Origin of the sequence: Pseudomonas lurida, assembly GCF_013522705.1 — a bacterium.
Classification (GTDB): Bacteria; Pseudomonadota; Gammaproteobacteria; order Pseudomonadales; family Pseudomonadaceae; genus Aquipseudomonas; species Aquipseudomonas quebecensis.
This window is the reverse complement of the sequence record NZ_JAAMRE010000002.1, coordinates 226,589-283,220: the sequence shown is the minus strand read 5'-3', so window position 1 is coordinate 283,220 and position 56,632 is coordinate 226,589. Positions and strand designations below refer to the sequence as shown.

At 61.8% G+C, this 56,632-nt stretch carries 53 protein-coding genes (2 of these 53 cut by a window edge); 16 read left to right on the top strand and 37 right to left on the bottom strand.

Going from position 1 to position 56,632, the window contains the following annotated elements; genetic code table 11:
* A protein-coding gene (locus G7025_RS02975) for an L-cystine transporter (RefSeq protein ID WP_181076488.1) crosses the window boundary here: on the top strand, nt 1–1,031 show its 3' portion. The gene continues 361 nt to the left of window position 1, outside the view; the window shows 1,031 of its 1,392 coding nt (coding positions 362–1,392); its start codon lies beyond the left edge, outside the window; its stop codon occupies nt 1,029–1,031.
* Nucleotides 1,032–1,109: 78 nt separating this feature from the next.
* On the opposite strand, the gene G7025_RS02970 is transcribed toward G7025_RS02975, so the two are convergent.
* Nucleotides 1,110–1,622 carry a dihydrofolate reductase gene (locus G7025_RS02970; RefSeq protein ID WP_181076486.1) on the bottom strand — a complete coding sequence of 171 codons (513 nt, stop codon included), beginning with the start codon at nt 1,620–1,622 and terminating at the stop codon, nt 1,110–1,112.
* A gap of 69 nt (nt 1,623–1,691) precedes the next feature.
* Between G7025_RS02970 and G7025_RS02965 the strand changes: the two genes are divergently transcribed.
* Together G7025_RS02965 and G7025_RS02960 are read left to right on the top strand one after the other, a co-directional pair.
* A complete protein-coding gene (locus G7025_RS02965) occupies nt 1,692–3,071 on the top strand; it encodes a DUF2868 domain-containing protein (RefSeq protein ID WP_181076484.1) in 1,380 nt (459 codons plus the stop codon).
* A complete protein-coding gene (locus G7025_RS02960) occupies nt 3,064–4,431 on the top strand; it encodes a DUF3482 domain-containing protein (protein WP_181076483.1) in 1,368 nt (455 codons plus the stop codon). Before G7025_RS02965 ends, G7025_RS02960 begins: the two co-directional genes overlap by 8 nt.
* Here G7025_RS02960 and G7025_RS02955 read toward each other — a convergent pair.
* The 7 genes from G7025_RS02955 to G7025_RS02925 form a co-directional block, all read right to left on the bottom strand.
* Nucleotides 4,422–4,985: a phosphonate degradation HD-domain oxygenase gene (locus tag G7025_RS02955; protein ID WP_181076481.1), complete on the bottom strand. Its 564-nt coding sequence runs from the start codon at nt 4,983–4,985 to the stop codon at nt 4,422–4,424. The genes G7025_RS02960 and G7025_RS02955 overlap by 10 nt on opposite strands.
* Nucleotides 4,982–6,109: a TIGR03364 family FAD-dependent oxidoreductase gene (locus G7025_RS02950; RefSeq protein ID WP_181076480.1), complete on the bottom strand. Its 1,128-nt coding sequence runs from the start codon at nt 6,107–6,109 to the stop codon at nt 4,982–4,984. The genes G7025_RS02955 and G7025_RS02950 overlap by 4 nt, the downstream gene beginning before the upstream one ends.
* 119 nt (nt 6,110–6,228) lie before the next feature.
* Nucleotides 6,229–7,251, bottom strand: coding sequence for a putative 2-aminoethylphosphonate ABC transporter substrate-binding protein (locus G7025_RS02945; protein WP_181076478.1), 1,023 nt, complete (start codon nt 7,249–7,251; stop codon nt 6,229–6,231).
* Between the two features lie 22 nt (nt 7,252–7,273).
* Nucleotides 7,274–8,986: a putative 2-aminoethylphosphonate ABC transporter permease subunit gene (locus tag G7025_RS02940; protein ID WP_181076477.1), complete on the bottom strand. Its 1,713-nt coding sequence runs from the start codon at nt 8,984–8,986 to the stop codon at nt 7,274–7,276.
* 1 nt (nt 8,987) lies between these two features.
* Nucleotides 8,988–10,052, bottom strand: coding sequence for a putative 2-aminoethylphosphonate ABC transporter ATP-binding protein (locus G7025_RS02935; RefSeq protein WP_181076475.1), 1,065 nt, complete (start codon nt 10,050–10,052; stop codon nt 8,988–8,990).
* 216 nt (nt 10,053–10,268) lie between these two features.
* Nucleotides 10,269–11,132 carry a LysR family transcriptional regulator gene (locus G7025_RS02930; RefSeq protein ID WP_181076473.1) on the bottom strand — a complete coding sequence of 288 codons (864 nt, stop codon included), beginning with the start codon at nt 11,130–11,132 and terminating at the stop codon, nt 10,269–10,271.
* A gap of 15 nt (nt 11,133–11,147) precedes the next feature.
* Nucleotides 11,148–13,400, bottom strand: a complete 2,253-nt coding sequence (locus tag G7025_RS02925; protein WP_181076472.1) for a heavy metal translocating P-type ATPase — start codon at nt 13,398–13,400, stop codon at nt 11,148–11,150.
* A gap of 85 nt (nt 13,401–13,485) precedes the next feature.
* On the opposite strand from G7025_RS02925, the gene cadR reads away from it, so the two are divergent.
* Nucleotides 13,486–13,926: a Cd(II)/Pb(II)-responsive transcriptional regulator gene (cadR, locus tag G7025_RS02920; RefSeq protein WP_181076470.1), complete on the top strand. Its 441-nt coding sequence runs from the start codon at nt 13,486–13,488 to the stop codon at nt 13,924–13,926.
* A gap of 63 nt (nt 13,927–13,989) precedes the next feature.
* On the opposite strand, the gene G7025_RS02915 is transcribed toward cadR, so the two are convergent.
* The 3 genes from G7025_RS02915 to G7025_RS02905 all read right to left on the bottom strand — a co-directional run bounded on the left by G7025_RS02915 (nt 13,990) and on the right by G7025_RS02905 (nt 16,542).
* Nucleotides 13,990–14,823: a thymidylate synthase gene (locus G7025_RS02915; RefSeq protein ID WP_181076469.1), complete on the bottom strand. Its 834-nt coding sequence runs from the start codon at nt 14,821–14,823 to the stop codon at nt 13,990–13,992.
* A 58-nt stretch (nt 14,824–14,881) separates the two neighbouring features.
* Entirely contained in the window at nt 14,882–15,694 is an 813-nt protein-coding gene (lgt, locus tag G7025_RS02910; RefSeq protein ID WP_181076467.1) for a prolipoprotein diacylglyceryl transferase, read from the bottom strand.
* A gap of 65 nt (nt 15,695–15,759) precedes the next feature.
* Complete coding sequence (locus G7025_RS02905; protein WP_181076465.1) at nt 15,760–16,542, bottom strand: sulfite exporter TauE/SafE family protein; 783 nt, start codon at nt 16,540–16,542, stop codon at nt 15,760–15,762.
* Between the two features lie 120 nt (nt 16,543–16,662).
* On the opposite strand from G7025_RS02905, the gene G7025_RS02900 reads away from it, so the two are divergent.
* Nucleotides 16,663–17,409, top strand: a complete 747-nt coding sequence (locus G7025_RS02900) for an NRDE family protein (RefSeq protein ID WP_181076463.1) — start codon at nt 16,663–16,665, stop codon at nt 17,407–17,409.
* A gap of 34 nt (nt 17,410–17,443) precedes the next feature.
* On the opposite strand, the gene ptsP is transcribed toward G7025_RS02900, so the two are convergent.
* Entirely contained in the window at nt 17,444–19,723 is a 2,280-nt protein-coding gene (ptsP, locus tag G7025_RS02895) for a phosphoenolpyruvate--protein phosphotransferase (RefSeq protein WP_181076462.1), read from the bottom strand.
* A 22-nt stretch (nt 19,724–19,745) separates the two neighbouring features.
* A complete protein-coding gene (locus G7025_RS02890; RefSeq protein WP_003176750.1) occupies nt 19,746–20,225 on the bottom strand; it encodes an RNA pyrophosphohydrolase in 480 nt (159 codons plus the stop codon).
* A 143-nt stretch (nt 20,226–20,368) separates the two neighbouring features.
* Here G7025_RS02890 and G7025_RS02885 point away from each other — a divergent pair, with 143 nt between their 5' ends.
* A complete protein-coding gene (locus tag G7025_RS02885; protein ID WP_181076460.1) occupies nt 20,369–21,025 on the top strand; it encodes a histidinol-phosphatase in 657 nt (218 codons plus the stop codon).
* Between the two features lie 88 nt (nt 21,026–21,113).
* Here G7025_RS02885 and G7025_RS02880 read toward each other — a convergent pair whose 3' ends face one another.
* The gene (locus G7025_RS02880) at nt 21,114–21,527 is read right to left on the bottom strand and encodes a DUF2269 family protein (protein WP_181076459.1); all 414 of its coding nucleotides are present in this window, start codon (nt 21,525–21,527) and stop codon (nt 21,114–21,116) included.
* A 40-nt stretch (nt 21,528–21,567) separates the two neighbouring features.
* Complete coding sequence (gene ilvA / locus G7025_RS02875; protein WP_181076457.1) at nt 21,568–23,082, bottom strand: threonine ammonia-lyase, biosynthetic; 1,515 nt, start codon at nt 23,080–23,082, stop codon at nt 21,568–21,570.
* 137 nt (nt 23,083–23,219) lie between these two features.
* On the opposite strand from ilvA, the gene rpiA reads away from it, so the two are divergent.
* Nucleotides 23,220–23,891, top strand: a complete 672-nt coding sequence (gene rpiA / locus G7025_RS02870; protein ID WP_181076455.1) for a ribose-5-phosphate isomerase RpiA — start codon at nt 23,220–23,222, stop codon at nt 23,889–23,891.
* Between the two features lie 266 nt (nt 23,892–24,157).
* A complete protein-coding gene (locus tag G7025_RS02865) occupies nt 24,158–26,104 on the top strand; it encodes an autotransporter domain-containing protein (RefSeq protein ID WP_181076454.1) in 1,947 nt (648 codons plus the stop codon).
* Here G7025_RS02865 and G7025_RS02860 read toward each other — a convergent pair whose 3' ends face one another.
* The 4 genes from G7025_RS02860 to G7025_RS02845 all read right to left on the bottom strand — a co-directional run bounded on the left by G7025_RS02860 (nt 26,105) and on the right by G7025_RS02845 (nt 30,288).
* Nucleotides 26,105–27,013, bottom strand: coding sequence for an SdiA-regulated domain-containing protein (locus tag G7025_RS02860; protein ID WP_181076452.1), 909 nt, complete (start codon nt 27,011–27,013; stop codon nt 26,105–26,107).
* Between the two features lie 120 nt (nt 27,014–27,133).
* A complete protein-coding gene (locus G7025_RS02855; protein ID WP_181076450.1) occupies nt 27,134–28,060 on the bottom strand; it encodes an SdiA-regulated domain-containing protein in 927 nt (308 codons plus the stop codon).
* 145 nt (nt 28,061–28,205) lie between these two features.
* Entirely contained in the window at nt 28,206–28,871 is a 666-nt protein-coding gene (locus G7025_RS02850) for a fumarylacetoacetate hydrolase family protein (protein WP_181076449.1), read from the bottom strand.
* 22 nt (nt 28,872–28,893) lie between these two features.
* Nucleotides 28,894–30,288 carry an FAD-binding oxidoreductase gene (locus G7025_RS02845; RefSeq protein WP_181076447.1) on the bottom strand — a complete coding sequence of 465 codons (1,395 nt, stop codon included), beginning with the start codon at nt 30,286–30,288 and terminating at the stop codon, nt 28,894–28,896.
* Between the two features lie 205 nt (nt 30,289–30,493).
* Between G7025_RS02845 and serA the strand changes: the two genes are divergently transcribed.
* Entirely contained in the window at nt 30,494–31,723 is a 1,230-nt protein-coding gene (gene serA / locus G7025_RS02840) for a phosphoglycerate dehydrogenase (RefSeq protein WP_034101340.1), read from the top strand.
* 67 nt (nt 31,724–31,790) lie between these two features.
* Here the strand turns inward: serA and G7025_RS02835 are convergent, their stop codons facing one another.
* Complete coding sequence (locus G7025_RS02835) at nt 31,791–32,231, bottom strand: DUF4399 domain-containing protein (RefSeq protein WP_181076446.1); 441 nt, start codon at nt 32,229–32,231, stop codon at nt 31,791–31,793.
* A gap of 133 nt (nt 32,232–32,364) precedes the next feature.
* On the opposite strand from G7025_RS02835, the gene G7025_RS02830 reads away from it, so the two are divergent.
* Nucleotides 32,365–32,889 carry a transporter substrate-binding domain-containing protein gene (locus tag G7025_RS02830; RefSeq protein WP_181076444.1) on the top strand — a complete coding sequence of 175 codons (525 nt, stop codon included), beginning with the start codon at nt 32,365–32,367 and terminating at the stop codon, nt 32,887–32,889.
* Here the strand turns inward: G7025_RS02830 and G7025_RS02825 are convergent.
* Nucleotides 32,840–33,322, bottom strand: coding sequence for a DUF523 domain-containing protein (locus tag G7025_RS02825; RefSeq protein WP_181076442.1), 483 nt, complete (start codon nt 33,320–33,322; stop codon nt 32,840–32,842). The two genes, G7025_RS02830 and G7025_RS02825, sit on opposite strands and share 50 nt — an antisense overlap.
* A gap of 2 nt (nt 33,323–33,324) precedes the next feature.
* Complete coding sequence (locus G7025_RS02820; protein WP_181076586.1) at nt 33,325–33,957, bottom strand: 2OG-Fe(II) oxygenase; 633 nt, start codon at nt 33,955–33,957, stop codon at nt 33,325–33,327.
* Between the two features lie 132 nt (nt 33,958–34,089).
* On the opposite strand from G7025_RS02820, the gene G7025_RS02815 reads away from it, so the two are divergent.
* Nucleotides 34,090–34,842, top strand: coding sequence for a DUF2059 domain-containing protein (locus G7025_RS02815; RefSeq protein ID WP_181076441.1), 753 nt, complete (start codon nt 34,090–34,092; stop codon nt 34,840–34,842).
* Nucleotides 34,843–34,884: 42 nt separating this feature from the next.
* Here the strand turns inward: G7025_RS02815 and G7025_RS02810 are convergent, their stop codons facing one another.
* Entirely contained in the window at nt 34,885–35,826 is a 942-nt protein-coding gene (locus G7025_RS02810) for an alpha/beta hydrolase (protein WP_181076439.1), read from the bottom strand.
* A gap of 89 nt (nt 35,827–35,915) precedes the next feature.
* Between G7025_RS02810 and G7025_RS02805 the strand changes: the two genes are divergently transcribed.
* The gene (locus G7025_RS02805) at nt 35,916–36,491 is read left to right on the top strand and encodes a DUF6436 domain-containing protein (protein ID WP_181076438.1); all 576 of its coding nucleotides are present in this window, start codon (nt 35,916–35,918) and stop codon (nt 36,489–36,491) included.
* Between the two features lie 32 nt (nt 36,492–36,523).
* Nucleotides 36,524–38,878, top strand: a complete 2,355-nt coding sequence (locus tag G7025_RS02800) for a penicillin acylase family protein (RefSeq protein ID WP_181076436.1) — start codon at nt 36,524–36,526, stop codon at nt 38,876–38,878.
* Between the two features lie 66 nt (nt 38,879–38,944).
* Here G7025_RS02800 and G7025_RS02795 read toward each other — a convergent pair whose 3' ends face one another.
* On the bottom strand, nt 38,945–39,910 hold the full coding sequence (locus G7025_RS02795) for a GlxA family transcriptional regulator (RefSeq protein ID WP_181076435.1): 966 nt from the start codon (nt 39,908–39,910) through the stop codon (nt 38,945–38,947).
* Between the two features lie 239 nt (nt 39,911–40,149).
* On the opposite strand from G7025_RS02795, the gene G7025_RS02790 reads away from it, so the two are divergent.
* Nucleotides 40,150–40,791, top strand: coding sequence for an HD domain-containing protein (locus G7025_RS02790; RefSeq protein WP_181076433.1), 642 nt, complete (start codon nt 40,150–40,152; stop codon nt 40,789–40,791).
* Between the two features lie 114 nt (nt 40,792–40,905).
* Here the strand turns inward: G7025_RS02790 and G7025_RS02785 are convergent, their stop codons facing one another.
* The 7 genes from G7025_RS02785 to G7025_RS02755 all read right to left on the bottom strand — a co-directional run bounded on the left by G7025_RS02785 (nt 40,906) and on the right by G7025_RS02755 (nt 49,218).
* Nucleotides 40,906–41,790, bottom strand: coding sequence for an ABC transporter permease subunit (locus G7025_RS02785; RefSeq protein ID WP_046034911.1), 885 nt, complete (start codon nt 41,788–41,790; stop codon nt 40,906–40,908).
* Nucleotides 41,787–42,707 carry an ABC transporter permease subunit gene (locus G7025_RS02780; RefSeq protein ID WP_181076432.1) on the bottom strand — a complete coding sequence of 307 codons (921 nt, stop codon included), beginning with the start codon at nt 42,705–42,707 and terminating at the stop codon, nt 41,787–41,789. The genes G7025_RS02785 and G7025_RS02780 overlap by 4 nt, the downstream gene beginning before the upstream one ends.
* Nucleotides 42,704–43,846, bottom strand: coding sequence for an ABC transporter ATP-binding protein (locus tag G7025_RS02775; RefSeq protein WP_046069993.1), 1,143 nt, complete (start codon nt 43,844–43,846; stop codon nt 42,704–42,706). Before G7025_RS02775 ends, G7025_RS02780 begins: the two co-directional genes overlap by 4 nt.
* Nucleotides 43,847–43,913: 67 nt before the next feature.
* Entirely contained in the window at nt 43,914–45,008 is a 1,095-nt protein-coding gene (locus G7025_RS02770) for a polyamine ABC transporter substrate-binding protein (RefSeq protein WP_181076430.1), read from the bottom strand.
* Nucleotides 45,009–45,159: 151 nt separating this feature from the next.
* The gene (locus G7025_RS02765) at nt 45,160–46,254 is read right to left on the bottom strand and encodes a polyamine ABC transporter substrate-binding protein (protein ID WP_181076585.1); all 1,095 of its coding nucleotides are present in this window, start codon (nt 46,252–46,254) and stop codon (nt 45,160–45,162) included.
* Nucleotides 46,255–46,436: 182 nt separating this feature from the next.
* Entirely contained in the window at nt 46,437–47,801 is a 1,365-nt protein-coding gene (locus tag G7025_RS02760) for an aspartate aminotransferase family protein (RefSeq protein WP_181076428.1), read from the bottom strand.
* A gap of 58 nt (nt 47,802–47,859) precedes the next feature.
* Nucleotides 47,860–49,218 (bottom strand): glutamine synthetase family protein, encoded by a 1,359-nt coding sequence (locus G7025_RS02755; RefSeq protein WP_181076427.1) that lies wholly within the window; start codon nt 49,216–49,218, stop codon nt 47,860–47,862.
* Between the two features lie 608 nt (nt 49,219–49,826).
* On the opposite strand from G7025_RS02755, the gene G7025_RS02750 reads away from it, so the two are divergent.
* Both G7025_RS02750 and G7025_RS02745 read left to right on the top strand, forming a co-directional pair.
* Nucleotides 49,827–51,203, top strand: a complete 1,377-nt coding sequence (locus G7025_RS02750; protein ID WP_034101359.1) for a glutamine synthetase family protein — start codon at nt 49,827–49,829, stop codon at nt 51,201–51,203.
* Nucleotides 51,204–51,425: 222 nt separating this feature from the next.
* Nucleotides 51,426–52,049: a TetR/AcrR family transcriptional regulator gene (locus G7025_RS02745; RefSeq protein WP_181076426.1), complete on the top strand. Its 624-nt coding sequence runs from the start codon at nt 51,426–51,428 to the stop codon at nt 52,047–52,049.
* A 120-nt stretch (nt 52,050–52,169) separates the two neighbouring features.
* On the opposite strand, the gene G7025_RS02740 is transcribed toward G7025_RS02745, so the two are convergent.
* The 6 genes from G7025_RS02740 to ssuE all read right to left on the bottom strand — a co-directional run.
* Complete coding sequence (locus G7025_RS02740; RefSeq protein WP_003176783.1) at nt 52,170–52,385, bottom strand: TOBE domain-containing protein; 216 nt, start codon at nt 52,383–52,385, stop codon at nt 52,170–52,172.
* 28 nt (nt 52,386–52,413) lie between these two features.
* Nucleotides 52,414–53,220 carry an aliphatic sulfonates ABC transporter ATP-binding protein gene (gene ssuB / locus G7025_RS02735; protein ID WP_181076425.1) on the bottom strand — a complete coding sequence of 269 codons (807 nt, stop codon included), beginning with the start codon at nt 53,218–53,220 and terminating at the stop codon, nt 52,414–52,416.
* Nucleotides 53,217–54,005 (bottom strand): aliphatic sulfonate ABC transporter permease SsuC, encoded by a 789-nt coding sequence (gene ssuC / locus G7025_RS02730; RefSeq protein ID WP_181076424.1) that lies wholly within the window; start codon nt 54,003–54,005, stop codon nt 53,217–53,219. The genes ssuB and ssuC overlap by 4 nt, the downstream gene beginning before the upstream one ends.
* A gap of 9 nt (nt 54,006–54,014) precedes the next feature.
* Nucleotides 54,015–55,163 carry an FMNH2-dependent alkanesulfonate monooxygenase gene (gene ssuD, locus G7025_RS02725; protein WP_181076423.1) on the bottom strand — a complete coding sequence of 383 codons (1,149 nt, stop codon included), beginning with the start codon at nt 55,161–55,163 and terminating at the stop codon, nt 54,015–54,017.
* 25 nt (nt 55,164–55,188) lie between these two features.
* Nucleotides 55,189–56,157: a sulfonate ABC transporter substrate-binding protein gene (locus G7025_RS02720; RefSeq protein WP_181076422.1), complete on the bottom strand. Its 969-nt coding sequence runs from the start codon at nt 56,155–56,157 to the stop codon at nt 55,189–55,191.
* 95 nt (nt 56,158–56,252) lie between these two features.
* On the bottom strand, nt 56,253–56,632 hold the 3' portion of the coding sequence (gene ssuE, locus G7025_RS02715; RefSeq protein WP_181076421.1) for an NADPH-dependent FMN reductase. 214 nt of this gene lie beyond the right edge of the window; only the last 380 of its 594 coding nucleotides appear in the window; the start codon falls outside the window, past its right edge; it ends in the stop codon at nt 56,253–56,255.

Below are 56,632 nucleotides of genomic sequence, written 5' to 3'. Positions count from 1 at the left end.
TGATCGGTATCGCCCTCACCAACCTGTTCGGCCTTACCGCCGAAGGCCTGGTGGCCGGCACCCAGGAAATGGCGCGCCTGCAAGTGATCCAGAGCGATTACGCGGGCAAAGTCGCCGACCTGAATATCCCGCAACTGCTGCTCTCGTTCGTGCCGGCCAACCCGTTTGCCGACCTGGCCCGGGCCAAGCCGACGTCGATCATCAGCGTGGTGATTTTCGCCGCATTCCTGGGGGTTGCCGCGCTGCAGCTGCTCAAGGATGACGTGGAAAAAGGCCAGAAGGTCCTCAACGCCATCGACACCCTGCAAGCCTGGGTGATGCGCCTGGTGCGCCTGGTGATGAAGCTGACCCCGTACGGCGTACTGGCACTGATGACCAAAGTGGTGGCCAGTTCCAACCTGCAGGACATCATCAAGCTCGGCAGCTTTGTGCTGGTGTCGTACCTGGCTTTGGGCCTGATGTTCGTGGTGCACGGCCTGCTGCTGTCGTTGGCCGGGGTCAACCCACTGCGGTTTTTCCGCAAGGTGTGGCCGGTGTTGACCTTCGCCTTTACCAGTCGCTCCAGCGCGGCCGCGATTCCCCTGAGCATCGAAGCGCAGACCCGTCGCCTGGGTATCCCGCAATCCATCGCCGGCTTCGCCGCTTCGTTCGGCGCGACCATCGGCCAGAACGGTTGCGCCGGTCTCTACCCTGCCATGTTGGCGGTGATGGTGGCGCCGACCGTGGGCATCAACCCGCTGGACCCGCTGTGGATCGCGACCCTGGTAGCGATTGTGACCTTGAGTTCGGCAGGCGTTGCCGGGGTGGGCGGCGGTGCGACCTTTGCCGCGTTGATCGTGCTGCCGGCCATGGGCTTGCCGGTGTCACTGGTGGCGCTGCTGATTTCCGTGGAGCCGCTGATCGACATGGGCCGTACGGCGTTGAACGTGAATGGTTCGATGACGGCCGGCGCGATTACCAGCCAGATCATGGGGCAGACGGACAAGGCGCTGCTGGAGGCGGATGAGCATGCGGAGTTAGCGCAGGCCTGATAGACCGCCATCGGGGGCAAGCCCCCTCCCACATTTGGCGTGCATATCAATGTGGGAAGGGGCTTGCCCCCTATGCTTTTAGGCTTTTTCCCAAACTTCAAAGTTGTAGGCTGGCTTGTCGCCCTCAGCCGCATTCTCAGCATTCGACACCAGCGTCCACTGGCTGCGATCAAACTCCGGAAACCACGCATCCCCTTCCGGACTCAACGCCACCCGCGTCAAATACAACCGATCCGCCAGCTCCAGGCCCTGCGCATACAACTGCGCACCGCCGATCAGCATCAGCTCGTCCACGCCCTGCTCCAATGCCCATGCCTCGGCGCGCTCGACGGCGGCCTCCAGTGACGGAAAAACTTCCGCACCTTCCAGCGCCAGGTCGGTCTGACGGCTGACCACAATGTTCAAGCGCCCCGGCAGCGGTCGGCCCAGGGAGTCCCAGGTCTTGCGCCCCATAATGATCGGCTTGCCGAGGGTGGTGGCCTTGAAATATTTGAAATCCCCGGGCAAATGCCAGGGCATGCGGTTGTCGACGCCGATCACGCGGTTTTCACCGAGGGCCGCGATCAGGCTTAGAGGGAGAGTTTTTTTCATGGCGACGAGAATACCAGAGCCGCGAGTCAGCGGTTATGCTCCAGACTCACTTGCTCAACAGGACAGCGCGTGACTGCACTGAACTCGCTACACACACTCTGGCTGACGGAAACCGTGCGGCTGCGTGAAGAACACGCCGGCAACCTCGAAGACCAGGAAGCCAACCGCCTGGCCCGCACGGCCGGAGGCGACCTGCCGACGCGCATTCAACGACGCGCCTTGCACCTGGCCGAGCGCGATGGCTTGGTGGCGGCCCTGACCCGCTGGTTGCAAGGCGCGCGCCTGGCGCTGGTGCTGCTGGCGATACTCGCGGTGGTCAGCGGTGCCGCCCTGGCGTTTGCCGCGCTGGGTAACGGATTGGCGCCAGTGAACGTGTTCTGGGCGCTGGGCAGCCTGCTCGGCTTGAACCTGATTCTGCTGATCAGCTGGGCATTGGGCCTGCTATTGGCCGGCGAACATAGCGCCAGCCTCGGGCGCCTGTGGCTGTGGCTCAGCGAAAAATTCGCACGCGATGCCAAGGCCGCGCAATTGGCCCCGGCCCTGTTACTGCTGTTGCAACGGCAGAAGCTCAATCGCTGGGCCGTAGGCGTCCTGGTCAACAGCCTCTGGCTGCTGGCATTGCTCAGTGCGCTGGTGATTCTTCTGACATTGCTTGCCACACGCCGCTACGGCTTTGTGTGGGAAACCACTATCCTCGGCGCCGATACCTTCGTCGCTGTGACACAAGCGCTGGGTACCTTGCCTGCCCTGCTCGGCTTCAACGTGCCAAGCGCCGAGATGATCCGCGCCAGCGGGGATGCAGCCGTGAATATCGAGCGTGCGCGCCAGGCCTGGGCAGCGTGGCTGGTCGGCGTGCTGCTGGTTTACGGCCTGCTGCCTCGCCTGATCCTCGCCCTGCTCTGCCTGTGGCGCTGGAAACGCGGACGCGCCGCCCTGCGCCTAGACCTCAACCTGCCCGGCTACAGCCAACTGCGCGAGCGCCTGATGCCAAGCAGCGAGCGTCTTGGGGTTAATGACGCCGCGCCCGATCACTTGCATGCCGTCATCGGCGGCGTCAGTGAACAGGACAGCAATGGCGCCCTGCTGGTGGCCATCGAACTGGACGGTCAGCACCCCTGGCCGCCCAAACTACCGGCCAACGTGAGTAACGCCGGTATTCTCGACAGCCGCGAATCGCGCCACAAACTGCTGGAACAACTCACGCGCTTCCCACCTGCGCGCCTGGCCATTGCCTGCGACCCACGGCGCTCGCCGGATCGCGGCAGCCTGGCGCTGATCGCCGAACTGGCTCGCAGCGCCAGCGCCGCCCGCGTCTGGCTGTTGCAGGCGCCACCCGGCCAGGCGCTGGACGCCGAACGCCTGGGCGATTGGCACAACGCGCTGCAACAGCTCGAGCTTCCCTTCGCCGACTGCGCACCGTTGAACTGGCTGGAGACCGGTCATGACTAAGCCGTTGAAACTCGCCGTGGTCGGCCACACCAACGTCGGCAAGACCTCGCTGTTGCGTACCCTGACCCGCGATGTGGGCTTCGGCGAAGTATCCCATCGCCCCAGCACCACGCGGCATGTCGAAGGCGCGCGCCTGTCGGTGGACGGTGAAGCCTTGCTGGAGTTGTACGACACGCCCGGTCTGGAAGACGCCATCGCCCTGCTCGATTACCTGGAGCGCCTGGACCGCCCTGGCGAACGGCTTGACGGCCCGGCGCGCCTGGCGCGCTTCCTGGAGGGCAGTGAAGCGCGCCAGCGGTTCGAACAGGAGGCCAAGGTGCTGCGCCAACTGCAGGCCTCGGACGCCGGCTTGTACGTGATCGATGCCCGCGAACCGGTGCTCGCCAAATACCGCGACGAACTGCAGGTGCTGGCCAGTTGCGGCAAGCCGTTGTTGCCGATACTCAACTTCGTCAGCAGCAGCGACCACCGCGAGCCGGACTGGCGTGAAGCCCTGGCACGCCTCGGCCTGCATGCGCTGGTGCGTTTTGACAGCGTCGCGCCGCCCGAAGACGGCGAACGGCGCTTGTATGAAAGCCTCGCCCTGCTGCTGGAAAACGCCCGGCCGCAGTTAGAAAGGCTGGTTCTTGACCAGGAGGCTCAACGCCAGGCCCGCCAGCAAAGCGCCGCGCGGTTGATCGCCGAGCTGCTGATCGACTGCGCCGCGTGCCGACGCAGCGTGGTCACCGAGGACGAGCACAACGCAATCGGCGAACTGCGCAAGGCTATGCGTCAACGCGAACAAAAGTGTGTGGACGCCTTGCTCAAACTCTTCGGGTTCCGCCCGCAGGATGCCGCCGCCAGTGATTTGCCGTTGCTGGACGGGCGCTGGGGCGACGACCTGTTCAACCCCGAAACCCTCAAGCAACTCGGCGTGCGCGTCGGCGGCGGGATCGCTGCCGGTGCGGCGGCCGGTGCGGGTGTGGATCTGCTGGTCGGCGGCCTGACCCTCGGCGCCGCCGCCCTGGCCGGTGCGATTGCCGGAGGCGCGCTGCAAACCGCACGCAGCTATGGCAACCGCTTGATGGGCAAGCTCAAGGGTCACCGCGAGCTGACCGTGGACGACAGCGTGCTGCGCCTGCTCGCCCTGCGCCAACGCCAGTTGCTCAAGGCCCTCAACCTGCGCGGCCATGCGGCGATGCACAGCATCAAAGTGGACACACCCCAGGACAAAACCTGGCGCGAGGGCAAACTGCCCGACGCCCTGCATAAGGCCCGCGCCCACCCGCAATGGTCGTCCCTCAACCCCCACGCCAGACTGAGCCAGGCCGAGCGCCAGGAACAGATCGACGCCCTCGCCGAGCGCCTCGATCAGGACTGAGCCGTCAGCAACCGCCGTGCCTTGGCCTTGAGCCATTCAAGGTCGAGCGGCGGCACATTGGGCTGCTTGGCCATCTCATCCCAATGCCGCAGACGCACACTCACCACGCAGAGCGGGTCCTGTTCGAAGGCCCGGGCCTCGACCGCACTCATCATGCCGCCCTGGTAAGCCAGGGTGCGGCGGCTGGCCTCGCTCAGGCGTGCGTAATAATCCGGCTGGCTGAAGGTCAGGTAACGCTTGGCCTGGACGTGATACTCCACAAGCCTGGCCAGGCGTTCGCTGAAGCCGGCTCGGCGCAGGTAATCCGCCCCCAGCCGCTCATGGCTGACCACGCCGTAACCGCCCATGCTCTCGGCACGTTGATCACAAAGATGGCCGATATCATGAAAGAACGCCGCTAATACCACTTCGTCATCGACGCCTTCGGCGAGGGCCTGCTGCGCGGCCTGGGACATATGCTCGAGCTGCGACACCGGTTCGCCGATGTATTCCACCGCGCCGTGCTGTTCGTACAGGCCGAACACGTCGGCAATCGTCTGCTCCGGGCTACTCACGCCTCACCCCACAGCGCCGCAACGTTGCGCTCGCCCAGCGCCGGCCCCACGCTCATGCCCACGCCGGTGTGCATCAACGCCGCGCTGACCCCGGGCGCCGCCCGTACGAAGGAAAACGGTCCTGGCCCGCGCGCGCCATAGACCCCCTGCCAGCGCTCGACTACCTGAATTGCACAACCCAGGGTCTGCTCGGCCAGTTCAATCATCCAGTTGTCCACCTGTTCGCCGTTGAAGGGTGACGCATCCCGGCCGTAATCATGGGAATCGCCGATGATCAGCTCACCATAAGGCGTGGGGCTGATCAGCAGATGAATGCCATGCTCGTGCAGGTGCGGCGCATCGCGCAGGATCTGCGCCTGCACCGCCGCCGCTTCCGGCAGATCGGCGAACGCGCCGTAATGCACGCAACTGAGGCCCGTGAGCAAAGCATGTTGCAGGTTCAGATTCAGCGCTGGTCGCGCCCGTAGCATTTGCAGGCGGCAGATACTCGGGTTGAGTTCGGCCAGCGCTTCGGCCAGCAGGGTTTGGTAATCATGGCCGGAACAGACGATGATCTGTTCGCCGCGAAAGCTGCCCGCTGTGCTGTGCACGTGGCCCGGCTCAACGTCGCGCACCAGCGTAGAAAAGTGAAATTCCACCTTCAGTTCGCGGCGAAGATAGTCGATCAACGCCGGGAGAGCTTCCCGCGAATGCAGTTGCTGGTCGTCGCGACCGTGCAGCGCGGCCCGGTGATGACGGAACTGGCCGCCGTACAGATCGCGCATTGCCGCGCCCTGCAGCAGCTCCACGTTGTACCCGTGTTCCTGCGCGCGCCCGGCGCAGAACGCTTCCAGCAGGTGTTCTTCCGCTTCGGTGCGGGCGAACAGGTAAGCGCCGTTGCGCTTGAGCGGCAGGCCCGCCACCTGGGCCCAATGCCCCCAGATGTCACGGCTTTGCCGCGCCAGGTCGAGCATCGGCCCAGGCGGCTGGCCGGTAACCAGGGCCTGGCCGAAGTTACGTACCGAGGCGCCCAGGGGCGTGGTGCTGCGTTCGAACACCTTGACCTTGAGCCCACGCTTGGCGGCGGCGTAGGCGTGGGACAGGCCGAGGATGCCGGCGCCGACAATTAACAGATCACTGCTCATGCGTTCCTCTCGTTCCCACACTCTGTGGGAATGCATCCAGTGACGCTCTGCGTCACTCATTTAACAGCGGACGCGGAGCGTCCAGGGCAGCATTCCCACGAGGAGCGTGGGAACGATCATTACTGACCGGCGACCTTCTCCGACTTACCGTCATAGCGCTTGCGCCATTCGGTCAGGATGCTGTCGCGGTTTTTCGAGGCCCAGGCGAAGTCGTTCTTGATCAAGCGTTGCTCGTAGTCGGCCGGCAACTCGGTCTGCGGCTTGGCGATACCTGGCTGGGCGAGTACCGCAAAGTTGTCCTTGTACAGCTCCATGGCTGCGGGGCTGGCGGAGAAGTCGGCGAGTTTTTTCGCCGCCTCGGCGTGGGCGGTGCCTTTCATCACGGCGGTGGCTTCGATGTCCCAGCCCAGGCCTTCTTTGGGCAGGATGATGTCCAGCGGCGCCCCTTGGCGTTTGAGCTGGACCGCCGGGTACTCAAACGAAATACCGATCGGGAATTCACCGGAAGCCGCCAACTTGCACGGCTTGGAACCGGAGTGGACGTACTGGCCGATGTTCTGGTGCAGGTCATCCATGTACTGCCAGCCCTGCTTCTCGCCGAAGGTTTGCAACCAGGCACTCACGTCAAGGAAACCGGTGCCGGACGACGCCGGGTTGGGCATCACGATCTTGCCCTTGTATTCAGGTTTGGTCAGGTCCTGCCAGCTCACCGGTTTGGTCAGGCCCTGCTTCTCGGCTTCGACGGTATTGAAACAGATCGTCGCGGCCCAGACGTCCATGCCGACCCACGCGGGCGGATTGGCAGGGTCGCGGTAATTCTTGCCGATCTTGTCCAAATCCTTCGGCGCATAGTTGTCCAGCATGCCCTGCTGCTCGAGGATCGCCAGGCTCGAGGCGGCCAGGCCCCACACCACGTCAGCCTGCGGGCGATCTTTTTCAGCCAGCAGCTTGGCGGTGATGATCCCGGTGGAGTCGCGTACCCATTTGATCTCGATATCGGGGTTGGCCTGCTCGAAGGCTTTTTTATAGGTCTTCAACTGCTCGGCTTCGAGGGCCGTGTACACGGTGAGGTCGGTCTTGGCGAAGGCATTCAGGCTGAATGCGGTGAGTACGGCAGCGACCAGCGCCAGGGGCTTGAACATAAGGAACCTCCTTCAGGGTTGTTTATTGGCCGGGCGCGGTCTGGCGCCAGGCTTGGGAGCGACGCAAGGCGCCGCGTGACGCCCACGCCAGCAGCAGCGAGACGCCGCCCGAGGTGAACAGGATCAAAGTGGACATGGCCGCCGCGCCGCCTACATTGCCGGCGTCGTCCATGTTCAACACGGCAACGGCGGCGAGAATGGTGTCGGGGCTGTAGAGGAAGATCGCGGCGGACACGGTGGTCATCGCCGACACGAATAAATAGCGCAGGATGTCCAGCAGCGCCGGCAGGCAGATCGGTACCGTGACTTTCAAGTAATGGCGATACAGCGGCGCCTTGAGCGACAGCGCGGCGGCTTCAAACTCAGCGTCCAACTGGCGCAGCGCGGTAGTAGCGGTCATCTGTGCGGTGGTCAAATAGTGAGCAATGGTGCACACCACCAACAGGGTCATGGTCCCGTAGAACACATGCAGCGGGTTGCCGTTGAGGTTGAAAAAGAACACGTAGCCCAAACCCAGCACCAACCCCGGCACCGCCATCGGAATGAAACTGAGCATGCGCAACGTCAGATTGAGGTGCTTCTGGCCCTTGGTCTTTTCCATCAGGTAGGCACCGGTGAAAATCAGCACGCTGCCGATCAATGCCGTACACAGCGCCAGGGCCAGGCTGTTGCGATACGCCAGCCAACCGCCGCCGGCGGTGTCCTCGAACTGGTAGTGGCTGAGGGACAGCGACAGGTTGTACGGCCAGAATTTCACCAGCGAGGAGTACACCGCCATGCCGAACACCAGCAGCAGCACTGCGCAGATCAGCAGCACGATGACCAGGTAGCAGGCGTCTCTCAAGCGCGACGGCGCCGGACGAAAGACTTGGGCGCGACCGCTCATGGCATCGCCGTGACGGCGGCGCAGCCAGGCGTCCACAGCGAAGCTGAACAGCGCCGGCAGCAGCAGGACCATGCCGATCAATGCACCGCGACCGAACTGCTGCTGGCCGACCACCGCCTTGTACGCCTCCAGCGCCAGTACCTGATAATCGCCGCCAACCACCACAGGCACGCCGAAATCGGTGATGGTCAGGGTGAACACCAGGCAGAACGCGGCGAACACGGCCTGGCGCGTGGCCGGCCAGGTAATGCTGCGAAACGCCCGGGCCGGGCTGGCACCCATACTCGATGCGGCATCGAACAGGCGCGCATCCGCCAGCGAGAGCGCCGACAGCAAAATCATCAGCGCGTGTGGGAAGGTGTAGATCACTTCGCCGAGCACGATGCCCCAGAAGCCGTAGATATTATCCGCGAGCATCCCGCGCAGCAGACCCTGGTTGCCGAACAGGTATACCAGCGCGATGCCCGGCAACATCGAGGGCGCCATCAATGGCAGCAATGACAGGCCGCGCCAGATCGCTTTGCCGGGAATCAATGTACGTTGCAGCGCGTAGGCAAACAGGTAGGCCAGCGGTACGACGATGGCCGCCACGCTGAGGGAGACTTTCAGGCTATTGCCCAACAACCAGTGGAAGTTGGCGCTGGTCACCAGTTCACGTGCAGCGACAAAACCGCCGCCCTGCCCGGCCTCGTTGCTGAAACCACGCCAGAAGATTGCCAGCAACGGCAGCAACACCGCGACACTCAGCAGGCCCAGCCACAGCCATTTGCCGCCGACCACAAAAATGCGGTCGCCCCAGTCGGCACGGGAAACCTGACGCGTTGCAGGCACACTCATTACTACGGCCATCTCAGGCAAACACCTGCAGGCTGCGCGGCGGCAAGGCTACCCAGATGTCCTGGGCACCCAGGCGCGGCATAGCTTCGGGGGCGAGTTCGGCCAGCAGCGGATGACCGGGCAAGTGCTCCAGCTCAAAACTCATGCGGCATCGGTTGCCCAGAAAGGTGATTTCGCGGACCTTGGCCGGGAACAGGTTCTCCTCGTGCACGGGAGGGTTGACGCTGATCGCTTCCGGGCGACAGAACAGGCGACCGGACTTGGCTCTACCGGCATCATCGGCCAGGCGCATAGTCAGCCCGCCGACCTGGGCATGGCTGATGCTGTTACGACTGAACGGCAGCCAGTTGCCCTGGCCGACAAACTCCGCCACGAACGGCGTGGCCGGACGGTCATAGATTTCCTGGGGCGTGGCGTATTGCTCGACCTTACCGTTGTGCATCACGGCGATGCGATCGGCCATCAACATGGCTTCGTCCTGGTTGTGGGTCACCATCAGCGTGGTGATGCCCAAGCGCCGTTGCAGTTGGCGCAGTTCGGTGCACAAGTGCTCGCGCACCCGGGCGTCGAGGGCCGACATCGGCTCATCCAGCAACAGCAGCGACGGCGCCGGCGCCAGGGCACGGGCCAGGGCGACCCGCTGTTGCTGGCCGCCGGAAAGCTGGCCGGGGTACTTCTTTTCGCTGCCGAGCAGGCCCACCAGTTCCAGCATTTGACCGACGCGCTGGCGCACTTCGTCGCGGCCGCTGCCGGTGAGGCCGTAGCCGATGTTCGCTTCGACGGTCAGGTTGGGAAACAGCGCGTAGGACTGGAACAGAATGCCGTAGTCCCGTGCCTGGGGCGGCAGCACGGAGACGTCACGGCCGCCCAGGTAAAGCTCGCCACTGTCCTGGCGCTCCAGGCCGGCGATGCAGCGCAACAAGGTGGTCTTGCCGCAGCCGGACGGGCCCAGCAGGCACACCAGCTCGCCGGCGGCGACATCCAGGGAGACGTTGTCCAACGCCGTAAAGGCGCCGAAGCGCTTCTGGATGCCGCGCACCTTCATCGGCGCGCCGGGTTGGGTCAGGGCTGTGTTCATGGTGGCACCTCATCAAACGGATGAAGGCCATGCTAGGCAGGCAATGCGTCGCTCTTGTGGCAGGAAGGCAAAGCGCGGCGATAGTGGTATTCGCAGATTTGTGTAGGACGCATATCGCCAATCGGGGGCAAGCCCCCTCCCACACTTGAAGCCGTTCACAATTCAACTGTGGGAGGGGGCTTGCCCCCGATTGGCCCCCAAAGCCACTACAAGGCTTCAGATCGGCGACATCTCCTGCGCCAACCCCAAAAACGCCGCCGGCAGGCGAGCGCCTTTTCGTTCTTTGAGGCAGTACAGATACTCCGGAATCTGCGGCGCATGCTCGAGGGTCAGCACCTTCAACTGCGGGTCATGGGGCACTTCCTGGCGGGCGATGATGCTGATGCCGATATTGCGCAGCACCGCCTCGCGGATCGATTCGCGGCTGCCGATTTCCAGCAGCGGGCCGTAGCTCACGCCAGCCCCGCGCAGCATGTCTTCGGTCAGGCGCCGCGTGGTGGAACCCACCTCGCGCATCAACAGCGTGTGTCCGGCGAGCGCGCTCAACGGCACATGATCGAGTTTGGCCAGGGGGTGGTTGCGATGCACCGCCAGTACCAGCGGATCGGTGCCGAGGACGCGGCGGATCAGACGTGGGTCGTCGAGCAGCTGTGAGGACGCCGCCACATCGACGCGGTAATCATCCAGCGCTTCGAGCACTTGCTGCGAGTTGCCGATTTCCACCGACACCTCCACCTGCGGCAGGCGTTCGCGGAACGCTTTGACCAGATCAAGGATGTAATAAGGTGCCGTCGCGGCAATACGCAGGGCGCCCTGGACCTGACCATTGTTACGCAGGAAAAACTCGATATCGGCTTCCTGCTGCAACAGCGTCTTGACCATCGGCAGCAACCGCGCGCCTTCGTCGCTGACGGTGAGGCGGCGCCCGCCGCGATAGAACAGCTCGACGCCGTATTGGCTTTCCAGGTTGCGGATCTGGGTAGTGACCGTGGGCTGGCTCAGGCCGAGTTTTTTCGCCGCCTGGGTGATGCTGCCCAGGCGGGCGACCATAAAAAACGCCTTCAGCTCGGCACTCAGCACACCACCCTCTCTTGTCTATTTGCGCAACAGGCGCAGGCCATTGAACACCACCAGCAGGCTTACGCCCATGTCGGCGAACACCGCCATCCACATGGTGGCCATACCCATGAACGTCACCGCGAGGAAGATCGCCTTGATCACCAACGCCAGGGCGATGTTCTGCTTGAGGATACTCGACGTTTGTCGCGACAACCGAATGAATGCCGGAATCTTGCGCAAATCGTCATCCATCAAGGCCACGTCGGCGGTCTCGATGGCAGTGTCGGTGCCGGCGGCGGCCATGGCAAAGCCGATCTCGGCGCGCGCCAGGGCCGGGGCGTCGTTGATGCCGTCGCCGACCATGCCCACTCGACGGCCCTGGGCGTAGAGGGTTTCGATGGCGTGAAGTTTGTCGGTGGGCAACAGGTCGCCCTGGGCCTGATCGATGCCCACCTGCGCAGCGATTGCCTGGGCGGTGTGGGTGTTGTCGCCGGTGAGCATCAGGGTCTTGATGCCCAATTCATGCAACTGCTCGATGGCTTCACGGCTGCTGTCCTTGACCGTGTCGGCCACCGCGAACAGTGCCAGCGGGCCGGATTTATCGAGCAGCAGCACCACGGACTTACCTTGTTTTTCCAGGGCAAACAGCTTTTCTTCCAACTGCGGCGAACACAGGCCAAGGTCTTCCACCAGGCGGTGGTTACCCAGGTGGTAGGTTTGGCCATTGATGTCCCCGCGCACGCCCCGGCCGGCCAAGGCCTCGAAGTTATCCACAACATGGGTCGGCAGGTTTTTATCCACAGCCGCGTTGGCGATCGCCAGGGACACCGGGTGATCGGAACGCCCCGCCAGGCTGGCGGCCAGGGCCGGCGCGCTGTCCTCGAGGGTTGGGAACAGCGCCAGGTAGTCGGTTTGCACCGGTTTGCCGTGGGTGATCGTGCCGGTCTTGTCGAGGGCCAGGTAATCAAGTTTGTAACCACCCTCCAGGTACACGCCGCCCTTGATCAGGATGCCTTTGCGCGCCGCAGCGGCCAGGCCGCTGACGATGGTCACCGGTGTGGAGATCACCAATGCACACGGGCACGCGACCACCAGCAGCACCAGCGCGCGGTAGATCCAGTCGAACCAGACGCCGGCCATGAACAGTGGAGGAATCACCGCCACACCGAGGGCAAACAGGAACACAGCCGGGGTGTAGAGCTTCGAAAAGCGGTCCACAAAGCGCTGCGTCGGCGCCCGTGCGCCCTGGGCCTGCTCCACCGCGTGGATGATCCGCGCCAGGGTGGAGTTGTTGGCTGCCGCCGTGACCTTGTACTCCAGAGAGCCTGCCTGGTTGATGGTGCCGGCGAAGACTTTATCGCCCACGGTCTTTTCAATCGGCAGGCTTTCACCGGTAATCGGCGCCTGATCGATAGTGGATTGACCCGCAGTGACTTCACCGTCCAGGCCGATACGCTCGCCGGGCTTAACCCGCACGACAGCGCCCAGTTCGATACTTTTCACCTCCTGTTCGGTCCAACTGCCGTCAGACTGCTGCACGGTGGCCCGTTCCGGGGTCATCTGCATCAAACCGCTGATGGCGTTGCGCGCGCGATCCAGGGACTTCGCCTCGATCAGTTCGGCCACGGTAAACAGGAACATCACCATGGCCGCTTCCGGCCACTGGCCAATCAGTACCGCGCCGGTGACGGCGATGCTCATCAGGGCGTTGATATTCAGGTTGAGGTTTTTCAGGGCGATCCAGCCCTTTTTATAGGTGCCGAGGCCGCCGCTGAAGATCGACACCAGCGCCACCAGAGCAATCACCCAGGTCGGCGCGGCATTAGTGAAGTGCAGCACTTCGGCGCCCAACGCCCCAAGACCCGACACGGCCAACGGCCACCAATGCTTCTTGGCCGGGGGGGCAGCGGCAGGCACGCCCTCTTCGATGGGGTCGGCCTGCATGCCAAGGGATTTGATCGCGTCAATGATCGGCGCGGTGCTCGGCAGGTCATGGGTGACGCCGAGGATACGGTTGATCAGGTTGAATTCCAGCTGCTGCACACCGGCGAGCTTGCCCAGTTTGTTCTGGATCAGCGTTTGCTCGGTGGGGCAGTCCATGGCCTCGATACGGAAGGTGCTCAGGTGCGCGCCGGCGGTGGGTGCTTCACTCAGTTGCACCACCGCAGGGGCCGGGGTGGCGGAGCAGCAGGAGCCGCCATGCCCGTGGTTATGCACGGGCGTCAGCTTCTGCTCGCCATGGTCATGGTCATGGTCGTGTTTATGTGGGGTGTGAATGGAATCGCTCATCAGGTCGCGTCCGTAAGGTGCCTGTTGCCAAGTAAAGACCCTGTAGCCACTATAGGGTCAAGCATCCATTTTGGAGATTGCGCCAATGAAGATCGGCGAACTGGCGAAACTTACCGACTGCCCGGTGGAAACCATCCGTTACTACGAGAAGGAAGGCCTGCTGCCGCCCCCGGCACGTACCAACGCCAACTACCGCGTGTACACCCAGGCGCACACAGAGCGGCTGATCTTTATTCGCAACTGCCGCAGCCTCGACATGACCCTGGAAGAAATCCGCAGCCTGCTCAGCCTGCGCGATAGCCCCCAGGACCAGTGCGAAAGCGTCAATGCGTTGATCGACGAGCATATCCAGCATGTGAAAGCACGCATCGATGGGTTGCTGGCCTTGCAGGAGCAATTGCTGGATCTGCGCCAGCGGTGTGGGGGTGGGGATCACTGCGGGATTTTGCAGCGATTGGAGGTCAACGGCGGGGTAGCCGCCAGCGAGGCCGAGCCCTCACATGTAGGCAGGAGCCACGGGCACTGACTCAAGCGAACACTGTTCAACTGTGGGAGGGCAAGCCCCTCCCACATTGGACAGCGTCAGGCTCTAGATAGCCACGTCGGCCTTAATGCTCGGATCGGCCTCGTAGCCTACGATTTCGAAGTCTTCGAATTTATAGTCGTAGATCGATTCGGGCTTACGCTTGATCACCAGCTCCGGCAGCTTCTTCGGCGTACGCGCCAGTTGGGTCCGGATCTGTTCCATATGGTTGCTATAGGCATGGGTGTCGCCGGTGGTGACGATGATCTCGTGGGGAATCAGGTCACACTGTTGAGCCAGCATATGGGTCAGCAGCGCCAGCGCGGCGGTGTTGTACGGCAGGCCGAGGAATACGTCGGAGCTGCGGATATACAACTGCATCGACAGGTGGCCGTCATGCACGAATGCCTGGTACAGCAGGTGGCACGGCGGCAGGGCCTGTTTGCCGTTGCGCGCGTTCTCCTGGGGGCTTTGGGTTTCGTCAGGCAGGTACTCGACGTTCCAGCCATGGAACAGAATACGGCGGCTATTGGGGTTGGTCTTGAGCGTGTGCACCATGTAGTCGATCTGGTTGATCGTACCGCCGTCCTTGGTCGGCCAGGCGGTCCACTGCTCGCCGTAGACCGGGCCCAGGTCGCCGTCTTCGGTGGCCCATTCGTCCCAGATGCGCACGCCGTTTTCGTTGAGCCACTTGATGTTGGTGTTACCGCTCAACATCCAGATCAGCTCGTTGGCGATGCTCTTGAAGTGCAGCTTCTTGGTGGTCAACAGCGGGAAACCGTCGGCCAGGTTGTGCCGAAACTGCCGGGCGAACACGGCCTTGGTGCCGGTGCCGGTACGGTCGCCCTTGGTCAGGCCATTGGTCACGACGTCGTTCAGTAGTTCGAGGTATTGCTTCATGTGGGTACCCGTATCGTTGAAGCCTGGGCTCTTCGCGGTCGAGCCCAGGCATTCGAATTTAAAGCGCGGTGTTCTTCAGCGGTTGCGGACGGTTATACGCCCACCACAACAGGCCCAGACCGACGAGAATCATCGGCATGCTGAGCACCTGCCCCATGGTCAGCCAGCCCCACGCCAGGTAACCCAGCTGCGCATCCGGCACCCGTACGAATTCGACGATGAACCGGAAGATCCCGTAGAACAGCGCGAACATGCCGGACACGGCCATGGTCGGGCGCGGTTTGCGCGAGAAGATATACAGAATGAGGAACAGTGCCACACCTTCCAGGGCGAACTGGTACAGCTGCGACGGATGGCGCGGCAACTGGGCAGGGTCGCTGAACGGCGGGAACACCATGGCCCACGGCACGTCGGTCGGCTTGCCCCACAACTCGGCATTGATGAAGTTACCGATACGCCCGGCGCCCAGGCCGATCGGCACCAGCGGCGCGACGAAGTCCATCAGTTCGAAGAACGACTTGCCGTTGCGACGGCCAAACCACCAGGCGGCGATCATCACACCGATGAAGCCGCCATGGAACGCCATGCCACCCTTCCACACCTCGAAGATCAGCATTGGGTTGGCGATGTACGCCGAGAGATCGTAAAACAGCACATACCCCAGGCGCCCGCCGACGATCACCCCCATCGACAACCAGAACACCATGTCGGAGAGCTTCTCCTTGGTCCAGGTCGGGTCGAAACGGTTCAGGCGCCGGGACGCCAGCAGCCAGGCGCCGCCGATGCCGATCAGGTACATCAAGCCGTACCAGTGGATTTTCAGCGGACCGATGGCCAGGGCCACCGGGTCGATCTGCGGGTAAGGCAGCATTGCGACTCCTCGTTAAAACATTCGTTATGGCGACCGGACCATGCCCGGGCGCGATTAAGCGTGCGTTACAGCAAAAAATTCAAACCGACACAAAACAGCAAACCGGCGAACAGACGCTTGAGCAAACGCGGCGACAAGCGATGCGCCAACCGTGCACCGAAGCGCGCAAATACCATGCTCGTCAGGGCAATGCCCAGCAGCGCCGGCAAATACACGAAGCCCAGACTATGAGCGGGCAACAGCGGGTCGTGCCAGCCCAGAATCATGAAACTTAATGCACTGGCCAGCGCAATCGGCAGGCCGCAGGCCGACGAAGTGGCTACCGCCTGCTGCATCGGCACGCTGCGCCAGGTCAGAAACGGCACGGTCAGTGAGCCGCCGCCAATCCCGAAAATCGCCGAGGCCCAGCCAATAACAGTGCCGGCGAGGGTCAGCCCAACCTTGCCCGGCACCGTTCGACTGGCCTTCGGCTTCATGTCCAGGGCCAGTTGCAGTGCCACCAGCAGGGCAAATACACCGATGATCTTCTGCAGGTGCGGCCCGGAAATCGCTTCGGCGGTCAGCGCACCGAAGCCGGCGCCGATCAGGATGCCCACGGTCATCCACACGAAGATCGGCCAGCGCACCGCGCCACGCCGATGGTGCTCGCGCACAGCGTTGACCGAGGTAAAGATGATGGTCGCCAGGGACGTGCCCACGGCCAGGTGCGTCAGTACCTGCGGGTCGAAGCCCTGCAAGGTGAAGCTGAACACCAGCACCGGCACGATGATGATCCCGCCTCCCACGCCGAACAGCCCGGCGAGCACACCCGCACAGGCGCCGAGCACCAGATACAGTAGAAATTCCATGGGAGCCCTCGAAACAAGTCCGGCATGTTAACGGATGGAAGGCATGCGACCCAACTGGATACGATGGAACGCCTCTGCTTGAGTCAGTAGAGTGACAAAAAACACAAAAGGGATCGCCTGATGTGCCTGATTGTTTTCGCCTGGCGGCCGGGCCACGCCCAGCCGTTGATCGTCGCGGCCAACCGTGATGAGTTCTATGCCCGCCCCACGCTGCCGCTGGCGCAGTGGCCGGATATGCCCCATGTGTACGCCGGCCGCGATCAGGAAGCCGGCGGCACCTGGCTGGGGATCAGCGCCGAAGGCCGGTTTGCGGCCCTGACCAATATTCGCGACCCGTACCAGCCGCCCGCACGCAGGTCCCGTGGGGAACTGGTGGCGCGGTTTCTCAGTGGTTCGCTACCGATTGATGAATATTTGGCCGATGTTAACGGCAGATCGATTGAATACGCCGGGTTTAACCTGCTGGTGGGCACGCGGGATGAGTTGTGGCACTACAACGCCAACCACACTGAGCCAACGCAACTGGAAGCCGGGGTCTATGGGCTTTCAAATGCCGGGCTGGATACACCGTGGCCGAAGTTGCTCAAGGCCAAGGCGGCGTTGAGCGAGGTGTTGGCAGACCCGCAGCCGGAAACGTTGCTGGGGATTTTAAGCGACCCGCAGACGGCGCCGTTTGCCGAGTTACCGGATACCGGCGTGGGGTTGGCGACTGAAAGCCTGTTATCCAGCGTGTTTATCGCCAGCCCTGCTTATGGGACCCGAGCCAGTACGGCGCTGATTGTGAATGCCGATGGGACGCGGCGGATGGTGGAGCGTAGTTTTGGGCCGCTGGGTGGGCGACTGGGTGAAGTAGAGCTCAGAATTTAGCGGCATGATCGTTCCCACGTGTGGGAACGATCAGTTATAAGGTCTTGGCAGAAGCCGGATTGATCATCCGCGTCAGGCCCAGGTTTTTCAGGGCCAATTGCAGCGAGCTGTGGATAACTTGCGGGTTGTCGATGGTCATCACCTCCGCCAGCAGATCCTTGGCCATGCTCAGGTTGACCTGGCGCAGCAGCCACTTCACTTTCGGCAGGTTGGTGGCGTTCATCGACAGACTGTCAAAGCCCATCGCCATCAACAACACCGCCGCCGCCGGGTCGCCGGCCATTTCACCGCAGATACTCACCGGTTTGCCTTCGGCGTGGGCGTCGCGCACCACATGTTGCAGGGCTTGCAGCACCGCCGGGTGCAGGTAGTCGTACAGGTCGGCCACCCGGGGGTTGTTGCGGTCCACGGCCAGCAAGTACTGAGTCAGGTCGTTGGAACCCACCGACAGGAAGTCCACCTGCCGCGCCAGCTCCTTAGCCTGGTATACGGCCGCCGGGATTTCGATCATCACCCCAATCGGCGGCATCGGCACGTCGGCGCCTTCGTCGCGCACTTCACCCCAGGCCCGGTGGATCAGGTGCAACGCTTCTTCCAGCTCATGGGTGCCGGAAATCATCGGCAACAGGATGCGCAGGTTGTTCAGGCCCTCGCTGGCCTTGAGCATGGCGCGGGTCTGTACCAGGAAAATCTCGGGATGGTCGAGGGTCACGCGGATACCGCGCCAGCCCAGGAACGGGTTGTCTTCCTTGATCGGGAAGTACGACAGCGATTTGTCGCCGCCAATGTCCAGGCTGCGCATGGTCACCGGCAGCGGGTGGAAGGCCGACAACTGCTCGCGATAGATCGCCAGCTGTTCCTTCTCGCTCGGGAAACGCTGGTTGATCATGAACGGCACTTCGGTGCGGTACAGCCCCACGCCTTCGGCGCCTCGCTGCTGCGCGCGGGCCACATCGGCCAGCAGGCCGGTGTTGACCAGCAAAGGCACGCGGTGACCGTCGAGTGTTACGCACGGCAACTCACGCAACGAATCGAGGCCCAGCGCCAGCTGCTTCTCTTCTTCCACCACCTCGGCATATTGCTTGCGCAGTACTTCGCTGGGGTTGGTAAAGACTTCACCGCGATGGCCGTCGACGATCATATCGATGCCGTCGACCTTGGAATACGGCAGGTCCACCAGGCCCATCACTGTCGGAATGCCCATGGCGCGGGCCAGGATCGCGACGTGGGAGTTACCCGAACCGAGTACCGACACCAGGCCCACCAGTTTGCCTTCAGGCACTTCGCCGAGCATGGTGGCGGTCAGTTCTTCACTGATCAGGATGGTGTTGTCGGGGTAGACCAGGTTGGTGCTGCGGTCTTCCTGCAGATAGGCCAGCAGACGGCGACCCAGATCGCGCACATCCGAGGCGCGCTCGCGCAGGTAGGCGTCGTCCATCATTTCAAAACGGTTGACGTGATCGCTGACCACCTGGCGCAAGGCGCCCTGGGCCCACTGGCCGGTCTTGATCACGGTCTTGACTTCGTTCCCGAGGGACGCGTCGTCAAGCATCATCTGGTACACCTCGAACAACGCGCGCTCTTCGGGGCGCAGTTGGGTGGCCAGTTTGTTCGACAGGTTGCGCATGTCGGCGCGCACGCCTTCGAGGGCGGTCTTGAACAGTTTGATTTCAGCGTCGATGTCGCTGATGGTCTTGTCCGGCACCACGTCGAGATCGGCCGGCGGCAGCATGACCACCGCGGTACCCACGGCGGCGCCTGGCGAGCCCGGCACGCCGACGAACTTGGCTTCCTGGATGCCCTTGCCCTGGCGACCCAGGCCACGGATGGAGCCGGTGGCCTCGGCGTGGGCGATAACCCCGGCCAGTTGCGCGCTCATGGTCACGAGGAAGGCTTCTTCACCCTCGTCGAACTGGCGGCGTTCTTTCTGTTGGATGACCAGCACGCCGACAACGCGGCGGTGGTGGATGATCGGCGCCCCAAGGAACGAGGCGTAGCGCTCTTCGCCGGTTTCGGCAAAGTAACGATAACGCGGGTGATCGGCCGCGTTTTCAAGGTTCAGGGGTTCTTCACGCGTCCCTACCAGGCCAACCAGACCTTCATTGGGCGCCATGCTGACCTTGCCGATGGAGCGCTTGTTCAAGCCCTCGGTGGCCATCAGCACAAAACGGTTGGTCTCTGGATCCAGCAGGTAAACCGAGCAGACCTGGCTGCCCATGGCTTCCTTGACGCGCAACACAATAATCCCCAACGCCGCCTTGAGATCCTTGGCGGAGTTAACTTCCTGGACGATCTTGCGCAGCGTATTGAGCATGGCTCGGGGTCGAACTCCGTCGTCAGTCGCGCGCTAAAAGGCGCGGGGCAAGCTCTTTGAGAGCGCGACGATAAACTTCGCGCTTGAATGTCACCACCTGGCCCAACGGGTACCAATAACTGACCCAACGCCAGCCATCGAACTCCGGTTTACCGGTCAAATCCATCCGCACCCGCTGCTCGTTGGAGATCAGGCGCAGGAGAAACCATTTCTGCTTCTGGCCGATGCACAGCGGTTGGCTGTGGGTACGCACCAGGCGTTGCGGCAAACGATAGCGCAACCAGCCACGGGTACAGGCCAAAATCTGCACATCTTCACGCTCAAGGCCGACTTCTTCGTTCAACTCACGGTACAAGGCGTCTTCAGGGGTTTCGTCGGGGTTGATTCCGCCCTGAGGAAACTGCCAGGCATCTTGGTTGATTCGGCGAGCCCATAGCACCTGTCCGGCATCATTCGTAAGAATAATCCCGACATTAGGACGGAAACCATCGGGGTCGATCACGGCAACAACCTCGCAAACGCATGTCGCCGCATTGTTCCACAAAGCTTGCGCAAGCGGCAACGAGGCTTCTTAGCTTATGTGCACTCTTGTGAAAAGACCGTATTCTGGACGCCTTTTTACAGACATTTCAGCGAGTAACTGCAATGCGCCTGGCTTTATTCGACTTGGACAACACCCTGCTTGGCGGTGACAGCGACCATGCGTGGGGCGATTACCTGTGCGAACGCGGGATTCTCGACGCGGTGGCCTATAAGGCCCGCAACGACGAGTTCTATCAGGATTACCTGGCCGGCCGCCTGGACAACGCCGCCTACCTGAACTTTTGCCTGGAGATCCTCGGCCGCACCGAGATGGCCCAGCTGGACGAATGGCATAACGACTATATGCGCGACTGCATCGAGCCGATCATGCTGCCACGAGCCTCAGAATTGCTGGCCAAGCACCGCGAAGCCGGCGACAAGCTGGTGATCATCACCGCCACCAACCGCTTCGTCACCGCGCCGATTGCCGCACGCCTGGGCGTAGACACCCTGATCGCCACTGAATGCGAGATGGAAAACGGCCGCTATACCGGACGCAGCACGGACGTGCCGTGTTTCCGGGAAGGCAAGGTCACGCGTTTGAATCGTTGGCTGGAGGAGACCGGGCATAGCCTGGAAGGCAGTTACTTCTATAGCGACTCGATGAACGACTTGCCGCTGTTGGAGCAAGTGGAGAACCCGGTGGCGGTCGACCCGGACCCCAATTTACGCGCCGAAGCCGAGAAGCGGGGTTGGCCGGTGATTACCCTGCGTAGCTGAGGGTGCTATCGGAGCAAGCCCCTCCCACATTTGACCGAGTTCGTGTGGGAGGGGGCTTGCCCCCGATGCAGGCGACACGGCCCAAGCGTTAAACCGGCTTGGCCCCCATCAACCCAGCAATCGCCACAAACCCCACCAGGCTGACCACCGCCAGCACCAGGGTGAAATTCAGGCTGCCGCCCTCGCCTTTGCGCAGCCGGTTGAGGCGCGCCACCAGCCAGAACCAGGCCAGCGCCGCCACGGTGTAGAGCAGGCTGGAGCCCAGTATCCACGTCTGCCCCAGCGGCCAGCCCACCAAGTGCACCAGCCACCAGCCGGTAAACGGCATGCTGAGCAGGCAGACTCCCATCAGCAACCACACGAACGCCCAGGGGCGCCGGACGACGACGGCCGGGCCGGCGCTGCGGTTGCGCCAGGCCAGCAGCGCCAGGCCCAGGCCACACAGCAGCAGCACCACAGTGGCGGCGATGTGGACAGTCTTGAGGGTGATCAGGGTATCCATGGATCGTCTTCCTTAAAGGTCGCCCAATCAGCGTAGTCGCTCAACCGAGGAACAGTGTGTAGGCCGGGTTATCGCTTTCATCCCAGTACGGGTAGCCGATTTGCGCCAGGGCCGCCGGAACCAGGTGACGTTCGTCCGCCGGTACTTGCAGGCCGGCGACCACACGACCATCGGCCGCGCCATGGTTGCGATAGTGGAACATCGAGATGTTCCAGCGACCGCCCAGTTTATTGAGAAAGTTGAACAACGCCCCCGGCCGTTCCGGAAACTCGAAACGCAGGACCATTTCGTCGCTGACCTTGGCCGCATGCCCGCCGACCATATGGCGGATGTGCAACTTGGCCAGTTCGTTCTCGGTCAGGTCCAGCACCGGAAAACCCTGCTGGGTGAGGCTGGCGATCAATGCGCTGCGCGGGTCGCTGTCCGGGTGGGTCTGCACGCCGACAAAGATGTGCGCCTCGCTGCCGGTGTGGTAGCGGTAGTTGAATTCGGTGATCTGGCGCTTGCCCACGGCCTCGCAGAACGCCTTGAAGCTGCCCGGCTGTTCGGGAATGGTCACGGCGATAATGGCTTCGCGGCCTTCACCCAACTCGGCGCGCTCGGCCACGTGACGCAGGCGGTCGAAGTTGACGTTGGCGCCGGAATCAATGGCCACCAGGGTCTGGCCACTGACGCCACGGGTTTCCACGTATTTCTTGATGCCCGCCACGCCCAGCGCGCCGGCCGGCTCGGTGATGGAGCGGGTGTCATCGTAGATGTCCTTGATCGCCGCGCAGATTTCGTCAGTGCTCACGGTGATCACTTCATCCACATAGTCCTTGCAGATTTCGAACGTGTGCTGACCGATCTGCGCCACCGCCACGCCATCGGCAAACAGGCCCACGGTCGGCAGCACCACGCGCTCGCCCGCTGCCATCGCGGCTTGCAGGCAGTTGGAGTCATCCGGCTCGACGCCGATGATCTTGATTTCCGGGCGCAGATATTTCACGTATGCCGCGATACCGGCGATCAGGCCGCCGCCGCCCACCGGGACGAAAATCGCATCCAGCGGGCCAGGGTGCTGGCGCAGGATCTCCATCGCCACGGTGCCCTGCCCGGCAATGGTGTGCGGATCGTCGTAGGGGTGAATGTAGACGTAGCCTTTTTCGTCGACCAGCTTGAGCGAATAGGCCAGGGCTTCCGGAAACGAATCGCCGTGCAATACCACTTTACCGCCGCGCGAGCGTACGCCTTCAACCTTGATCTCCGGGGTGGTCTTGGGCATCACGATAGTGGCCTTGACCCCCAGCACTTTCGCCGCCAGGGCCAGGCCCTGGGCGTGGTTACCCGCCGAGGCGGTGACCACACCGCGCGCACGTTCTTCGGCGCTCAGTTGGGTCAGCTTGTTGTAGGCGCCGCGAATCTTGAACGAGAACACCGGCTGCAAGTCTTCCCGCTTGAGCCAGACCTTGTTGCCCAAGCGCTCGGAGAGCTGGCGGGCGGTCTGCAACGGGGTTTCTACGGCCACGTCGTAGACGCGCGAGGTGAGGATCTTTTTGACGTACTGTTCAAGCATCGGAAAGCATCACTGGGCGGGTTGGGCAGGGCCAAGGAGTCTAACCCGGCTTTTAGCCGTACGACCACACGAATCCCGAGGTTTTGTTGGGGTATACTCGCCGCCCTCGATCACTCCCCGCCCGTTCCGGAGCCCGCATGACCCAGGATCAACTCAAACAGGCAGTGGCCCAGGCCGCCGTCGATTTAATCCTTCCCAAACTCGACGACAAGAGCATCGTCGGCGTCGGCACCGGCTCCACCGCCAACTGCTTTATCGATGCGCTGGCCCAGCACAAGGGCGCGTTCGACGGCGCCGTGGCCAGCTCCGAAGCCACCGCCGCGCGCCTCAAGGGCCACGGCATTCCGGTGTATGAGCTCAATACCGTGAGCGACCTGGAGTTCTACATCGATGGCGCCGATGAAAGCGACGAGCACCTGCACCTGATCAAAGGCGGCGGCGCAGCCCTGACCCGCGAGAAGATTGTCGCGGCCGTGGCCAAGACCTTCATCTGCATCGCCGATGCCAGCAAACTGGTGCCGGTGCTCGGCACATTCCCGCTGCCGGTGGAAGTTATCCCCATGGCCCGCAGCCACGTAGCCCGCGAACTGGTGAAGCTGGGCGGCGACCCGGTGTACCGCGAAGGCGTATTGACCGACAACGGCAACATCATCCTCGATGTGTTCAACATGCAGATCACCAACCCGGTCGAGCTGGAAACCCGGATCAACGCCATCGTCGGCGTAGTCACCAACGGCCTGTTCGCCGCGCGGCCAGCGGATGTGTTGCTGCTGGGCACGCCCGAAGGTGTGAAGACCCTCAAGGCTTAAGCATCGGTTGCCTGTGGGGCGGAGCCAGCCTCCTCCCACAGCCCGTGTCCATGTAACAAAAACGCTACCTTTCGCAGCACCCCCTCTCCAAAATCGTGCGCCAAGTCACGACATTCAATACCGTCGCTGGTATCAAATCCGTTACAACTTACAGCCACGCGACCCCGCCGTTTAACAATGCGCCAATTCACAATCGCCCAGGGAATGAGGCGCACATTGTGCAAAGGGTCTGGGCTCAACAACTCCGTCACTTCAAGGAAGACCCTGTGATAAAGCCCCTCGCCTTCGCGATCGGCGCGACCTGCGCCCTGCTGTCCCTGCAAACCTCAGCCTATGAATACGGCGAGCACGCCAATACCACCCTGGAAAAACTGATCAACGATTACCCCGGCCGTTATCGTGGCACGGCCAATTTCGCCGGCGCGGCCGATTGGATGCAAAGCCAGATGGGCGCGGCCTACAGCATCAGTCGCCAGGATTTCACCTGGAACGGCGGCAGCCGCGCCTCGCAGAACGTAGTGGCCTACGCCGCCGGCACCCGGCCGCAGTACGTGGTGATTGGCGCGCATTTCGACACTTACTTTGGCCGCCCGACCCTGCAAGGCCTGGACGACAACGGTTCCGGCGCCAGCGTACTGACCGAAGTGGCGAAGAACCTGGGCGGTCTGCAGCTGGAAAACGGCCTGCAGGTTGTCGGTTTCGGCGCGGAAGAAGAAGGCTTGCGCGGCTCTCGGGCTTTCGTCGATTCGCTGAGCGCCAGCCAGCGCGCGAATATGCTGGCGATGATCAACCTCGACAGCCTGATCACCGGCGACATGATGTACGCCCACGCCGGCCAGAACAGCACCGCCAACCCGGCGCTGGCGGCGTTGCGCGAGCACACATTCCAGATCGCCAGGGAATTGAACATTCCCCTGTTCACCAACCCCGGCCTGGACCCGCAATACCCCAAAGGCACCGGCTGCTGCAGCGACGGCGAAGCGTTCGAGGCGCTGAATGTGCCGATTCTCTATATAGAAGCCACCAACTGGGAACTGGGCGACCTGGACGGCTACACCCAGACCGACAACCCCGCAATCCCTGGCGGTTCGACCTGGCACGACCCTGCCGAAGACAACAAAGCCGTGCTCACGGATGCCTTCGGCCAGGCGCGCATCGACCAGCGCCTGCGCGACTATTCACGCCTGCTCAGCCGCCTGGTGCTTGAGCTGACCAACGCCGATCTGCTGGCTTCGACCGCCTCCGGCGTCGCCGTCGCGCGCAATATGCAGGACAACCTGCAGCGCCAGCACCAGGCGATGGTGCGCCTGCATGACCGCCGCTGGCTGACCTTGCAGTCGGCCAGCCGCGAGATCGGCAGCTTTGACGGCGAGATCGGTGTGGACGGCGAATACAACCCCGACAGCGGTTTCGACACGGCGCCCAACCCCGAAGCGCGGCGCGTGGGCCTGCACGCACTGGGCGATTACCAACTCACCCCCAGCCTGAACATCGGCGCCAGCCTCAGCTACCTCAACGGTCGCGACAAACTGGAACATCGCGGCAAGCTCGACAGCGATACCTGGCAGGCCGCCGCCTACGCGCTGCTCAACGATGGCGGGCCGACCTGGCTGGCCGGCGATCTGAGCATAGGCCACGCCCGCTTCGACAGCCGGCGCAACCTGCTGATTCAGGCCAATGGCGGGCCGATCCTGCTCAATCAACAGCTGACCGGCAGCACCGATGCGTTAACGCTCGGCGCAAGGGTGCTGGGTGGGTACGACTTTGACCTCGGCGCGATCAAGAGCGGTCCGTTCGCCGGCCTGGATTACAGCCACTCGCGCATCGATCAATTCCACGAAAAACAGAATCTGCGTACTGCACTGGAGTATGAAGAGCAGTCCTTCGACTCCCTGGAAGCCAGCCTGGGCTGGCGCGTACGTGGCATGGTTGGCCTGCCCCGCGGCCTGAGCCTGATGCCCTACGGCGACATAGCCTGGGTCTCGGAATTGGCCGACGGCCGCCTGGACAACCTGCAACTGACCGCCCGGGCCGATGACCAGGCGCGCACGGCACGGCTGGGCGCGGTGGATAAGCATTTTGGTCGCGCGCAACTGGGCAGCCAGCTGGCGATCACTCCGCAGTTGGGGGTGTACGCCGAGGTCAACAGCCGGCTGGGCCACAACGAAGGCAGCCAGACCGGCTATTCGCTGGGTGTGCAATGGCTGTTCTGATCAGGGCTTTTTGAACACGTAGAACAGGTTCGGCTCACTGACCAGGTACAACGCCCCGTCGTCATCCATGGCGATACCTTCGGCCTGTGGCACACGTTTGCTCAGGCCATGGCGCCCGCTGAGCAGAGACAGGCTGCTCAGCGGGCGACCGTCGATGTCCAGTTCCAACACCAGGAACGACTCATCCGACAGCGCCAGTAAATGCCCGCTGCGCTCGTCGTACTGCAGGCTCGACAGGTCGCGCACAAACAACCCGGCATCGCGCTTGGGGTTGTTGATCACGTGCACCGAGTAGGTTTTTTCCGGTTTGAAATGGGGAAAGCCGTGCACCTCGTAGATCAGCATCGGGTCGCGCTCCTTGGCGACGAACAGGCGCTTGCCCACCGAATCATAAGCCAGGCCTTCGAAGCCTTTGTTGCCGCCGACATGCACGCCCAGAGTCATTTGCTCGGCATCGGCGGCATCGAGGAATTGGGTGTCGTCGTCCACATGCACCTTGATCAGCCGTTGCTGGCGCTCGTCGCTGATGACGTAAATATTTTCACTGATAAATTCCACCGCTTCGGCATCGCCAAACCCGATCAGAGGAATGCGCCGCACGATCCTGCCCTCCAGGGACAGCTCGATCAGCTCGGCGTTTTTATTGGTCACGGTAAACAGGCTTTTGCGCACCGGGTCATAGGTCAGCGCCGATACGTCGTCGTTTAGCCCCTCGATCACCTGAGCCTCCAGGACCACGCGGTAATCGGCCAGGCCGATGGATTGCGCCTGAGTGGGCTGACGCCACGCCTGCCAGTTGAACCAGGCGCGCTCGAACAAACGGAAGTTCTGGGCAACAGCGACGGCGCCGATCACGATGACCAGCGTAAGCAGGAGAAGAAGAGGTTTAGGGCGGGCTAATCGACGCATCGGGCAAGCTCAAAGTCAAAAGTGGCGAATGAATATCACGCCGGTCTGAATTTAAACTTAAACGCGCCACAGTGTCTGGCGAATGCCGCTGAAAGAGAAATATCCGACGTAATTTGCCAGCTACTTCTGCTTTTCAAAACGATAGAACAGGTTCGGCTCACTGACCACGTAGAGGTTGCCGTCCTCGTCGAGGGTGACCCCTTCAGCCCGTGGAATGGTGTCCTTGAGGCCGTTGAAGCCACCGAGCAAGGTCATGAAGCTGACTTGCTCGCCCTTTTCATCCAACTCCAGCAACAAATGAGAATCGGCCGACAGCAACAGCAGATGGCCCGTACGCGGGTCGACGGCCAGGGCCGAGAGGTTGCGCATGTCCAACTCTTTACTCGCCAGCTTTTGTTTAGCGCCGGTCAAGAGCTGGGCGCCGTCGCTTTTCCAGGTGAACAACGCCGGCGGGCGCTCCTCGCCCAACACTATCTGCTGGTTATGCTTGTCCCAGGTCACGGCCTCAAACGCTTTGTTCTGGTCCTTGGAAGGGCCCAGGTCATAGCTCTTGAAGTCGGCCTTGGTCAACTGTTGCGTGGCGGCCTCGACCTTGACGATGCTGAGCGTATGCTGGCGCTCGTCGACAATCGCCATCAGGCCGTTCTCCATCATCGCAACGCCTTCGGGGTTGTCCCAGCCGTTGAGCGGCATCTTGCGCAGCACGTCGCCTTGCAGGCTCAGCTCGACAAGAAACGGGTTTTTACCCATCACGGAAAACAGGGTTTTGGTCTGCGGATTGTAGGTAATGTCCGAGGCTTCGTCCTTCTCCAGGCCCGGCAGCACCTTGGCGTCGATAATCGCCTGGTAGTCGGGCAGCCATACGCTTTCCTTGCGCTCGGCAGGGCTTTCGAACCGTTCCAGCACCCACAGTACGCCGCGATCGTCCCAATGCATCAGCCACGCCACGCCATACACCACCGCCCCGGCCAGGAACAGCCAGGAATACCAGCGCAGGGCGAAACGGGAACGGGACTTGGATGGTGCAGAGGGCAGAGGCACGGCCATTGAGCGCTTTTCCTGCAGATGAGCTTTAGGGGTTAGCACAGGATCAATGGGCTCGCGTGCTGGAGGCTGAGGATTATCCGGATTGCGTGTGAAAAAAATGCAAAAGCCGCTATGTGGGAGGGGCAAACCCCTCCCACCCTTTCGTTCAGCGAACGACGCTTTCGAAGCGACTCACGTTCGGCAATTCCAACACCAGCTCATCACCTGCATTCAACGGCCCGACGCCGGCCGGAGTACCGGTGAGGATCACGTCTCCTGCCTGCAGCGAGAAGCAGCCGGCCATGTACTGGATCATCGGCACGATCGGGTTGAGCATCTGCGCGCTGCTGCCGTCCTGACGCACTTCGTCGTTGATGGTCAAGCGAATGCCAATGTCGGTCAGGTCAGGGAAGGTACTGTCGACCACGAACGGCGCAATCACCGCCGCGCCGTCGAATGACTTGGCGACTTCCCACGGCAGGCCCTTGGCCTTGAGTTCGGCCTGCTTGTCGCGCAGGGTCAGGTCCAGCGCCGGCGCGAAACCGGAGATGGCGTCCAGCACTTCCTCACGGCTTGGCTTGGCCGACAGCGGCTTACCGATCAGCACCGCGATTTCCGCCTCGTAGTGCACCGAACCGCGCTCGGCAGGAATGGCGAAACCGCCTTCCAGCGGCACCACGCAACTGCCCGGTTTGATGAACAACAACGGCTCGGTCGGTACCGGGTTGTCCAGTTCCTTGGCATGTTCGGCGTAGTTACGCCCGATGCACACCACCTTGCCCACCGGGAAGTGGATGTGGGTGCCGTCGACATACTTGTGCTGGTAGCTCATGAAACGACTCCTTGAGGGGCGGTTAAACAGCGAAGATTTTGCCCGGGTTCATGATCCCGTTCGGGTCGAACACGGCCTTGACGGCCTTCATGTATTCGATTTCAACCGGCGAGCGGCTGTAGGTCAGGTAATCGCGCTTGGTCATGCCCACGCCGTGCTCGGCGGAGATCGAGCCGTTGTACTTCTGAACGGTTTCGAACACCCACTTGTTCACAGTGGCGCATTTGGCGAAGAACTCGTCCTTGCTCAGGTTTTCCGGCTTGAGGATGTTCAGGTGCAGGTTGCCGTCACCGATGTGACCAAACCAGACGATTTCGAAATCCGGGTAATGTTCGCCGACAATGGCGTCGATTTCGCTGAGGAACGCCGGCACTTTGGAAACCGTCACCGAAATATCGTTCTTGTACGGCGTCCAGTGGGAAATGGTCTCGGAGATGTACTCGCGCAGCTTCCACAGGTTGTGCAACTGGGTTTCGCTCTGGCTCATCACCCCGTCCAGCACCCAACCCTGCTCGACACAGTGCTCGAAGGTCTCCAGGGCATGGTTGGCGACTTCTTCGGTGGTGGCTTCGAATTCCAGCAGTGCGTAGAACGGGCACTCGGTGTCGAACGGCGCCGGTACGTCACCACGGCCGAGGACTTTGGCCAGGGCTTTGTCGGAGAAGAACTCAAAGGCAGTCAGGTCGACCTTGCCCTGAAACGCGTGCAGCACCGGCATGATCGAATCGAAGTCGGTGGTGCCCAACACCATGGCGGTGAGGTTCTTCGGCGCGCGGTCCAGGCGCATGGTCGCTTCGACCACAAACCCCAGCGTGCCTTCGGCACCGATGAACAACTGGCGAATGTCGTAGCCGGTGGCGTTCTTGATCAGGTCGCGGTTCAGTTCCAGCACGTCGCCCTTGCCGGTGACGACTTTCATGCCCGCTACCCAGTTACGGGTCATGCCGTAGCGAATCACCTTGATCCCGCCGGCATTGGTGCCGATATTGCCGCCAATCTGGCTGGAACCGGACGATGCGAAGTCCACCGGGTAATACAGGCCGTTTTCTTCGGCGACATTCTGCAGTTGCTTGGTGACCACGCCCGGCTGGCACACGGCAGTACGGTCGGTGAGGTTCACGTCGAGAATCTGGTTCATATAGTCAAACGACACCACCACCTCGCCATTGGCCGCAACCGCTGCCGCCGACAGGCCGGTACGCCCGCCCGACGGCACCAGCGCCACCTGGCGCTCGTTGGCCCAACGGACAATGGCCTGCACCTGCTCGATGGTCTTGGGAAACGCGATAGCCATGGGTGCCGGAGCGAAATGCTTGGTCCAATCCTTGCCGTAAGCCTCCAGGGAGTCGGCGTCGGTCAGCACTTTGCCGGGCTCAACCAGGGTCTTCAGCTCATCAATCAGGGCAGGATGGGTCATCGACAGAACTCTCGAACAATTCATGGTCATCCTGAGAACGCTTCACGTCGCAGGAATAGGTGTTTAGCGGGGCGCGTATGCTAGCATACCGCCCCCGCAGGACAGAGCCCAAGGGCGTTTCTGCGGTGACGGCTTTCCTGCCGTCCGGGTCAGCTTAAGTGATCCGACTCCCTGCCATTTTTCTCCGGGATACAGGTTTACGCAGATGAGCAAGACTTCTCTCGATAAGAGCAAGATCAAGTTCCTTCTTCTGGAAGGCGTCCACCCATCGGCTGTCGACGTTCTGAAAGCCGCCGGGTACACCAGCATTGAGTACATCACCAGTTCTCTGCCGGAAGCCCAGCTAAAGGAAAAGATCGCCGACGCGCACTTTATCGGCATTCGCTCACGCACTCAGCTGACCGAAGAAATCTTCGATCACGCCAAGAAGCTCGTGGCGGTCGGCTGCTTCTGCATCGGCACCAACCAGGTCGACCTCAACGCAGCGCGCGAGCGCGGTATCGCGGTGTTCAACGCACCGTATTCCAACACCCGCTCCGTGGCGGAGCTGGTGCTGGCCGAGGCCATCCTGCTGCTGCGCGGTATCCCTGAGAAGAACGCTTCCTGCCACCGTGGCGGCTGGATCAAGAGCGCGGCCAACTCCTTCGAAATCCGCGGCAAGAAGCTGGGTATCGTCGGTTACGGCTCGATCGGCACGCAGCTTTCGGTATTGGCCGAAGGCCTGGGCATGCAGGTGTTCTTCTACGACACCCTGACCAAGCTGCCATTGGGCAACGCCACGCAGGTGTCGAGCCTGACCGAACTGCTGGGCATGTCCGACATCGTGACCCTGCACGTACCGGAAACCGCTGAGACCCAGTGGATGATCGGTGAGAAGGAAATCCGCGCCATCAAGAAAGGCGGCATCCTGATCAACGCCGCGCGCGGTACCGTGGTCGAACTGGACGCCCTGGCCGATGCGATCAAGGACAAGCACCTGATCGGCGCCGCCATCGACGTATTCCCGGTTGAGCCGCGCTCCAACGATGACATTTTCGAAAGCCCGCTGCGTGGCCTGGACAATGTGATCCTGACTCCGCACATCGGCGGTTCCACCGCTGAAGCCCAGGCCAACATCGGTCTGGAAGTGGCCGAGAAGCTGGTCAAGTACAGCGACAACGGTACGTCGGTCTCGTCCGTCAACTTCCCGGAAGTGGCCCTGCCGGCTCACCCTGGCAAGCACCGCCTGCTGCACATCCACCAGAACATTCCGGGTGTGATGAGCGAGATCAACAAGGTCTTCGCGGAAAACGGCATCAACATTTCCGGTCAGTTCCTGCAGACCAACGAGAAGGTCGGCTACGTGGTAATCGACGTCGACGCCGAGTACTCGGACCTGGCGCAAGAGAAGCTGCAGCACATCAACGGCACGATTCGTAGCCGCGTGTTGTTCTAAGGCTTTAACCGCTGTACAAAAAATGGGAGACCCGCAGGGGTCTCCCATTTTTTTGTCCGCAGAACGCTTACTTGACGTTAACGGTGATGACTTTCGAGGCGACCGTTGGCTCGAACTGGCGATGCACGTTGTCGCCTGCCACCAGTTGCAAGGTGTGCTTGCCTGGGGTCAGGGTCAGCTCGGTTTCGGTTTGCGCCTTGCCGAAGTGGATCGAGGTCGCGGTGGCCGGGATCGCGTCGGCGGCCTTAAGCGCCGTCACATCCTGGTCAACCAGCAGGTGATGGTGACCGGCGTTAGGCACTTGCTTGTCGATCGGCTCCAGGTCCAGGTTTTTCACGCCGAATTTGACGGTGAAGGTTTTGTCGACGGTCGCGCCATCCTTCGGCGAGACGATAAACACTTCAGCACCTTCAGGCGCCGGCGTGCGCGGCAGGTCGGCGGCGCTGGCCAACATCGAGGCACCCAGCAACAGGCTGGCAATCGTTGCACGGGACAAAAGGGCTTTCATTCGCTTCTCCACTTCTTTATGAAATCTGCAGGGTTGTGACAACTTCGCGACAAATTGCTGTCCAAGGCACTCAACACCATAGCAAAGCGATGCTGAACGGCGCCTCGCACATTCGAATTTTCTAGGAGTGACCATGCGCTTTTCGCCTGGCCTGTTACTGCTGCTTCCCCTTCTGAGCCCTTTGGCTCATGCCGAACTGATCGACGACGTCAATGATCGTGGTGAGCTGCGCATCGCCCTTGAAGCCAATACCCCGCCCTACAACTTCAAGGAAGGCGACAAGCTCACCGGTTTTGAAGTGGAGCTGGGTGAACTGCTGGCGAAGGAAATGGATGTGCGCGCCTCGTTCATCACCACCGATGACGCCGACATGCTACCCGGTGTAGCAACCGGCAAATACGACGTGGCCATCAACCATATCGCTAAGACTGCCGAGCTTGAGGATCAGTTCGATTTCAGTGAGGCCTATCACGAGAAGCCTGAACTGGCGATCCCGTTCCAGAAGGGTAACCCGGCGTTCAAGACGAGTGTGGACGGGGCGTTGAAGCGGATGAAGGACGATGGCCGATTGAAGACGCTGTCGCAAAAATGGTTCGAGGCCGACGCCCCTACAGGCGCGTCAACGCCTGTGCCGCCTCCGGCAGCTCCAGCTCACTGAATACCTGCACGCCATGACGCTTGAGCAGCGCCGCCGTTACGCCCTCGCCACTGACCTTTACCCCGGCGAAGGTACCGTCATAGGTCAGCAGATTGCCGCACGACGGGCTATTGGCCTTGAGCACAGCAATGCGGATATCGTGCTGCTGCACCAGGGCCAGGGCCTGGCGCGCGCCGTCCATGAAGGCGGCGCTGAAGTCTTCGCCCTCGGCCGTCAGCACTTTGGCACGGCCCTCCCACACGTCGACGCCCTGACCACCGGGGATTTCGGCAGAAGGCCTGGGCGTCGGCAAACCGCCCGCCACTTCCGGGCAGATCGCAACCACCCGTCCCTCAGCCTGCCACGCGGCCAGTTGGTCGAACGGCCCGCTGGCGCCGCCGTCGTAGCGCACCTTGTGGCCCAGCAGGCAGCGGCTGATCAGTATCTTGTGCATGGTTAAAACGGCTCGTTGCCCCGCCGGCGAAACCAGCCGGTGAGGGACAGCCGTTCGCGCGAGGCAGGCATGACTTCGTGGGGCACTTCGCCCGACAGGAATACCACCAGGCTGCCGCCGGTGGGCACCACATCGTATTCGACGCCATTCTTGAGGTACATGCGCAACTGGCCGCCATGTTCGGGCAGCCAGGCGTCATTCAGGTAGATCACCGCCGAGACCATGCGCCGGTCATCATCGCGAAAACGGTCCAGATGCTTGAGGTAAAACGCCCCCGGCGGGTACATCGCGAAATGACTTTCGAAATCTTCCAGGCCGAGGAAGAGCCCCCGGTTCATCGCCAGGCGCAGGCTGTCCATCACCGCCATGTAGGCGTCGCAGACTGGCGCATCGCCCTCTTCCAACCATTGGATATGGTCGCCGCGAATGCCTTCGCGGATCTCCTGTGCCGGCCCGCGTCCTACCGCCGCGGGTGCTAATTCGCCCTCGGCCGCACGTTTACGGCACTCAGCCGCCAGTTCCAGGGTCAGAGCCTGGGGCAGGAAGCCATTCTGCTGCGACCAGCCTTTTTCGGCCAGGTCGTCGACAATGCGTTGCAGCAGGGGATGATCGAAGGGTATTTGCATGGCGCGCATAGTATCCATACGCCTGTGAATCCGACAGAGCCGCCGAGCGTCTGAACATAGATTAGTTCAAGTGACCGACAGGATTTCTCGACAAATCCTACGCCCGACACGGACAATAGTGGCCGACTGACAGGAGTCCATATGCGTCGTTTGTTTTTTTCCTTGCTGATGTTCTGCGTTTTGCCCGCCTGGGCAGACGGCCATGACCAGTTGTACAAGGTCGCCGGCTGGGCCGAACAACGTGCGCATTTCAATGATGCCCTCGCCGCCGCCCAGCAGCGCTATCGCAACAGCCTGCCGCCGGCGGTGTATCAGGCGCTGGTGGATAACAGCAACCAGCGCTTCGCCGCCCAGGCCATGGATCAGCGCGCCGAAGCGCAGTTGCGCAAGCACCTGGCGGACCCGGCGCCGGCGCTGGCGTTCTTTCAGTCACCCTTGGGGCGCAAGATCGTCGCTGCCGAGTTGCTGGCCACCCGCCGCGATCAGTTGGCCAAAAACGCCCAGGGCCTGCCGAAAATCCAGGCCGACGCCACCCGCAGCCTGATCATCGGCCACCTGGCCCAAGCCCTGCCCGCCCGCGAAGCCGGCGCGGAGGTCAGCCTGGCGATTGCCGGTGTGGCGGCCGACAGCCTCAGCCAGATGATCCCTGGCCTGCTGGGCGGCGGTCAGGCCCAAGGCATGCTGAATGGCCAGCGTGAGCGGCTGATGCAACAGATCGACAAAGACCTGAACAACACTCTGCTGTACGTCTATCGGGATTTATCCGACCCGGAGCTGGAAGAGTTCGCAACGTTTGCGGAGTCACCGGAAGGTAAGGCGTATTACCAGGCGGCGCTGGCGGCGATTCGCGCAGGTCTGGCAGTCGGCCAGAGCACCTCAAGCCTGGCGCAGTAGAAAATGTGGAGGGGCTTGCCCCCCTCCCGCATTGGCACCGTGTTATTTCAGATGGTCCGTCAAATACCGGAAGTACTCTTCGCGAATCTCAGGAATCTCATTCGCCAGATGATGCCGGCCACGCGGCAGCATCAGCACCTCGGGCCGGTCGAACTTGCCGCGCAGCACTTGCAGGTTGTGTTGCCAGTCCACCGTCATGTCTTCCTCACCCTGCACAATCACCGGCCGCCGCGTGCTGCGCGGGGCGGCTTCGATGCGCTTGATCCAGCGCGCCAGGGCGCCCACCCAGGCGGTTGGCAGTTGCCGTGGCTGCAGTGGATCGGCTTCCAGGAACGGCTTGAAGGCCGGGTCGTTGGAGTTGTCGCTGAACCGCCGCGCAATGCCTTTGACGAACGGCCGCAACAGGTAATAGCTGACCTGGGACCAGCCCCACGCCCGTGGACGCACCAGCGGTGACAACAGCAAGACCTTGCCCTGCGCCGGGCTGTCGGCGCCGTGATGCAGCAGATGGTCAACGACGATGGCGCCGCCGGTGCTTTGCCCGAACAGATGCCATGGCGTGGGTAATTGCAGCGATTCGGCCTCGGTGAACAGTGCCTGGACCACATTCTGATACACCGCGAAATCACCGATGCTGGCACGCGCGCCGCTGGACAATCCATGCCCCGGCAGATCGCAGGCGATCACCACAAAACCCTGGTCCAGCGCCCAGTCCACCACGTTGCGGTACAGACCCATGTGGTCGTAGAAGCCGTGGAACATGAACATCGTCGCCACCGGCACCGGCGGCCACCACACTTGCGCCACAACGTCGAATCCGTCCACCTCGAAGCGCCCCAGGCGACTTACCGCCGGCACTTTGCGCGCGGCCAGGTCCAGCCCGTAGAAGCGCTGGTACACCCGCGCCTCGGCGCTGAGCGGTTGCGCATCCGACAAGGGGCGCAAGCTGTCGCGCAGATGATCGGGGTCAAAGGTGACGGGCATAAAGGGTTCCAGACTCACACTATCGAGCAGCGATATTCATCTGTCAGGGCAAGCATGGCAAGCTACGCGACCTGCGAGGATAGATCCGAATGCGACAGCCCCACCGTACTACCTTGTTCGCCGCCCTGATCCTGCTCATTTGCACCGGCTTGCTGTGGGCGGCGTATGACTGGTTCCAGGGCCGCTACCTGCGCGCGTTCAGCGAGCACACCGCCGTATTTTCCGGCGATGCGCTGCAACTGCCCGGCGAACTCAGCGGCCCCGGCCCGATCCGTCTGGTGCATTTCTGGGACCCGGCCTGCCCGTGCAACGTGATCAACCAGCAGCACCTGGGGGAACTGATCGAGGCCTATGCGCCCTTGGGCGTCGAGTTCTATGCCCTGCAAAAAGCCGGCAGCCACGGCCAATTGCCGGACAACCTGAGCCGGATGAAGATCCTCACCGCCCTGCCCGGTGCCGACCAGGTGCCGGCCAGCCCGGCCGTGGGCATTTGGGATCGAAGCGGCAAACTCGCGTATTTCGGACCGTACAGCGAAGGCCTGACGTGCAATGCCGGCAACAGTTTTATCGAGCCGATCCTGCAGGCCCTGGCAGCCGGGCGCGAGGTGAATGCCACGCACACCCTGGCGGTGGGCTGCTATTGTTCGTGGTCTACCGGTCCGTAGGCCATCACTCCCACTTTGGGTAAGGAATGTTCATGAAGCGCGTCCTGCAGACGCTGGCGGCTCTGGCGGTGCTGCTCGCCCTTGCCGTCGGTTGGTATGTCTACAGCAAACAGCCCACGCGCCAGGGCACGGTAGAGCTGGCCAACCTGCAAAGTTCGGTCACGGTGCGCTATGACGACCGCGGCGTGCCGCATATCCGAGCCGAGAACGAAACCGATCTGTATCGCGCCCTGGGCTATGTGCACGCCCAGGACCGGCTGTTCCAGATGGAGATCATGCGTCGCCTGGCCCGTGGCGAACTCGCCGAAGTGCTGGGCCCCAAGGTGGTCGACACCGACAAACTGTTCCGCAGCCTGCGCATCCGCGACCGCGCCGCGACGTATGTGACGCAGCTGGATCATGAATCGGCGCACTGGAAGGCGCTGCAAGCCTATCTGGATGGAATCAACCAGTATCAGGACAGCCACCCCAGCCCGATGGAGTTCGACGTGCTGGGCATTCCCAAGCGGCCCTTTACCGCCGAGGACACCATCAGCGTCGCCGGGTACATGGCCTACAGTTTTGCCGCCGCGTTTCGTACCGAGCCGTTGCTGACTTACATCCGCGACCAGTTGGGCAGCGACTACCTGAAAGTCTTCGACCTCGACTGGCAACCCAAGGGTGCCCTTAACCTGGCCGCCAGCGACTGGCAGGCCCTCGGCGCCCTCGCAGCCCTGAGCGACCAGGCTTTGGCGGACAACGGCCTGCCGCAGCTCGAAGGCAGCAACGCCTGGGCCATCAGCGGCAGCCGCACGCGCAGCGGCAAACCGTTGCTGGCGGGTGACCCGCATATTCGTTTTTCGGTGCCGTCGGTGTGGTATGAGGCGCAATTATCCGCGCCGGGTTTTGAGCTGTATGGCTATCACAACGCACTGGTGCCGATGGCGTTCCTCGGGCACAACCTGAATTTCGGTTGGAGCCTGACCATGTTCCAGAACGACGACCTCGACCTGATCGCCGAGAAGGTCAATCCGGATAATCCCAATCAGGTCTGGTACCAGGGCCAGTGGGTCGACATGACCCGCAGCGAGCAGCAGATCGCGGTAAAGGGCCAGGCGCCGGTCACCCTCACCCTGCGCCAGTCGCCCCATGGCCCGATCGTCAATGACGTGCTCGGCGAGGCGGGCGGCAAAACACCGATTGCGATGTGGTGGGCGTTTCTCGACACGCAGAATCCGATCCTCGAAGGCTTCTATCAGCTCAACCGCGCCGACACGTTGGCGAAGGCGCGCGCCGCCGCCGCCAAGGTCTCGGCACCCGGCTTGAATATCGTGTGGGCCAATGCCAAGGGCGATATCGGCTGGTGGGCGGCGGCGCAGTTACCGATTCGCCCGGCAGGCGTGAACCCTGGGTTTATCCTCGACGGCAGCACCGCCCAGGCCGACAAACTGGGTTTCTACCCGTTCAATGCCAACCCTCAGGAAGAAAACCCGGCGCGCGGCTATGTGGTCTCGGCCAACGCCCAGCCGGCGTCGCCCACCGGCATGGAGATCCCCGGTTATTACAACCTGGCCGACCGTGGCCAGCAGCTGAACGCCCAGCTGAGCGACGCCCGCGTGAAGTGGGACGTGACCAACAGCCAGGCCTTGCAACTGGGCACCACCACCGCCTTCGGCCCGCGCCTGCTGGCACCGCTGCTGCCGGTATTGCGTGAGGTGGTCACGGACCCGGCGCAACTCAAGTTGGTGGATCAACTGGCCAACTGGAAAGGCGACTACCCGCTGGATTCCATCAGCGCCACGCTGTTCAACCAGTTCCTGTTCAACCTCGCCGACGCCGCGTTCCACCCCAAACTCGGCGATGCGATGTTCAAGACCCTGCTCGGCACCCGCATCATCGACGCGGCCCTGCCACGCCTGGCCGCCGATGCGGACTCACCCTGGTGGGACGGCCAGCGCGCCGCCGTCGTCAAACGTGCATGGGACAACAGCCTCGCTCACCTGCAGGCCACGTTCGGCGGCGATCCGAGCCAATGGCAGTGGGGCAAGGCGCATACGCTGACCCATGGCCATCCGCTGGGCCAACAGAAGCCGTTGGACAGGCTGTTCAACGTCGGCCCATTCCCCGCTCCCGGCACCCACGAAGTGCCGAACAACCAATCCGCCGCCATCGGACCCGCGCCCTGGCCGGTCACGTATGGCCCGTCCACACGCCGCCTGATCGACTTCGCCGACGTCGCCCACGCGCTGACCATCAACCCCGTGGGGCAAAGCGGCGTACCGTTCGACAAGCACTATGGCGACCAGGCCGAGACCTATATCGAAGGCGGTTACGAGCAGGCGCATTTGAGTGATGAGGAAGTCACGGCCAACACCCGTGGCACGCTGAAGCTGCTGCCCGCTCGATAACGGCCTGCAGCGCAAAAACCGTGGCAGGGGCTGGCCCGCTCACACAGTGTCGCTGCAGTGGCGCGTCTATACCGGCGCCGCAAAGTTGAGCCGGAACTGATGCGGCGTCACGCCCAACCGGCGGTTGAACACGCTGCGCATGTGCTGGGCATCGCGAAAGCCGCATCGATAAGCCACGGTCTTGAGCGGCGCGTGGGTGCTTTCGAGCATCACTCGCGCCGCGTCCACCCGTGCTCTTTCGACGAATTCCGCCGGCGTGATGCGGGCCTCACGGGCAAACACCCGGGAGAAATTGCGCGCACTCATATTGGCCGCCTTGGCCAGGTCGGCGATGGTCAGGTCGCCGGTCAGGTTCGCCAATACATACAGTTGCACCTGCGCCACCGCCGACGTGGGTTCGGCGTGGGGCGCAAGGAACGGGCTGAATTGCGACTGCCCGCCGGAGCGCTGGGTGAACACCACCAAGCGCTTGGCCACGCTCAACGCGACTTCCGGACCGTGGTCCTGGGCCAGCAGGTACAGCGACAAGTCGATGCCTGCCGTGACGCCCGCCGAGGTATAGAGATTGCCGTCCTGTACGTAGAGGCGGTCAACCTCGACCTGGGCCGACGGGCACAGCCGCGCCAGGTCGGCAGCATCGTTCCAGTGGGTAGTGACGGTTTTGCCCTCCAGCAATCCAGCGCGCGCCAGCATAAAGGCGCCGTTGCAGACAGAACCGAAGCGTTGCGCCCTGGCGGTTGCACCCCGTAGCCAGTCATCGAACGCCGAGCCGAAATCTTCGAACGGCAGTTGCGGGCCTCCAGCGACCAGCAGCAGATCATAGTCCTGCAGGGCCTCGCTGTAATGCCGGTGGGCCTGCAATGCCAAGCCGTTGGAGGCGACCATGGTGCCGTGGTGCAGCCCGATGACCTCTATCCGGTAATGATCCTGGGGCGGCAGAAAGCGGTTGGCTTCGCAGAACACATCCATGGGGCCGGTCACATCCAGTGACTGGACGCCGGGGAAAATCAGGATCGCGACGGTCTTGTGCATGGGTAAACCTTATAGCTGGGGCTGGCGCAAAACCCTGTGGGGCTGACTTGCCTGCGATACAGACGACCAGGCCCATCAGGTATACCGAGGTGATGCTATCGCGGGCAAGCCAGCGCCCCCATTGACAGCGTATACCCTTGGCACGAAGTGACGGCACTTTGGCCGGGATCGCATCCCCGTCGCCATGGTCGCTTCGCGGGTGCGCGACCAGACTGTGGGCTTTCCACAGGAGAGCTACCATGACCACTACCATTGCCGGCATCAAAATCCCGAACAGCGCGCTGGCCAAGGCCACCACCGAATACATCCGCGACGTCGAATCCGACCTGCTCTATCACCACTCCCGTCGGGTCTTTCTGTTCGGCGCACTGAGCGGTGAACGCAAGCAACTGGCCTACAACCCCGAGCTGCTCTACGTCGGCGCCATGTTTCATGACCTGGGCCTGGTGGCAGGTCATCGCAGCGACAACGAGCGTTTCGAAGTGGACGGCGCCAACGCCGCCGCCGCCTTCCTGAAGCCGTATGGGCTGAGCGATGACGATATCGAACAGGTATGGCTGTCCATCGCCCTGCACACCACGCCCGGCATACCGCAACATTTGCGTCCGACCGTGGCGTTGGTGACCGCCGGCGTCGAAATGGACGTGCTGGGCATGGACTACGCCGCGTTCAGCAGCGTGCAGCGCGAAGCCGTGGTGCATGCGCATCCACGCGGTGAAGGATTCAAGGAGTGCATCATCTGCGCCTTTGCCGACGGCTTGCGCCATCGCCCGCAGACCACGTTTGGCAACGTGAAGACGGATGTACTGGTGGATCAGGAGCCAGGGTTCAAGCCGATGAACTTTGTCGAGGTGATTCGCAAGTCGCCTTGGACTGCATAGCCAATCTGGAATGCGGTCAAGACTGTGGGAGGGGGCTTGCCCCCGATTGCTGAGTGCCAGTCACTGCATCTGTTGACTGACCCACCGCCATCGGGAGCAAGCCCCCTCACACATTTAGACCGGCGCCGGAGCGCGGCGCTTGTCCGGTTGCTGCCAGCCATCGGCGGCGGCTTCTTCGATGGCTTGCTGGATGGCTTTCTTGCGCATCTCTTCGGCACGGCGGCTGAAGAACCACACCAGGAAGGTCACCAGCGACACCGCCAGCAGAATCAGGCTGGCCACCGCGTTGATCTCGGGTTTAACCCCCAGGCGCACGGCCGAGAACACTTCCATCGGCAAGGTGGTCGAGCCCGGGCCCGACACGAAGCTGGCCAAAACCAGGTCGTCCAGGGACAACGCAAACGACATCATGCCGCCCGCCGCCAATGACGGCGCAATCATCGGGATGGTGATCAGGAAGAACACTTTCCACGGCCGCGCGCCCAGGTCCATCGCCGCCTCTTCGATCGACAGGTCCAGCTCACGCAAACGCGCCGACACCACCACCGCCACATACGCAGCACAGAACGTGGTGTGAGCGATCCAGATGGTGACGATGCCACGCTCCTGAGGCCAGCCGATCATCTGGGCCATGGCCACGAACAGCAGCAACAGCGACAGACCGGTGATCACTTCCGGCATCACCAACGGCGCGGTCACCAGGCCGCCGAACAGCGTGCGGCCTTTGAACTGGCTGATACGCGTCAGCACAAACGCCGCCAACGTACCCAGCGCCACCGCGGCCACCGCCGTGTAGCAGGCGATTTCCAGGGAGCGCGCCACCGAGCCCATCAACTGGGTGTTGTCCAGCAGGCCCACATACCACTTGATCGACCAACCGCCCCACACCGTCACCAGCTTGGATTCGTTGAACGAGTAGATCACCAGAATCAGCATCGGCAGGTAGATGAACAGCAACCCCGCCACCAGCATGAAGCTTGAGAAACTGAAGCGCTTCATATCTTGCCCTCCATCTCTTTGGCTTGGCTGCGGTTGAACAGGATGATCGGCACGATCAGGATCGCCAGCATCACCACCGCCAGTGCAGAAGCCACAGGCCAGTCACGGTTATTGAAGAATTCCTGCCACAGCACTTTACCGATCATCAGGGTTTCCGGGCCGCCCAGCAGTTCCGGGATCACGAACTCGCCCACCACCGGGATAAACACCAGCATGCAGCCGGCGATAATGCCGTTCTTGGACAGCGGCACGGTGATCTTCCAGAAACTGTTGAAGGTGGTCGACCCCAGGTCCGACGCGGCTTCCAGCAGGCTCTGGTCGTGCTTCACCAGGTTGGCGTACAGCGGCAGGATCATGAACGGCAGGTAGGAATAAACCACGCCGATATACACCGCAATGTTGGTGTTGAGGATCTGCAGCGGCTCGTTGATCAACCCCATGGACATCAGGAAACCATTGAGCAGACCGTTGTTGCTGAGGATGCCCATCCAGGCATAGACGCGGATCAGGATCGCCGTCCAGGTCGGCATCATGATCAGCAGGACCAGCACGGTCTGCATTTCTTTGCGCGCGGTGGCAATGGCATAGGCCATCGGGTAGCCGATCAGCAGGCACAGCAGGGTGCTGAAGAACGCCATTTTCAGCGAGCCCAGGTATGCCGAGATGTACAACTCATCGCCTGCCAGCAGGCTGTAGTTGGCCAGGTTGAGCACCACCTGCAGCTTCTGCTCAACGTAGGTATAGATCTCGGTGTACGGCGGGATCGCGACATCGGCTTCGGCAAAGCTGATTTTCAGGACGATAAAAAAAGGCAGGGCGAAGAACAGGAACAGCCACAGGAACGGAATCCCGATGACCACCTGCTTGCCGCTGGGGACGATGCGGTGCAAGCGCCGCTTGAACTTCTTCATGTTCATGAGCGCAGTACCACGCCGCTGTCGTCTTCCCACCACACGTAGACCTGGTCACCCCAGGTCGGACGCTGGCCACGGCGCTCGGCGTTGGCCACGAACGATTGCACCAGCTTGCCGCTGGGCAGCTCGACGTAGAACACCGAGTGGCCGCCCAGGTAGGCGATGTCGTGCACCTTGCCGCTGGACCAGTTGTGTTCGCAGGTCGGCATCTGGGTAGTGACCAGCAGTTTTTCCGGGCGGATGGCATACGTCACCGACTTGTCTTCCACCGCCGTGGCGATGCCGTAGCCTACGTAGATATCGCGGTCCAGGTCGGCGCACTTGAGTACGGCGTGACCCTCGGCATCATCCACGACCTGGGTGTCGAAGATGTTGACGTTGCCGATGAACTCGCACACCAGGCGGCTGGTAGGCGTTTCGTAGATGTCGATCGGGCTGCCGATCTGCGCGATCCAGCCCAGGTGCATGATCGCGATGCGCTCGGCCATGGTCATGGCCTCTTCCTGGTCGTGGGTCACCATCACACAGGTCACGCCGACGCGCTCGATGATTTCCACCAGTTCCAGCTGCATCTGCGAACGCAGTTTCTTATCGAGGGCGCCCATCGGCTCGTCGAGCAGCAGCAGTTTCGGGCGTTTGGCCAGGGAGCGGGCCAGGGCCACGCGTTGGCGCTGACCACCGGACAATTGGTGCGGCTTACGCTTGGCGTACTGGCTCATCTGCACCAGCTTGAGCATCTCGGCCACGCGGGCGTCGACCTCGGCCTTGGGGATCTTGTCCTGCTGCAGGCCGAACGCAATGTTCTGCGCCACGGTCATGTGCGGGAACAAGGCGTAGGACTGGAACATCATGTTGATCGGCCGCTCGTAGGGCGGCATGTCGGTGATGTCCACACCGTCGAGGTAAATGCGGCCCTCGGTCGGACGCTCGAAACCTGCGAGCATGCGCAGCAAGGTGGACTTGCCCGAACCCGAACCGCCGAGCAAGGCGAAGATCTCGCCTTTCTTGATTTCCAGGGACACATCGTCCACGGCAATCGTCTCGTCGAACTTCTTCGTGACCCGGTCGATTTTGACCAGCACCTTCTTCGGTGTCTGGTCGCCCTCGAGGGCTTTCTTGTAGGCGCCGGAGGCAACTGCCATTTACGAAACTCCCAAAAAAACAGAGTGCGGTTCGCCCGAGGCGGGCGAACCCAGGATAGTTTGAGCCTTACTTGCCCGTCTTGATCTTGGTCCAGCTACGGGTCATTAAACGTTGCACCTTCGGGGGTAGCTCGAAGTTGACGAATGTGCGGTCAAGAACCGCCTGCGGTGGGTAAACCGCCTCGTCAGTGCGTATCGATTGCTCCATCAGTTTGTCCGCCCCTGGGTTAGGGTTGGCGTAACCGACGACGTCGCTGACCTGGGCGATGACCTCAGGCTGCAGCAAATAGTTGATGAAGGCGTGGGCTTCCTTGACGTTGGTGGCATCCTTGGGGATGGCCAGTACGTCGAACCACAGGTTGCCGCCCTCTTTGGGAATCACGTAAGCGATGTTCACGCCTTTGCCGGCATCGCTGGCACGCGCCTTGGCCTGGAACACATCGCCGGAGAACCCGGCAGCCACGCAGATATTGCCGTTGGCCAGGTCCGAGATGTATTTGGACGAATGGAAATAGGTCACGTAGGGCCGCACTTTCAGCAGCTTTTCCTCGGCCTTCTTGTAATCCTCGGGGTTGGTGCTGTTAGGGTTCAGCCCCATATAGTTGAGCACCGCCGGCAGCATTTCGTCCGCCGAATCCATGAACGACACGCCACAGGTGGCGAGTTTTTTCATGTTTTCCGGTTCAAACAGCACGGCCCAGGAGTCGATATGGTCGACGCCCAGCACTTCTTTGACTTTGTCGACGTTGTAACCGATGCCATTGGTGCCCCACAGGTACGGTACGGCGTACTGGTTGCCGGGGTCGTTCTTTTCCAGGCGCTTGAGCAGTGCCGGGTCGAGGTTGGCGTAATGGGTCAACAGTGACTTGTCGAGCTTCTGGAACGCCCCGGCCTTGATCTGCTTGCCGAGGAAGTGGTTGGACGGCACCACCACGTCGTAACCGGTATGACCGGCCAGCAACTTGCCTTCCAGGGTTTCATTGGAATCGAACACGTCATACACAGGCTTGATGCCGCTGGCTTTTTCGAAATTGACCAGGGTGTCGGTGCCGATGTAATCCGACCAGTTATAAATATGCACGGTCGGTGCAGCCTGCACGCTGACACTCAGCGTGATGCCTGCAGCCGCCAGCATGGCTTTGCTGAATAAAGAAATTGGCAAGTGGAGGTCCTCTTAAATAGTTGGGCCCAAAGTTGTTGCCCGGCAACAAAACCGGCGCGCAACTTACCCTCGATAAACCGATCCGGCAAAACTTTCTGTCATTTAATTAATGTGCGGGAGGGGACCAGCCCCCTCCCACAGGTTTTAAGGCTTACTTGCCCGACTTGATCTTGGTCCAGCTGCGGGTCATTTCACGCTGGGTCGCGGCCGGCAGGTCGGCAATGGCATAGAGCTTGGCCTGCACATCCGCCGATGGGTAGATGCCCGGGTCGCTGGTAATGTCCTTGTCGACCAGTGCGGTCGCCTTCTCGTTACCGTTAGGGAAACGCACGCTGTTGGTGATAGCCGCCATGACATCCGGCTTGAGCAGGTAGTTCATGAACTTGTAGGCCGCGTCGACGTTTTCGGCGTCTTTAGGGATGGCGACCATGTCATAGAAACTGCCGGCGCCTTCCTTAGGAATGTCGTACGCCACCTTGACCTTGCCACCGGCTTCAGCCGCGCGGGACTTGGCCTGCTGGATGTCACCCGAGTAACCGACGGCCACGCAGATGTTGCCGTTGGCCAGGTCGGAGATGTACTTGGAGGAGTGGAAGTAGCCGATCGAAGGACGGATCTTCAGGAACAGCTCTTCGGCTTTCTTCAGGTCGTCTTTTTTCTGGGTGTCCGTCGGCAGGCCCAGGTAATGCAGTGCGACCGGCAGCATTTCGGTTGGCGAATCGAGGAAGCTCACGCCGCAGCTTTTGAGCTTGGCGATGTTTTCAGGCTTGAGCAGCGTGTCCCACGAGTCGATCTTGTCCACGCCCAGCGCAGCCTTGACCTTCTCCGGGTTGTAGCCGATGCCGATCGAGCCCCACATGTAAGGGAAGGCGTGCTTGTTGTCCGGGTCACTGACCGACACGGCCTTGAGCAGGGACTTGTTCAGGTTGTCGTAGTTGGACAGCTTGGACTTGTCCAGCTCCTGATAAACGCCGGCCTTGATCTGCTTGGCCAGGAAGTTGTTCGACGGTACGACGATGTCATACCCGGACTTGCCGGCCAGCAACTTGGCCTCCAGGGTTTCGTTGCTGTCGAACACGTCGTACACCACTTTGATGCCCGACTCTTTTTCGAAGTTGGCGATGGTGTCCGGTGCGATGTAATCGGACCAGTTGTAGACGTGCAGCACTTTATCGTCCGCCTGTGCCGCGCCCGCCATCGCGCCCATCAGGGACAAGGCGAGGAGGGTCTTGCCCGCGTTCTTCAAACCTAATGCCTTCATTTGGTAATGCTCCAATTTTTCTTTTTTGGGCCACACGCTATGTATGTTCCGCAGCCCAGCCAAAGGGCAACACAACAGGGCGACAGTCTGGCAAGTTCAGGGGCCGGCTTTCAACCAAAGCCCCTACATTTATAACCGCTCGGTGCACTGCGCACTGAGCCTAGCATTTAGCCCTGCAATGCCGCCAAAGTCAGGTCCAGGCACTGGCGAGCCTTGGTGACCAGTTCGTCGATTTGCGCCTTGCTGATCACCAGTGGCGGCGAAATGATCATGGTGTCGCCCACGGCGCGCATGATCAGGCCATTTTCGAAGCAGAACGTGCGGCAGATCATGCCTGCACCCCTGCCCTCGTAACGCTTGCGCGTGGCCTTGTCCTGCACCAGTTCAATCGCACCGAGCATGCCGACGCCACGCACTTCACCTACCAGAGGGTGATCCGCCAGCTCCCTCAGACGTTTCTGCAAATAGGGTGCCGTTTCGTCATGCACACGTTTAACAATCTGTTCATCGCGCATGATGCGGATGTTTTCCAACGCCACCGCCGCCGCCACCGGGTGACCGGAGTAGGTGAAGCCATGGTTGAAATCGCCGCCTTCGTTGAGCACGGCCACCACGTCATCGCGCACGATCAGGCCACCCATGGGGATGTACCCCGAGGTCAGGCCCTTGGCGATGGTCATCATGTGCGGCTTGAGGCCATAGAAATCGCTACCGAACCACTCGCCGGTACGTCCGAAGCCGCAGATCACTTCGTCGGCGATAAACAGAATGTCGTACTTGGCCAGAATCTCTTTGATGCGCGGCCAGTAGGTCTCGGGCGGCACGATCACACCGCCGGCGCCCTGGATCGGTTCGGCAATAAACGCACCGACGTTATCCACGCCCACTTCCAGGATCTTTTCTTCAAGCTGGTTGGCGGCCCACACACCGAACTCTTCGGGGCTCATGTCGCCGCCTTCGCCGAACCAGTACGGCTGGGCGATATGGACAATGCCCGGGATCGGCAAGTCGCCCTGCTCGTGCATATAGGTCATGCCGCCCAGGCTGGCGCCGGCCACGGTGGACCCGTGGTAGCCATTTTTGCGGCTGATGATGGTTTTCTTGTTCGGCTGGCCCTTGATCGCCCAGTAGTGGCGGACCATGCGCAACATGGTGTCGTTGCCTTCGGAGCCGGAACCGGTGAAGAACACGTGGTTCATGCCGGCCGGCGCGATGTCGGAAATGGCTTTGGCCAGTTCCAGCACCGGCGGGTGAGCGGTCTGGAAGAACAGGTTGTAGTACGGCAGCTCTTTCATCTGTTTGGCGGCGGCGTCGGCCAGTTCATCGCGACCGTAACCGATCGCCACGCACCACAGGCCGGCCATGCCGTCGAGGATCTTGTTGCCTTCGCTGTCCCACAGGTACACGCCGTGGGCTTTGGTAATGATGCGCGGGCCTTTCTCTTTCAATTGCTTGAAGTCGCTGAACGGCGCCAGGTGGTGATCACTGCTCAAGGCTTGCCATTCACGGGTTTGCGGGTTGTTGCTGGACATACCAATCTCCTAGACTTTTCAGTGAAGGGCGCGCGGGTTGCCCCGCGCGCCCGGCGCATCAGACGGCGAAGAGCAGGAATTCCCGCTCCCACGAACTGATGACGCGCTTGAAGTTTTCATGCTCGGCCCGCTTGACCGCGACGTAGCCTGTGATGAATTTGTGCCCCAGGTATTTCTCGATGGTCTTGCTGTTTTCCATGCGTTCCAGGGCGTCTTCGATGGTCAACGGCAGGCGCAGGTTGCGCCGCTCGTAACCACGGCCTACCACGGGAGCGCTCGGCTTATGGCCTTCGACCATGCCGATGTAGCCGCATAACAGGCTGGCGGCAATCGCCAGGTACGGGTTGGCATCGGCGCCCGGCAGGCGGTTTTCCACACGACGGTTCTGCGGGCCGGCGTCCGGCACGCGCAGGCCCACGGTACGGTTTTCTTCGCCCCATTCCACGTTCACCGGCGCCGACGTATCGGGCAGGAAGCGGCGGAACGAGTTCACATTGGGTGCAAACAATGGCAGCAACTCAGGGATGAATTTCTGCAGGCCACCGATGTGGTTGAGAAACAGCTCGCTCATGGTCCCGTCTTCATTGGAGAAGACGTTCTTGCCGGTGGCGATGTCGATGATGCTCTGGTGCAGGTGCATGGCGCTGCCGGGCTCACCGGTCATCGGCTTGGCCATGAAGGTGGCGGCCACGTCGTGCTTGAGTGCGGCTTCACGCATGGTGCGCTTGAACACCAGGATCTGGTCGGCCAGGGACAGCGCATCGCCATGACGGAAGTTGATTTCCATCTGCGCCGTGCCGTCTTCATGAATGAGGGTATCGAGGTCCAGTTCCTGCAGCTCGCACCAGTCGTAGACGTCTTCGAACAGCGGGTCGAATTCGTTGGCCGCTTCTATAGAGAAGGACTGGCGACCGGTTTCCGGGCGCCCAGAGCGGCCGATCGGCGGTTGCAGCGGAAAGTCCGGGTCTTCGCAGCGCTTGGTCAGGTAGAACTCCATCTCCGGCGCCACGATGGGCTGCCAGCCTTTGTCGGCATAGAGCTTGAGGACTTTCTTGAGCACGTTGCGCGGCGACAGCTCGATGGGGTTGCCTTGCTTGTCGTAGGTATCGTGGATCACCTGGGCGGTGGGCTCGATGGCCCAGGGCACCAGGAATACCGCGTTCTGGTCGGGGCGGCAGATCATGTCGATATCGGCCGGGTCGAGCAGTTCGTAATAGATGTCGTCTTCGACATAGTCGCCGGTCACGGTCTGCAGCAGAACGCTCTCGGGCAGGCGCATGCCTTTTTCGGCGATGAACTTGTTGGTCGGCGAGATTTTGCCCCGGGTGATACCGGTGAGGTCGCCAATCATGCATTCGACTTCTGTGATCTTGTGGTCTTTCAACCAATCGGTGAGCTGGTCGAGGTTGTTACTCATAAATGCCTCTGGGCTGGGTTTCCTGGCATCCATTAAAGGCCAGGCGTTGGTTGACGCAGCATCCGCGTCGTTTCTTCACTCAGGGTAGGAGCTTACCTGCCATTTGGAGCGCAGATGCATTCCTCACGCCAAACTTGTGCAGAATCATGAGCGGCACCCAGGGTCGGCGCCCTTCAGGGGCGAAGGCGAGGTGAGTGAAGGGGGGAAAAAGAGGTCGGCCGAGGCGTCAAGAATAATGGCCGGGGCATGGGCATTCACGCAGGAAGAACGAACAGATGACAAAGCCTGTGTGAAGCAGGCCGAGACGCCGATTGGCGGCAGGCGAGACATGAAGCACCCCGGTATTATTGCTGTTATGGGTTTGAATCGAGCTTAGCCTTGTTCATTTTTTTACACAACACCCCCGTAAAAAATACAACACGGCCCGCTCAAGCCTGCGGTACCCAAGCCGGTCAAAGCGAAAAAAACGCCCCGAAAAGCCCCAAAAAAGCCGTCACGGCGCTTTTTTAGGGCAAAAAAGGCCTCGCTTGACTTCGGCATGCCGTTCGGGTTGACTGAAACCAGAAAAGATCAATGATTGATATTTTTAACAACAAAGGTGTTGCATCATGTCGGTACCCCCGCGTGCCGTTCAGCTTAACGAAGCGAACGCGTTCCTTAAGGATCATCCTGAGGTTCTGTACGTAGACCTTCTAATTGCGGATATGAATGGTGTGGTGCGCGGCAAGCGCATCGAACGCACCAGCCTCCACAAGGTTTACGAGAAGGGCATTAACCTGCCTGCCTCTTTATTTGCTCTGGATATCAACGGCTCGACGGTGGAAAGCACCGGCCTGGGTCTGGACATCGGCGATGCTGACCGAATCTGTTATCCAATCCCCGACACCCTGTGCAATGAACCTTGGCAAAAGCGCCCTACCGCGCAGTTGCTGATGACCATGCACGAACTGGAAGGTGAACCTTTCTTCGCCGATCCGCGCGAAGTACTACGCCAGGTTGTCAGCAAATTCGACGACCTCGGTCTGACCATCTGCGCCGCCTTCGAGCTTGAGTTCTACCTGATCGATCAGGAGAACGTGAACGGCCGACCACAACCGCCCCGCTCGCCGATCTCCGGCAAACGCCCGCACTCGACACAGGTCTACCTGATCGACGACCTCGACGAATACGTCGACTGCCTCCAGGACATTCTGGAAGGTGCCAAAGAGCAAGGCATCCCGGCCGACGCCATCGTCAAGGAAAGTGCCCCGGCGCAGTTCGAAGTGAACCTGCACCACGTGGCCGACCCGATCAAGGCCTGCGACTACGCAGTACTGCTCAAGCGCCTGATCAAGAACATCGCCTACGACCATGAGATGGACACCACCTTCATGGCCAAGCCTTACCCAGGCCAGGCAGGCAACGGTTTGCACGTACACATTTCGATCCTGGACAAGGACGGCAAGAACATCTTTGCCAGCGAGGATCCCGAGCAGAACGCCGCATTGCGTCACGCGATCGGCGGTGTGCTGGAGACCCTACCCGCCCAGATGGCGTTCCTGTGCCCGAACGTCAACTCCTACCGCCGCTTCGGCGCACAGTTCTACGTGCCGAACTCGCCGTGCTGGGGTCTGGATAACCGTACCGTGGCGATTCGCGTACCGACCGGCTCGGCCGATGCGGTGCGTATCGAACACCGCGTAGCGGGTGCCGACGCCAACCCTTACCTGCTGATGGCTTCGGTCCTGGCAGGCGTGCACCACGGCCTGACCAACAAGATCGAGCCTGGCGCACCGGTGGAAGGCAACAGCTACGAGCAGAACGAGCAGAGCCTGCCGAACAACCTGCGCGATGCCCTGCGCGAGTTGGACGACAGCGAGGTGATGGCCAAGTACATCGATCCGAAGTACATCGACATCTTCGTCGCCTGCAAGGAAAGTGAGCTGGAAGAGTTCGAACACTCCATCTCCGACCTTGAGTACAACTGGTACCTGCATACCGTGTAAGCGGTTGCGGCGATAAAAAAACGCCACAGGCTTTGGGTCTGTGGCGTTTTTTTATGGGTCTGTTCTGAGAGACCGGGTCGGTCTTATCGGGGGCAAACCCCCTCCCACATTTTGACCAGTGAATGCTTTCAGAATGTGGGAGGGGGCTTGCCCCCGATAGCTGCCTGGCAGACAACACAGATTCCTGCTCATACAATGCCCGCTGCCTTGTAGGAGACTTCCATGACCGCTACCGCCCCTCGCAAACCCCGCGCCCGCAGTCAGGCCCGGATCGATGCGATTCTGGACGCCGCCCGCACCCTGCTGGCCGCCGAAGGGGTGGCAGGTTTGTCGATCTACAGCGTGGCCGAACGCGCGCAGATTCCTCCGTCGTCGGTGTATCACTTTTTCGCCGGTGTGCCGGCGCTGCTGGAGGCTTTGACGGCCGATGTGCATGGGGCGTTTCGCGCGGCGATTCAGGCCCCCATCGACCATGAATGCCTCAAGCAATGGCGCGACCTGTCCTGCATTGTCGAGCAACGCATGCTCACCATCTACGACCAGGACGCCGCCGCGCGCCAGTTGATCCTGGCGCAGCATGGCCTCACCGAAGTGACCCAGGCCGACCGCCAGCATGATCTGGAACTGGGCGATCTGATGTTCAAGGTGTTCAACCGCCATTTCGAGCTGCCGACACTGCCCAGCGATGTGGATGTGTTCGCCCTGGCGCTGGAGTTGAGCGACCGCGTGTATGCGCGCTCGGTGCATCAGCATGGGCTGATCACGCCGCGCATGGCCGAGGAAGGGATGCGCGTGTTCGATGCGTATGTGGGGCTGTATTTGCCGGTTTATCTGCCCAAGCGTTGAGCCTTGTGTTGGTTGGGGCGGCCTCATCGGGGGCAAGCCCCCTCCCACATTTGAATGTGTTTACAGATCAAACTGTGGGAGGGGGCTTGCCCCCGATGGCAGCCTCAAGGGCGACGCGAATTACAACTTGGCAATCGACACCTCAGTGGACTTCACAAAGGCAATCACTTCACTACCAATGACCAGCTCCAGCTCTTTGACCGAGCGAGTGGTGATCACCGAAGTGACGATACCGGAGGCGGTCTGCACATCGATTTCCGACAGCACGTCGCCGACCACGATTTCCTTGATGGTGCCTTTGAACTGGTTACGCACGTTGATGGCTTTAATAGTCATGGTGTTCTTCCTTCGTGGGACAAGTGAGTTATTGCGCCCAACGCAGTTGCGTCGGCAACGGTGAAACAGGTTCGGGTCCGGGCGGCGTGCCGGGCAGCGACAGCACACGGTTGAGCACTTCGGCTTCCAACGCCGCAAGGCGATGAGAGCCACGCGCCCGCGGGCGCGGCAGGTCGACGATCAGGTCCAGGCCTATTTCGCCGTCTTCGATCAGGATCACCCGGTCGGCAATCGCCACGGCTTCGCTGACGTCATGGGTAACCAGCAGCACGGTGAAGCCATGTTTTTGCCAGAGGTTTTCGATCAGTTGCTGCATCTCGATGCGCGTCAGGGCATCCAGCGCACCCAACGGCTCATCGAGCAGCAACAGACGTGGTTGGTGGATCAGCGCGCGGGCCAGCGCCACACGTTGCTTCTGGCCACCGGACAATGCCGCCGGCCATTCATTGGCGCGTTCGGCCAGGCCCACCGCGCCCAGGGCCTCCAAGGCCTTGGGCCGCCAGTCGCCCTTGAGGCCCAGGCCCACGTTGTCGATGATTTTTTTCCACGGCAGCAGGCGCGCTTCCTGAAACATCAACCGCGTGTCTTCAATCGCTTCACTCAGCGGCGCGGAACCGGCCAGCAGCTCGCCGCCACTGGGCTTGTCCAGACCCGCCAGCAGGCGCAGCAAAGTACTTTTACCGCAACCACTGCGGCCGACCACAGCCACGAACTGGCCCGCTGGAATGTGCAGGTCAATCTCTTTAAGCACGTGCCGAGCGCCAAACGATTTGCGCAATTTGCGCACCGCCAGGGGGATGCCCTTGAGCAGGCGCGGAGGTTGTTGAGCCGTCATACCGCACCGCCTTTATTCACTTGATACGCCGGGTGCCAGCGCAGCCACACACGTTCCAGGCCACGCGCCGCCAGGTCGGCGAGCTTGCCGAGGACCGCGTACATCACGATGGCCAGCACCACCACGTCGGTCTGCAGGAACTCACGGGCGTTCATTGCCAGGTAACCGATGCCGGAACTGGCGGAGATGGTTTCCGCCACGATCAGCGTCAGCCACATGAAGCCCAGGGCAAAGCGCACGCCCACCAGGATCGACGGCAACGCGCCGGGCAGGATCACCTGCCGGAACAGACTGAAACCGGACAAACCGTAGCTGCGCGACATCTCTACCAGCGCCGGGTCGACGTTGCGGATGCCGTGGTAGGTGTTCAGGTAGATCGGAAACAGCGTGCCGAGGGCCACCAGGAAGATCTTCGCCGTCTCGTCAATGCCGAACCACAGGATTACCAGCGGGATCAGCGCCAGGTGCGGCACGTTGCGGATCATCTGCACCGAGCTGTCGAGCAGGCGCTCGCCCCACGTCGAAAGCCCCGTGATAAAGCCCAGCGCGAGGCCGATAGCGCCGCCGATCACAAAGCCCAGGCCCGCGCGCCAGCCGCTGATGGCCAGGTGTGTCCAGATTTCGCCGCTGCGCACCAGGTTGACCCCGGCCTCGATCACCGCGCTCGGCGCCGGCAGGATGCGCGTCGACAACCAACCCGCCGACACCGACAACTGCCACACCGCCAGCAACAGCACCGGCAGCACCCAGGGCGCCACGCGATGGCTCACTTTTTCAATACTCATGGCGCCGCCTCAGCTCTGTGACGCAGCTTTGGGGAGGATATCGTTAGCGACCATTTCACCGAACGGGCTGACGTAGCCGGCGCTTTTCGGCGCTTCGGGCCGTTCGATATCCAGGTGCGGGAACAGCAGTTCCGCTACGCGGTATGACTCTTCCAGGTGCGGATAACCGGAGAAAATAAAGGTATCGATGCCCAGGGCCGCGTACTCCTTCACACGTTCGGCCACGGTTGGGCCATCGCCCACCAGCGCCGTGCCCGCGCCGCCACGCACCAGACCGACACCCGCCCATAGGTTGGGGCTGACTTCGAGATTGTCGCGGTTGCCGCCATGCAAGGCGGCCATGCGTTGCTGGCCGACGGAATCGAAACGCGCCAGCGAGGCCTGGGCGCGGGCGATGGTGTCGTCGTCCAGATGGGAGATGAGCTTGTCGGCGGCTCTCCAGGCCTCGTCATTGGTTTCGCGCACGATCACATGCAGACGAATGCCGAAGCGCACGGTGCGCCCGAGTTTGGCGGCCTTGGCGCGCACTTGTTCGATTTTCTCGGCGACGGCAGCCGGCGGCTCGCCCCAGGTCAGCACCATCTCCACTTGCTCGGCCGCCAGGTCCTGGGCCGCCTCCGACGAACCGCCGAAGTACAGCGGTGGTCGTGGCTGCTGGATCGGCGGATAAAGCAATTTTGCGCCTTTGACGCTGATGTGCTGGCCGTCGTAATCCACGGTTTCGCCTTCGAGCACGCGGCGCCAGATGCGGGTGAACTCCACCGACGCCTGGTAGCGCTCTTCGTGACTGAGAAACAGGCCATCGCCGGCCAGTTCTTCAGGGTCGCCACCGGTCACCAGATTGAATAACGCCCGCCCGCCGGACAAGCGATCCAGGGTCGCAGCCTGACGCGCGGCCACCGTCGGGGAAATGATCCCAGGGCGCAGCGCTACCAGGAATTTCAGGCGCTGGGTCACCGGGATCAGCGAAGCGGCCACCAGCCACGAGTCTTCGCAGGAGCGCCCGGTGGGAATCAGCACCCCGCCAAAACCCAGACGATCTGCCGCCTGGGCCACTTGCTGCAGATAGCCGTGATCGACGGCGCGCGCGCCTTCGGCGGTGCCAAGGTAATGGCCGTCACCGTGGGTAGGCAGGAACCAGAAAATATTGAGGCTCATGGAGTTGTCTCCTGAAGAAGTCGGATTACGGCGCGTTAGCCACCGCGGCAGGTGGCGTCCAGATCACGTCCTTGATGCTCAAGGGCTTGGGGATCAATTTGAGTTGGTAGAAGCTGTCGGCGATCTTCTGCTGGGCCGCGATCACTTGCGGGGTCAGAAACAGCGCACCGTAGCCTTGGCGTTTGACCGAGGTAAGGGTGATGTCCGCCGGCAGGCCGAGCAGCGGCGCAACTTGATCGGTGACTTCCTGCGGGTTGGCCTTGGACCACTCACCCACGGCACGCACTTCTTCCACCAGCGCCTTGATCACGTCGGGGTGCTGTTCGGCGTAGGGTTTGGTCGCCAGGTAGAACTGATGGTTGTCGGCAATACCGGTACCGTCACGCAGGGTGCGCGCCTGCAGTTGTTTCTCGGCGGCGGCCTGATACGGGTCCCAGATCACCCACGCATCCACACTGCCCCGCTCGAACGCCGCGCGGGCATCGGCGGGCGGCAGGAATACGGTCTGCACGTCGGTGTATTTCAGGCCGGCCTCCTCCAGGGCGCGCACCAGCAGGTAGTGCACGTTGGAGCCTTTGTTGAGCACGATTTTCTTGCCCTTGAGCTCGGCGACCGATTTGATCGGTGAGTCTTTGGGCACCAGGATCGCTTCACTGCTCGGCGCCGGCGGCTCGTAGGCCACGTAGAGCAGATCGGCACCTGCAGCCTGGGCGAAGACCGGCGGGGTTTCGCCGGTCACACCGAAGTCGATGGAGCCGACATTCAGCCCTTCGAGCAACTGCGGGCCGCCGGGAAACTCAGTCCACTGCACCTGCACGCCTTGGGCGGCCAGGCGTTTTTCCAGGGTGCCCTTGGCCTTGAGCAGGACCAGGGTGCCGTATTTCTGATAGCCGATCCGCAGGGGCTCGGCGGCGTGAGCTTGAACAATGGCGCCGAAGGACACGGCCGCAGCAAACAGTGCGACCAGACCGCGACGCAAGATGACAGTGCGCATGGCGCTCTCTCCAAAATGCGATGAGGGGTTTTGGCTGCACCTGCTTGGCCGTTGGCGGCTGAGTAAGGTGAGTGTTTCCAGGTTTCAGGTGAGGCTTAAATGCTCCAGCGAGCACTCAACAAACGTTCATTTAACACATGCGGATCAAGCGGTTTTGGGCGACGGGCCATGGCGCTGTAAAGCGTGTCCAGCGCCTCGTGCAACCGCTGCTCGAGCACCGGCACCAATTGCGCCTGGGCGTTGCCTTCGCCATAGGCGATCTGGCTGTCTTCGGCAAAAATACCGTGGAGCAATTCCTGGGCCTTGAGCGCCGACAGCACCGGCTTCAACGCGTAGTCCACCGCCAGCATGTGCGCGATGCTGCCGCCAGTGGCCATCGGCAGCACCACCTTGTGGGCCAGGGCCCGTTCGGGCAGCAGGTCGAGCACGGTTTTCAACGCACCGGAGAAGGAGGCTTTGTACACCGGCGTGGCGA

What these genes read in the sequence shown, in the direction of transcription:
- G7025_RS02835 (WP_181076446.1), bottom strand. Translation starts at nt 32,231, where the DNA reads ATGAAAGCCCTTTTGTCCCGTGCAACGATTGCCAGCCTGTTGCTGGGT.
- G7025_RS02760 (WP_181076428.1), bottom strand. Translation starts at nt 47,801, where the DNA reads ATGTCCAGCAACAACCCGCAAACCCGTGAATGGCAAGCCTTGAGCAGT.
- G7025_RS02935 (WP_181076475.1), bottom strand. Translation starts at nt 10,052, where the DNA reads ATGAACACAGCCCTGACCCAACCCGGCGCGCCGATGAAGGTGCGCGGC.
- G7025_RS02855 (WP_181076450.1), bottom strand. Translation starts at nt 28,060, where the DNA reads ATGGCCGTGCCTCTGCCCTCTGCACCATCCAAGTCCCGTTCCCGTTTC.
- cadR (WP_181076470.1), top strand. Translation starts at nt 13,486, where the DNA reads ATGAAGATCGGCGAACTGGCGAAACTTACCGACTGCCCGGTGGAAACC.
- G7025_RS02775 (WP_046069993.1), bottom strand. Translation starts at nt 43,846, where the DNA reads ATGGCAGTTGCCTCCGGCGCCTACAAGAAAGCCCTCGAGGGCGACCAG.
- G7025_RS02800 (WP_181076436.1), top strand. Translation starts at nt 36,524, where the DNA reads ATGAAGCGCGTCCTGCAGACGCTGGCGGCTCTGGCGGTGCTGCTCGCC.
- G7025_RS02740 (WP_003176783.1), bottom strand. Translation starts at nt 52,385, where the DNA reads ATGACTATTAAAGCCATCAACGTGCGTAACCAGTTCAAAGGCACCATC.
- G7025_RS02950 (WP_181076480.1), bottom strand. Translation starts at nt 6,109, where the DNA reads ATGAGCAGTGATCTGTTAATTGTCGGCGCCGGCATCCTCGGCCTGTCC.
- G7025_RS02900 (WP_181076463.1), top strand. Translation starts at nt 16,663, where the DNA reads ATGTGCCTGATTGTTTTCGCCTGGCGGCCGGGCCACGCCCAGCCGTTG.
- G7025_RS02810 (WP_181076439.1), bottom strand. Translation starts at nt 35,826, where the DNA reads ATGCCCGTCACCTTTGACCCCGATCATCTGCGCGACAGCTTGCGCCCC.
- G7025_RS02960 (WP_181076483.1), top strand. Translation starts at nt 3,064, where the DNA reads ATGACTAAGCCGTTGAAACTCGCCGTGGTCGGCCACACCAACGTCGGC.
- G7025_RS02850 (WP_181076449.1), bottom strand. Translation starts at nt 28,871, where the DNA reads ATGAGCTACCAGCACAAGTATGTCGACGGCACCCACATCCACTTCCCG.
- G7025_RS02780 (WP_181076432.1), bottom strand. Translation starts at nt 42,707, where the DNA reads ATGAACATGAAGAAGTTCAAGCGGCGCTTGCACCGCATCGTCCCCAGC.
- rpiA (WP_181076455.1), top strand. Translation starts at nt 23,220, where the DNA reads ATGACCCAGGATCAACTCAAACAGGCAGTGGCCCAGGCCGCCGTCGAT.
- G7025_RS02825 (WP_181076442.1), bottom strand. Translation starts at nt 33,322, where the DNA reads ATGCACAAGATACTGATCAGCCGCTGCCTGCTGGGCCACAAGGTGCGC.
- lgt (WP_181076467.1), bottom strand. Translation starts at nt 15,694, where the DNA reads ATGCTGCCTTACCCGCAGATCGACCCGGTGGCCCTGGCCATCGGTCCG.
- G7025_RS02945 (WP_181076478.1), bottom strand. Translation starts at nt 7,251, where the DNA reads ATGTTCAAGCCCCTGGCGCTGGTCGCTGCCGTACTCACCGCATTCAGC.
- G7025_RS02820 (WP_181076586.1), bottom strand. Translation starts at nt 33,957, where the DNA reads ATGCGCGCCATGCAAATACCCTTCGATCATCCCCTGCTGCAACGCATT.
- ilvA (WP_181076457.1), bottom strand. Translation starts at nt 23,082, where the DNA reads ATGCTTGAACAGTACGTCAAAAAGATCCTCACCTCGCGCGTCTACGAC.
- G7025_RS02915 (WP_181076469.1), bottom strand. Translation starts at nt 14,823, where the DNA reads ATGAAGCAATACCTCGAACTACTGAACGACGTCGTGACCAATGGCCTG.
- ssuC (WP_181076424.1), bottom strand. Translation starts at nt 54,005, where the DNA reads ATGAGTATTGAAAAAGTGAGCCATCGCGTGGCGCCCTGGGTGCTGCCG.
- G7025_RS02830 (WP_181076444.1), top strand. Translation starts at nt 32,365, where the DNA reads ATGCGCTTTTCGCCTGGCCTGTTACTGCTGCTTCCCCTTCTGAGCCCT.
- G7025_RS02790 (WP_181076433.1), top strand. Translation starts at nt 40,150, where the DNA reads ATGACCACTACCATTGCCGGCATCAAAATCCCGAACAGCGCGCTGGCC.
- G7025_RS02970 (WP_181076486.1), bottom strand. Translation starts at nt 1,622, where the DNA reads ATGAAAAAAACTCTCCCTCTAAGCCTGATCGCGGCCCTCGGTGAAAAC.
- G7025_RS02785 (WP_046034911.1), bottom strand. Translation starts at nt 41,790, where the DNA reads ATGAAGCGCTTCAGTTTCTCAAGCTTCATGCTGGTGGCGGGGTTGCTG.
- serA (WP_034101340.1), top strand. Translation starts at nt 30,494, where the DNA reads ATGAGCAAGACTTCTCTCGATAAGAGCAAGATCAAGTTCCTTCTTCTG.
- G7025_RS02745 (WP_181076426.1), top strand. Translation starts at nt 51,426, where the DNA reads ATGACCGCTACCGCCCCTCGCAAACCCCGCGCCCGCAGTCAGGCCCGG.
- ssuB (WP_181076425.1), bottom strand. Translation starts at nt 53,220, where the DNA reads ATGACGGCTCAACAACCTCCGCGCCTGCTCAAGGGCATCCCCCTGGCG.
- G7025_RS02925 (WP_181076472.1), bottom strand. Translation starts at nt 13,400, where the DNA reads ATGAGCGATTCCATTCACACCCCACATAAACACGACCATGACCATGAC.
- G7025_RS02815 (WP_181076441.1), top strand. Translation starts at nt 34,090, where the DNA reads ATGCGTCGTTTGTTTTTTTCCTTGCTGATGTTCTGCGTTTTGCCCGCC.
- G7025_RS02860 (WP_181076452.1), bottom strand. Translation starts at nt 27,013, where the DNA reads ATGCGTCGATTAGCCCGCCCTAAACCTCTTCTTCTCCTGCTTACGCTG.
- G7025_RS02795 (WP_181076435.1), bottom strand. Translation starts at nt 39,910, where the DNA reads ATGCACAAGACCGTCGCGATCCTGATTTTCCCCGGCGTCCAGTCACTG.
- G7025_RS02885 (WP_181076460.1), top strand. Translation starts at nt 20,369, where the DNA reads ATGCGCCTGGCTTTATTCGACTTGGACAACACCCTGCTTGGCGGTGAC.
- G7025_RS02845 (WP_181076447.1), bottom strand. Translation starts at nt 30,288, where the DNA reads ATGACCCATCCTGCCCTGATTGATGAGCTGAAGACCCTGGTTGAGCCC.
- G7025_RS02880 (WP_181076459.1), bottom strand. Translation starts at nt 21,527, where the DNA reads ATGGATACCCTGATCACCCTCAAGACTGTCCACATCGCCGCCACTGTG.
- G7025_RS02750 (WP_034101359.1), top strand. Translation starts at nt 49,827, where the DNA reads ATGTCGGTACCCCCGCGTGCCGTTCAGCTTAACGAAGCGAACGCGTTC.
- G7025_RS02905 (WP_181076465.1), bottom strand. Translation starts at nt 16,542, where the DNA reads ATGGAATTTCTACTGTATCTGGTGCTCGGCGCCTGTGCGGGTGTGCTC.
- G7025_RS02940 (WP_181076477.1), bottom strand. Translation starts at nt 8,986, where the DNA reads ATGGCCGTAGTAATGAGTGTGCCTGCAACGCGTCAGGTTTCCCGTGCC.
- G7025_RS02755 (WP_181076427.1), bottom strand. Translation starts at nt 49,218, where the DNA reads ATGAGTAACAACCTCGACCAGCTCACCGATTGGTTGAAAGACCACAAG.
- ssuD (WP_181076423.1), bottom strand. Translation starts at nt 55,163, where the DNA reads ATGAGCCTCAATATTTTCTGGTTCCTGCCTACCCACGGTGACGGCCAT.
- G7025_RS02805 (WP_181076438.1), top strand. Translation starts at nt 35,916, where the DNA reads ATGCGACAGCCCCACCGTACTACCTTGTTCGCCGCCCTGATCCTGCTC.
- G7025_RS02720 (WP_181076422.1), bottom strand. Translation starts at nt 56,157, where the DNA reads ATGCGCACTGTCATCTTGCGTCGCGGTCTGGTCGCACTGTTTGCTGCG.
- ptsP (WP_181076462.1), bottom strand. Translation starts at nt 19,723, where the DNA reads ATGCTCAATACGCTGCGCAAGATCGTCCAGGAAGTTAACTCCGCCAAG.